Origin of the sequence: Verticiella alkaliphila (assembly GCF_018904615.1) — a bacterium.
Lineage (GTDB): Bacteria > Pseudomonadota > Gammaproteobacteria > Burkholderiales > Burkholderiaceae_B > Verticiella > Verticiella alkaliphila.
The window spans coordinates 170,192-226,699 of the sequence record NZ_JADCNH010000002.1 but is presented as its reverse complement, the minus strand read 5'-3'; the positions used below and the strand labels follow the sequence as shown (position 1 = coordinate 226,699).

Annotated in this window: 52 protein-coding genes, 2 tRNA genes and 2 pseudogenes (2 of these 56 only partly in view); 35 read left to right on the top strand and 21 right to left on the bottom strand. The window is 65.7% G+C overall.

The annotated features are described in order from the left end of the window. Window positions 1–43: the 5' end (the start) of an MBL fold metallo-hydrolase gene (locus IMZ29_RS02645; RefSeq protein WP_216180063.1), read on the bottom strand. 968 nt of this gene lie to the left of the window's left edge; only the first 43 of its 1,011 coding nucleotides appear in the window; the start codon lies at window positions 41–43; its stop codon lies off the left edge, out of view. Window positions 44–184: 141 nt separating this feature from the next. On the opposite strand from IMZ29_RS02645, the gene IMZ29_RS02640 reads away from it, so the two are divergent. From IMZ29_RS02640 to IMZ29_RS02625, 4 genes are all read left to right on the top strand, one after another. Then, window positions 185–1,090, top strand: coding sequence for a LysR family transcriptional regulator (locus tag IMZ29_RS02640; protein WP_216180060.1), 906 nt, complete (start codon window positions 185–187; stop codon window positions 1,088–1,090). 654 nt (window positions 1,091–1,744) lie between these two features. After that, window positions 1,745–1,999 carry a type II toxin-antitoxin system RelE family toxin gene (locus IMZ29_RS02635; protein ID WP_216180057.1) on the top strand — a complete coding sequence of 85 codons (255 nt, stop codon included), beginning with the start codon at window positions 1,745–1,747 and terminating at the stop codon, window positions 1,997–1,999. A gap of 12 nt (window positions 2,000–2,011) precedes the next feature. Continuing rightward, window positions 2,012–2,359 (top strand): helix-turn-helix transcriptional regulator, encoded by a 348-nt coding sequence (locus tag IMZ29_RS02630; RefSeq protein ID WP_253206677.1) that lies wholly within the window; start codon window positions 2,012–2,014, stop codon window positions 2,357–2,359. A gap of 131 nt (window positions 2,360–2,490) precedes the next feature. Next, a complete protein-coding gene (locus IMZ29_RS02625; RefSeq protein WP_216180052.1) occupies window positions 2,491–2,715 on the top strand; it encodes a hypothetical protein in 225 nt (74 codons plus the stop codon). Window positions 2,716–2,795: 80 nt separating this feature from the next. On the opposite strand, the gene IMZ29_RS02620 is transcribed toward IMZ29_RS02625, so the two are convergent. From IMZ29_RS02620 to IMZ29_RS02600, 5 genes are all read right to left on the bottom strand, one after another. Then, a tRNA-Arg gene (locus IMZ29_RS02620) sits at window positions 2,796–2,872 on the bottom strand. Window positions 2,873–3,026: 154 nt separating this feature from the next. Then, window positions 3,027–3,599, bottom strand: coding sequence for a hypothetical protein (locus tag IMZ29_RS02615; protein WP_216180049.1), 573 nt, complete (start codon window positions 3,597–3,599; stop codon window positions 3,027–3,029). A gap of 190 nt (window positions 3,600–3,789) precedes the next feature. Further along, window positions 3,790–5,928, bottom strand: a complete 2,139-nt coding sequence (locus IMZ29_RS02610) for a membrane-bound PQQ-dependent dehydrogenase, glucose/quinate/shikimate family (protein WP_443083790.1) — start codon at window positions 5,926–5,928, stop codon at window positions 3,790–3,792. A gap of 411 nt (window positions 5,929–6,339) precedes the next feature. After that, window positions 6,340–7,311, bottom strand: coding sequence for a Bug family tripartite tricarboxylate transporter substrate binding protein (locus IMZ29_RS02605; protein WP_216180044.1), 972 nt, complete (start codon window positions 7,309–7,311; stop codon window positions 6,340–6,342). Between the two features lie 41 nt (window positions 7,312–7,352). Beyond that, window positions 7,353–8,411 carry an SMP-30/gluconolactonase/LRE family protein gene (locus IMZ29_RS02600; RefSeq protein WP_216180042.1) on the bottom strand — a complete coding sequence of 353 codons (1,059 nt, stop codon included), beginning with the start codon at window positions 8,409–8,411 and terminating at the stop codon, window positions 7,353–7,355. A 297-nt stretch (window positions 8,412–8,708) separates the two neighbouring features. Here IMZ29_RS02600 and IMZ29_RS02595 point away from each other — a divergent pair, with 297 nt between their 5' ends. Next, window positions 8,709–10,001, top strand: coding sequence for a glycerate kinase type-2 family protein (locus IMZ29_RS02595; RefSeq protein ID WP_216180040.1), 1,293 nt, complete (start codon window positions 8,709–8,711; stop codon window positions 9,999–10,001). A 69-nt stretch (window positions 10,002–10,070) separates the two neighbouring features. Further along, window positions 10,071–12,878 carry a phosphoenolpyruvate carboxylase gene (gene ppc / locus IMZ29_RS02590; protein ID WP_216180038.1) on the top strand — a complete coding sequence of 936 codons (2,808 nt, stop codon included), beginning with the start codon at window positions 10,071–10,073 and terminating at the stop codon, window positions 12,876–12,878. Window positions 12,879–12,982: 104 nt separating this feature from the next. On the opposite strand, the gene IMZ29_RS02585 is transcribed toward ppc, so the two are convergent. After that, window positions 12,983–13,900 carry a LysR family transcriptional regulator gene (locus IMZ29_RS02585; protein WP_216180036.1) on the bottom strand — a complete coding sequence of 306 codons (918 nt, stop codon included), beginning with the start codon at window positions 13,898–13,900 and terminating at the stop codon, window positions 12,983–12,985. A gap of 103 nt (window positions 13,901–14,003) precedes the next feature. Between IMZ29_RS02585 and IMZ29_RS02580 the strand changes: the two are divergent. The 4 genes and pseudogenes from IMZ29_RS02580 (at window position 14,004) to IMZ29_RS02565 (ending at window position 18,851) form a co-directional block, all read left to right on the top strand. Next, window positions 14,004–15,571 (top strand): annotated as a pseudogene (locus tag IMZ29_RS02580) (AMP-binding protein). A 21-nt stretch (window positions 15,572–15,592) separates the two neighbouring features. Continuing rightward, the gene (locus IMZ29_RS02575; protein WP_371820087.1) at window positions 15,593–16,780 is read left to right on the top strand and encodes an acyl-CoA dehydrogenase family protein; all 1,188 of its coding nucleotides are present in this window, start codon (window positions 15,593–15,595) and stop codon (window positions 16,778–16,780) included. Between the two features lie 29 nt (window positions 16,781–16,809). Then, complete coding sequence (locus IMZ29_RS02570; RefSeq protein ID WP_253206675.1) at window positions 16,810–17,787, top strand: Bug family tripartite tricarboxylate transporter substrate binding protein; 978 nt, start codon at window positions 16,810–16,812, stop codon at window positions 17,785–17,787. Window positions 17,788–17,825: 38 nt separating this feature from the next. Next, window positions 17,826–18,851, top strand: coding sequence for a hypothetical protein (locus IMZ29_RS02565; RefSeq protein ID WP_216180031.1), 1,026 nt, complete (start codon window positions 17,826–17,828; stop codon window positions 18,849–18,851). An 85-nt stretch (window positions 18,852–18,936) separates the two neighbouring features. Here the strand turns inward: IMZ29_RS02565 and IMZ29_RS02560 are convergent, their stop codons facing one another. Continuing rightward, on the bottom strand, window positions 18,937–20,082 hold the full coding sequence (locus tag IMZ29_RS02560) for a GGDEF domain-containing protein (RefSeq protein ID WP_216180028.1): 1,146 nt from the start codon (window positions 20,080–20,082) through the stop codon (window positions 18,937–18,939). 127 nt (window positions 20,083–20,209) lie between these two features. Further along, window positions 20,210–20,749, bottom strand: coding sequence for a peroxiredoxin (locus IMZ29_RS02555; RefSeq protein WP_216180025.1), 540 nt, complete (start codon window positions 20,747–20,749; stop codon window positions 20,210–20,212). A gap of 245 nt (window positions 20,750–20,994) precedes the next feature. Between IMZ29_RS02555 and IMZ29_RS02550 the strand changes: the two genes are divergently transcribed. Further along, window positions 20,995–22,437 carry a phospholipase D-like domain-containing protein gene (locus tag IMZ29_RS02550; RefSeq protein ID WP_216180022.1) on the top strand — a complete coding sequence of 481 codons (1,443 nt, stop codon included), beginning with the start codon at window positions 20,995–20,997 and terminating at the stop codon, window positions 22,435–22,437. Between the two features lie 79 nt (window positions 22,438–22,516). Beyond that, entirely contained in the window at window positions 22,517–23,104 is a 588-nt protein-coding gene (locus IMZ29_RS02545; RefSeq protein WP_216180019.1) for an exopolysaccharide biosynthesis protein, read from the top strand. A gap of 24 nt (window positions 23,105–23,128) precedes the next feature. Here the strand turns inward: IMZ29_RS02545 and IMZ29_RS02540 are convergent. Further along, a pseudogene (locus tag IMZ29_RS02540) lies at window positions 23,129–23,344 on the bottom strand (phosphoenolpyruvate phosphomutase); the annotation flags it as partial. 22 nt (window positions 23,345–23,366) lie between these two features. Here IMZ29_RS02540 and IMZ29_RS02535 point away from each other — a divergent pair. Further along, entirely contained in the window at window positions 23,367–23,864 is a 498-nt protein-coding gene (locus tag IMZ29_RS02535; protein WP_371820080.1) for a LysR substrate-binding domain-containing protein, read from the top strand. Here IMZ29_RS02535 and IMZ29_RS02530 read toward each other — a convergent pair. After that, window positions 23,839–24,252, bottom strand: a complete 414-nt coding sequence (locus IMZ29_RS02530; RefSeq protein WP_253206674.1) for a hypothetical protein — start codon at window positions 24,250–24,252, stop codon at window positions 23,839–23,841. The two genes, IMZ29_RS02535 and IMZ29_RS02530, sit on opposite strands and share 26 nt — an antisense overlap. Before the next feature lie 77 nt (window positions 24,253–24,329). Between IMZ29_RS02530 and IMZ29_RS02525 the strand changes: the two genes are divergently transcribed. Beyond that, window positions 24,330–24,770, top strand: coding sequence for a hypothetical protein (locus tag IMZ29_RS02525; RefSeq protein WP_216180013.1), 441 nt, complete (start codon window positions 24,330–24,332; stop codon window positions 24,768–24,770). An 8-nt stretch (window positions 24,771–24,778) separates the two neighbouring features. Here IMZ29_RS02525 and IMZ29_RS02520 read toward each other — a convergent pair whose 3' ends face one another. The 5 genes from IMZ29_RS02520 to metC form a co-directional block, all read right to left on the bottom strand. Then, on the bottom strand, window positions 24,779–25,735 hold the full coding sequence (locus tag IMZ29_RS02520; protein ID WP_216180010.1) for an MBL fold metallo-hydrolase: 957 nt from the start codon (window positions 25,733–25,735) through the stop codon (window positions 24,779–24,781). 11 nt (window positions 25,736–25,746) lie between these two features. Next, window positions 25,747–26,745, bottom strand: a complete 999-nt coding sequence (locus tag IMZ29_RS02515; RefSeq protein ID WP_216180007.1) for a Bug family tripartite tricarboxylate transporter substrate binding protein — start codon at window positions 26,743–26,745, stop codon at window positions 25,747–25,749. A gap of 101 nt (window positions 26,746–26,846) precedes the next feature. Continuing rightward, window positions 26,847–27,626 (bottom strand): SDR family oxidoreductase, encoded by a 780-nt coding sequence (locus tag IMZ29_RS02510; protein WP_216180005.1) that lies wholly within the window; start codon window positions 27,624–27,626, stop codon window positions 26,847–26,849. A 10-nt stretch (window positions 27,627–27,636) separates the two neighbouring features. Next, window positions 27,637–28,572 (bottom strand): 4-hydroxy-tetrahydrodipicolinate synthase family protein, encoded by a 936-nt coding sequence (locus IMZ29_RS02505; RefSeq protein ID WP_216180003.1) that lies wholly within the window; start codon window positions 28,570–28,572, stop codon window positions 27,637–27,639. Window positions 28,573–28,638: 66 nt separating this feature from the next. Then, window positions 28,639–29,838 carry a cystathionine beta-lyase gene (gene metC / locus IMZ29_RS02500; RefSeq protein WP_216180001.1) on the bottom strand — a complete coding sequence of 400 codons (1,200 nt, stop codon included), beginning with the start codon at window positions 29,836–29,838 and terminating at the stop codon, window positions 28,639–28,641. 257 nt (window positions 29,839–30,095) lie between these two features. On the opposite strand from metC, the gene IMZ29_RS02495 reads away from it, so the two are divergent. Further along, window positions 30,096–32,405, top strand: coding sequence for a molybdopterin-dependent oxidoreductase (locus tag IMZ29_RS02495; protein ID WP_216179999.1), 2,310 nt, complete (start codon window positions 30,096–30,098; stop codon window positions 32,403–32,405). Window positions 32,406–32,449: 44 nt separating this feature from the next. On the opposite strand, the gene IMZ29_RS02490 is transcribed toward IMZ29_RS02495, so the two are convergent. Further along, a complete protein-coding gene (locus IMZ29_RS02490) occupies window positions 32,450–32,908 on the bottom strand; it encodes an Lrp/AsnC family transcriptional regulator (protein ID WP_216180232.1) in 459 nt (152 codons plus the stop codon). A 213-nt stretch (window positions 32,909–33,121) separates the two neighbouring features. Between IMZ29_RS02490 and IMZ29_RS02485 the strand changes: the two genes are divergently transcribed. The 8 genes from IMZ29_RS02485 (at window position 33,122) to IMZ29_RS02450 (ending at window position 42,719) form a co-directional block, all read left to right on the top strand. Further along, the gene (locus IMZ29_RS02485; RefSeq protein WP_216179997.1) at window positions 33,122–34,378 is read left to right on the top strand and encodes a D-amino acid dehydrogenase; all 1,257 of its coding nucleotides are present in this window, start codon (window positions 33,122–33,124) and stop codon (window positions 34,376–34,378) included. Between the two features lie 73 nt (window positions 34,379–34,451). Continuing rightward, entirely contained in the window at window positions 34,452–35,966 is a 1,515-nt protein-coding gene (locus IMZ29_RS02480; RefSeq protein WP_216179995.1) for an ATPase domain-containing protein, read from the top strand. After that, on the top strand, window positions 35,959–38,013 hold the full coding sequence (locus IMZ29_RS02475) for a hybrid sensor histidine kinase/response regulator (protein WP_216179992.1): 2,055 nt from the start codon (window positions 35,959–35,961) through the stop codon (window positions 38,011–38,013). Before IMZ29_RS02480 ends, IMZ29_RS02475 begins: the two co-directional genes overlap by 8 nt. A gap of 61 nt (window positions 38,014–38,074) precedes the next feature. Further along, on the top strand, window positions 38,075–38,446 hold the full coding sequence (locus tag IMZ29_RS02470) for a hypothetical protein (protein WP_216179989.1): 372 nt from the start codon (window positions 38,075–38,077) through the stop codon (window positions 38,444–38,446). Window positions 38,447–38,606: 160 nt separating this feature from the next. After that, window positions 38,607–38,957: a hypothetical protein gene (locus IMZ29_RS02465; RefSeq protein ID WP_216179986.1), complete on the top strand. Its 351-nt coding sequence runs from the start codon at window positions 38,607–38,609 to the stop codon at window positions 38,955–38,957. Window positions 38,958–39,071: 114 nt separating this feature from the next. Then, the gene (locus IMZ29_RS02460) at window positions 39,072–40,619 is read left to right on the top strand and encodes an EAL domain-containing protein (protein ID WP_216179983.1); all 1,548 of its coding nucleotides are present in this window, start codon (window positions 39,072–39,074) and stop codon (window positions 40,617–40,619) included. A gap of 170 nt (window positions 40,620–40,789) precedes the next feature. Beyond that, window positions 40,790–41,611, top strand: coding sequence for an alpha/beta fold hydrolase (locus IMZ29_RS02455; protein ID WP_216179980.1), 822 nt, complete (start codon window positions 40,790–40,792; stop codon window positions 41,609–41,611). Window positions 41,612–41,771: 160 nt separating this feature from the next. After that, window positions 41,772–42,719, top strand: a complete 948-nt coding sequence (locus IMZ29_RS02450) for a Bug family tripartite tricarboxylate transporter substrate binding protein (protein WP_216179979.1) — start codon at window positions 41,772–41,774, stop codon at window positions 42,717–42,719. A gap of 21 nt (window positions 42,720–42,740) precedes the next feature. On the opposite strand, the gene IMZ29_RS02445 is transcribed toward IMZ29_RS02450, so the two are convergent. The 3 genes from IMZ29_RS02445 to IMZ29_RS02435 all read right to left on the bottom strand — a co-directional run bounded on the left by IMZ29_RS02445 (window position 42,741) and on the right by IMZ29_RS02435 (window position 45,217). Next, complete coding sequence (locus IMZ29_RS02445) at window positions 42,741–43,277, bottom strand: DUF4303 domain-containing protein (protein ID WP_216179977.1); 537 nt, start codon at window positions 43,275–43,277, stop codon at window positions 42,741–42,743. 129 nt (window positions 43,278–43,406) lie between these two features. Further along, window positions 43,407–43,907: an aromatic-ring-hydroxylating dioxygenase subunit beta gene (locus IMZ29_RS02440; RefSeq protein WP_371820078.1), complete on the bottom strand. Its 501-nt coding sequence runs from the start codon at window positions 43,905–43,907 to the stop codon at window positions 43,407–43,409. Next, complete coding sequence (locus IMZ29_RS02435; RefSeq protein WP_216179974.1) at window positions 43,904–45,217, bottom strand: Rieske 2Fe-2S domain-containing protein; 1,314 nt, start codon at window positions 45,215–45,217, stop codon at window positions 43,904–43,906. Before IMZ29_RS02435 ends, IMZ29_RS02440 begins: the two co-directional genes overlap by 4 nt. 196 nt (window positions 45,218–45,413) lie before the next feature. Here IMZ29_RS02435 and IMZ29_RS02430 point away from each other — a divergent pair, with 196 nt between their 5' ends. The 4 genes from IMZ29_RS02430 (at window position 45,414) to IMZ29_RS02415 (ending at window position 49,451) form a co-directional block, all read left to right on the top strand. Next, on the top strand, window positions 45,414–45,911 hold the full coding sequence (locus IMZ29_RS02430; protein ID WP_216179971.1) for a V4R domain-containing protein: 498 nt from the start codon (window positions 45,414–45,416) through the stop codon (window positions 45,909–45,911). Beyond that, on the top strand, window positions 45,886–46,638 hold the full coding sequence (locus IMZ29_RS02425; RefSeq protein ID WP_216179969.1) for a GntR family transcriptional regulator: 753 nt from the start codon (window positions 45,886–45,888) through the stop codon (window positions 46,636–46,638). Before IMZ29_RS02430 ends, IMZ29_RS02425 begins: the two co-directional genes overlap by 26 nt. Window positions 46,639–46,819: 181 nt before the next feature. Next, window positions 46,820–47,989, top strand: coding sequence for a type I restriction endonuclease (locus IMZ29_RS02420; protein WP_216179966.1), 1,170 nt, complete (start codon window positions 46,820–46,822; stop codon window positions 47,987–47,989). Window positions 47,990–48,164: 175 nt separating this feature from the next. Beyond that, window positions 48,165–49,451 carry a hypothetical protein gene (locus IMZ29_RS02415; RefSeq protein WP_216179963.1) on the top strand — a complete coding sequence of 429 codons (1,287 nt, stop codon included), beginning with the start codon at window positions 48,165–48,167 and terminating at the stop codon, window positions 49,449–49,451. A 153-nt stretch (window positions 49,452–49,604) separates the two neighbouring features. Here IMZ29_RS02415 and IMZ29_RS02410 read toward each other — a convergent pair. Then, a tRNA-Pro gene (locus IMZ29_RS02410) sits at window positions 49,605–49,681 on the bottom strand. A gap of 168 nt (window positions 49,682–49,849) precedes the next feature. On the opposite strand from IMZ29_RS02410, the gene IMZ29_RS02405 reads away from it, so the two are divergent. From IMZ29_RS02405 to IMZ29_RS02370, 8 genes are all read left to right on the top strand, one after another. Continuing rightward, window positions 49,850–51,721, top strand: coding sequence for a potassium transporter Kup (locus IMZ29_RS02405; protein WP_216179960.1), 1,872 nt, complete (start codon window positions 49,850–49,852; stop codon window positions 51,719–51,721). Between the two features lie 85 nt (window positions 51,722–51,806). Beyond that, on the top strand, window positions 51,807–52,061 hold the full coding sequence (locus tag IMZ29_RS02400; RefSeq protein ID WP_216179957.1) for a ParD-like family protein: 255 nt from the start codon (window positions 51,807–51,809) through the stop codon (window positions 52,059–52,061). Between the two features lie 86 nt (window positions 52,062–52,147). Next, entirely contained in the window at window positions 52,148–53,059 is a 912-nt protein-coding gene (locus IMZ29_RS02395) for a metal ABC transporter substrate-binding protein (protein ID WP_216179954.1), read from the top strand. Beyond that, on the top strand, window positions 53,056–54,036 hold the full coding sequence (locus IMZ29_RS02390) for a manganese/iron ABC transporter ATP-binding protein (protein ID WP_371820076.1): 981 nt from the start codon (window positions 53,056–53,058) through the stop codon (window positions 54,034–54,036). The genes IMZ29_RS02395 and IMZ29_RS02390 overlap by 4 nt, the downstream gene beginning before the upstream one ends. Then, on the top strand, window positions 54,033–54,893 hold the full coding sequence (locus tag IMZ29_RS02385; RefSeq protein WP_305852501.1) for a metal ABC transporter permease: 861 nt from the start codon (window positions 54,033–54,035) through the stop codon (window positions 54,891–54,893). Before IMZ29_RS02390 ends, IMZ29_RS02385 begins: the two co-directional genes overlap by 4 nt. Beyond that, window positions 54,890–55,735: a metal ABC transporter permease gene (locus tag IMZ29_RS02380; RefSeq protein ID WP_216179951.1), complete on the top strand. Its 846-nt coding sequence runs from the start codon at window positions 54,890–54,892 to the stop codon at window positions 55,733–55,735. The genes IMZ29_RS02385 and IMZ29_RS02380 overlap by 4 nt, the downstream gene beginning before the upstream one ends. A gap of 116 nt (window positions 55,736–55,851) precedes the next feature. Next, window positions 55,852–56,232 (top strand): hypothetical protein, encoded by a 381-nt coding sequence (locus IMZ29_RS02375; protein ID WP_216179948.1) that lies wholly within the window; start codon window positions 55,852–55,854, stop codon window positions 56,230–56,232. 49 nt (window positions 56,233–56,281) lie between these two features. Further along, window positions 56,282–56,508: the 5' portion of a TfoX/Sxy family protein gene (locus tag IMZ29_RS02370; protein ID WP_216179945.1), read on the top strand. Its footprint extends 139 nt past the window's final position; 227 of the gene's 366 nt are visible here — the first part of the coding sequence; its start codon is at window positions 56,282–56,284; its stop codon lies off the right edge, out of view.

Below are 56,508 nucleotides of genomic sequence, written 5' to 3'. Positions count from 1 at the left end.
TGACGGCGCGACGGTGACGAGACAAAGGCGGATGAAACGACATGGCAGTCTCCTGAGCGAAAGCAGTTTGGAGATGACGCGCGGCTTGTGACAACCGGGCGCGTCGAAGGCCTTCACTGTGGCAGCCTCTCGTCGCGCTGATAAGATACCCAATCCTGCACGCACTGGTTAGTAAAGCTACGCAATGACGACCACCCGTCTCGACAGCCTGGCGATCTTTGCCGATATCGTGCGCTGCGGCGGTTTTCGCGCAGCGGCTGCCGAACGCCGCGTGTCGTCGTCGGCGTTGAGCCAGAGCATGAATGCGCTCGAGGCCGCCCTCGGCATCCGCCTCCTCAATCGCACCACGCGCAGCGTGGCCCCCACCGAGGCGGGCGGGCGCCTGCTGGAGCGTCTGGCGCCCGCGCTGCGAGATATCCAGCTCGCCGTGGACGAACTCGATCAATTGCGCGCGAGCCCCGCCGGCACGATCCGCATCAACGCCCCCGGCCCCGCCGTCGATCACGTGCTCTGCCCGCTGGTGTTCGACTTCATGCGCGCCTATCCCAGCGTGAAAGTCGAGATCGTGAGCGATGCGGCCATCGTGGACATCGTCGAGGAAGGCTTCGATGCGGGCGTGAGATTCGGCCAGCAGCTCGCGCGCGACATGGTCGCCGTGCCACTCGGGCCCGCGCTGCGTTATGCCATCGTGGCCGCACCGTCCTACCTGGCGGATCGAGGCCGGCCCACCACGCCGGACGAGCTCGCCGGCCATGAGGCCATCTGCCGACGGTTTCCGGGTGGCACGCGCGTGGCGTGGTCGTTCGAGAAGAACGGGCACACGGTGACCATCCTGCCGGAAGGCCGGCTCACGTTGAGCTCGGCGCATCAGGAGCTTCAGGCGGCCCTGGCCGGCCAGGGCGTGGCCCACCTCTTCGCGCCCTATGTCGACAGCGCCCTGCAGGAGGGCCGCCTCGTCGAGCTGCTGGCGGACTGGTCGGCCACCCTGCCGAGCTGGTATCTGTACTACCCGAATCGGCGTCACGCGAGCGCCGCGATGACGGCGTTCCTGGTGCATGTGCGTGGCTTCGAGTGGCCCTCTGGGGGATGACCATGCCCCACCGTCGAAAAGACTGCGCTCCTGCAGGAATACATCGGTACATTTCCCCGCATCTACGTCGCGAATCGACGCAGCTGCCCGTCGGGGACCGCGCTGTGTCGGGAGCTATCCGAACACCGGCAGCGGACCGCGCCGCCACGCGCTAGGCAGCCAGGGGCGCGTAGGCGGGATAGTCGATGTAGCCCCGCGCATCGCCGCCATAGAAGGTCGCGCGATCCGGCTGCGCGAGCGGCCAGTCGTGCTTCAGGCGGGCAACGAGATCCGGGCTGCTGATGAAGGACGCGCCGAATGCGGGCAGACAATATGAGCCGCTACCCGCTTCTTTTAAGGATCACGTGCGCCAAACGCGCACCCGCACGAGAAGGGAACGTAGCGCCTAGTCAGCATGCCTTGCGGTCTCAGATGTGGACTGGGCATTTGTTGTCAGCAAGGTATAGCCGGTCGAGGCTGAGCTCGGTAAGCCTGCTGTGGAACTCACGCGCGTCGATTAATAAATCAGCTAAGCTCTCCGGCATCTGGCCGCCTGGCGTTGGTGACGCCGCCCGCCACAGCGCATAGGTGTTGCGCGAAGCCGATGCATCGAGCCGAACCAGATTGCCGTCGCCTTATAGCTTAAACTATAATAAAACTATAAAGAGGACGACGATGTACCGCATCAACTGGTCCAGCAGGGCGAAGAAACAACTCAGGAAGGTCGACCGCCAAGCGCAAGTTTCAATCATCGACGCCGTAGGCCAACTAGTAACGTTCCCCAGCGCCAAGAACGTCATTGCCCTGACCAAGCATGAGTTCGGTTATCGCATGCGGGTCGGTAATTATCGTGTGCTGTTCGATGCAGACACCGAGGTCCGCATCATCGAAGTGCAGCAAGTCAAAAAGCGAGACGAGAACACTTATTGAAAGGAGATGCGCATGAGTGCAGCCCTGACCATTCTGGAGTCCAATGGCAAGCCGGCCTTCGTCGTATTGCCCTATGACGAGTACCTTAAACTGACGGGTGTCCCTGGTGCTACTGCGGGTCGAATTCCCGCCGATGGCTCGACCCCGCATGAGGTCATGGCCCTCCACGTAAGGAATGAGTGGAGCATGATCCGAGCTTGGCGCGAGCATCTTGGACTGACTCAGGCCGAGATGGCGCGGCGACTCGATATCCGCCAGCCCAGTTATGCAGCCATGGAGGCCGCGGACGCCAAGCCGAAGAAAGCCACGAGAGAGCGCATCGCCGCGGCAATGGGCATTACGATCGACCAGCTTTCCTAAACTCTGCGCGCGGTAATCCGTCGACATGCCTCTGCCTCGCAAAGCGAGCTTTGGCATGGCACAGGCGTGCCATGGCCTGGGCCGTCGAGATGCCCTACACTCGACCGGCCCACATTCTCCAGGAACTCACGATGACTGCGCCCAACGATACGGATCGCGACGTGTCGAGCAACGCCATCTCCGACGCAGACCTCGAGGGTGTGTCGGGCGGCACGCTCACGGCTGCTGATCAAGCCCGCCTCGATCAGCTGAACGAGCAGTTTTTCCAAACGGTCGACCAGCACGCCCAGCAGGTGCGACAGATCGGCGACAGTCTCAAGAGCGTCATCAACAAGCGGAACAACCCTTTCGGTTGAACGGCAGGGCCGCGCCGCGCTCGGTAAGGCGTGTCAACGGGGCACGCCATCACAGCAGATGATGGATCGCCGGCAATGCGTGGCCTGCCCAGAGGGAGTCGAACCCCCGACCGTCCGCTTAGAAGGCGGATGCTCTATCCAACTGAGCTATGGGCAGGCTGCCTGGCGCAGGCGCGCCAGAGGCCGGAGTTTACCACCGGGGCGCCCTTGCTCCTGCGGGGGTTTCGGGCGGCACGCATGCAAAAAGGGAACGCGCGAGGCGTTCCCTTTTTGCATCAACCAGGGCCGCGACGAAGTCGCGGCCAGCAGCATCAGCGCATGCCGGTGCCGGAACCCATGCCGGTGCCCGTGCCGTACGGCGCGGTCGTGCCTTGCGGCATCGGCTGCGGGGCCGGTGCCATGCCGGGGGCGGGCATCGGCTGGGCAGCGCCCGGTGCGGGGGCCATGCCCGGTTGGTTCATGCCAGTGCCAGCATTGGGCATCGGGCGCGGCTCACCAACTTCACGGATGGTGGTCTGGCGCAGGATGGCGCCGCCCGGAACGCTGCCCTGGACTTGCACGTTGTCGCCACGCAGGGCCATGCAGCCCTCACGACGCTCCGGGGGAAGGCGATCGCAGCGCGCGGCCGCGTTGGCACGCAGCTGGGCGTCACTTTGGACGTTGTTCAGGTTGTTGCGCTGGCGTTCCTGACGCGCTGCGCCCACTTCGCGCATGCAGGTGGCACGGTCCTGGCCGCTGCGGCCGGATTCGCACGCGGCGCGTTCGGCGGCGTAGCGGTCCTGGGCAGAGGTCGAGGGCGTGGCGGCAAAGGCAGTGCCGGCACACAGGACGGCGCCGACGGCGGTCATGGCGGCATTGCGCAGGGACAGGGCGGACAGTTTCATGGAACCTCCTTTCAGCAGTATCGGAAGAAAGGACCGCCCTGAGGCGGCCAACGATACGGAACGTAGCAAAGCGCATACCCGCTCGACCACGTGAAGCTTGGCTACGCTGTTCACCCGACCAGATGCTGCCGGCGTCTGAGTTTCGCCGCGACTACTGGGTGCGCCCACAGCGGGACGCACCCGGACTTGCTTACGGCAGCGCGTAGGCCACGACGTAATCGCCGCGATCCGGCGAGTTACGCGCGCCACCCGCCGACACGATCACGTACTGCTTGCCCGTGGCGGGCACCGTGTAGCTGATCGGCGTGCCCTGGCTGCCCACCGGCAGACGGGCCTTCCAGAGCTCTTCGCCCGTACCGCTGTGATAGGCGCGCAGGTAGTAATCCTGCGTGGCGGCGATGAACACCAGCCCGCCTTGGGTCGCCAGCGTGCCCCCGATCGTGGGCATGCCCACCGGGATCGGCAGACGCATCTTGATGCCCATGGGGCCCGTATCCTGCACCGTGCCGACCGGCACCTGCCAGGCGATCTGGCGGGTCTTCAGGTCGACGGCGGTCAGGGTGCCGAAGGGCGGGGCCTGGCACGGAATGTCGAGCGGCGAGACGAAGCGCAGCTTGGCGTTGATGGCGTAAGGCGTGCCCACCAGCGGCGTGGCGGTGGTGACGTTGGCGGCTTCGCCACCGTCGCTGCGCTTGCCGCCCGCAGGCTGGTCGATCAGCTGCACTTCCAGGCCGATGCGCATGTCGTTCACGAAGAGGTACTGCCCGTTCGGATCGAGCGACAGTCCGCCCCAGTTCATGCCACCGAGCGAGCCCGGCAGGTTCAATGAGGGATCCTTGCCAGGCGGTGTGAAGAGCCCGTCGTAGCGCATGGATTTGAACTTGATGCGGCACACGAGCTGATCGAACGGCGTGGCGCCCCACATGTCGGCCTCGGTCAGGTCGGCTGCGCCGATCGTGGGCATGCCCACCGAGAAGGGCTGCGTGGGCGAATAGACTTGGTCCGGAATCTTGCCTGCCTTGACGGGACGCTCCTCGACCTGCGTGAGCGGCTTGCCCGTCTGACGATCCAGCACGAAGATCTGGCCGCCCTTGGTCCCGAAGATCAGCGCCGGCGTCGTGGAGCCATCGGGCATCGGGAAGTCGACAAAGGTCGGCTGCATGGGGATGTCGTAATCCCACAGGTCGTTGTGCACCGTCTGGTAGACCCACTTCTCCTGGCCGGTCGTGGCGTCCACGGCGAGCATCGTCGCGCCGTACTTGCGATCCAGCGCCGTGTGCTTGACGCTAAACAGATCGATCGCCGCGCTGCCCACCGGCATGAAGACGGTGTTCGACGAAGGGTCGTAGGACATCGGCGCCCAGACATTGGGCGTCGAACGCACGTAGGTCTCGCCCGGGGCAGGCGCGCTCTTGTCGTCGGGATTGCCGGGATCGAAGGCCCAGCGCAGCTCACCCGTGATCACGTCGTAGCCGCGCACCACGCCGCCCGGCATGTCGGTGCTGACGTTGTCCGCCACCCGGCCGCCCACGACCACCGTGGTGCCCGCCAGGGTCGGGGCCGACGTGAGCGAGTATTCGCCCGCATCCGCGCCCTTGCCGATGCCCTGCTTCAGATCGACCCGGCCATTGGTGCCGAAGTCGGCGCAGAAGGCGCCGGTGTCGGCGTCGAGGGCGATCAGCTCGGCCTGGATGGAGTTCATGAGAATGCGACGTTCGCACGCCGCGCCCGCAGCCACCACGACCGGCACCACGGGGGTCGAACCCGGCACGCTCGGCGCCTCGATCGTCTGCGCCGCATCGAAGTACGCCAGACCGCGGCAGCGCATCCACTTCTTCTGCTTGGCGTTGATCTCGGTCTTCCAGAGCTCCTTGCCCGTGGCTGCTTCCAGCGCGATCACGTTGTTGTGCGGCGTGCAGACGAAGACACGATCACCCACCTGCAAAGGCGTGAGCTGGTCTTCGGCGCCGTTGCCGGTCGGGCTGTCGGCGATATCGCCCGTGCGATACGTCCAGGCCACCTGCAGATCACGGACGGTATCGCGATTGATCTGGTCCAGCGCCACGAAGCGCGAGGCACCCGGCGTGTTGCCGTAGTGCGCCCAGTTTGATGCGGCATCCTTGGGCGCCGGCGTGAGCGCCGGGCCGTGATCCTGCGCGGCCACGATGGGATGCGGCTGGAACATGCCCCACACGGTATCGCCCGTGCCGACCGCCAGAATGGCTGCCACGGCCAGCGCGGGGCCGCGTGCAGGAGACAGGCCTCGCGCGCGGCGCAGCAGCGGGTACGACAGCGCCACCAGCAGCGCGATGCCAGCGAGCGTCAGCACCCGAGAGACGAGCGGCCAGAATGCCCAGCCCGAGCAGGGCCAGCCACGTCCGGCCGAGCCTGGAGACGGGCTTGTGAGGAGATTGCATGTTGGTTTCCTTGAAGCGCCAATGGGCGAGTGCCATGCGCGACAAGGAGCAGACGCGACGCCGAGGCGGCAACGGGGCCGCGGCAGAGTCGTCGGGTGCGCCATGCTGCCTGTGGGACTCCCCGCAGACAGCCGGCAAAGGGGCACTTGTCCATTGACTAGCGCCAAGATTTTAGCGGAACCGGCGATTCGACCCTAGGGATTACCCTGAAGTCGACGCGGAATAAGCAGGGAAATGATGTCACGGCGCGATAACGCGCCGTGGGCCCCCGATGGCCGTATGGGCGCCGGCAAGCCGGTCGAATCGCCCCTGCCTGCGCCCGATCAGTCCAGCGTGATGTTCGCGCTCTTGACCACTTCGGCCCAGCGCGCGCGTTCCGTCTCGAAGAACCGGGTGGTCTCGTTCGGGGTCTGGATCGCGATTTCCGCACCCTGCTCGCTCAGTTGCTTCGTCACGGTCGGATCGCGCACGATGTCGGCCAGTGCAGCCGCCAGCCGCTGCACGGCGGCATCGTCAAAGCCTGCCGGCGCCATCACGCCCTGCCACGTGCCGGACTCGAACCCCGGCACGCCCTGCTCGGCGATCGTCGGGATGTCCTGGATCTGCTGCATGCGATCCCGCTTGGAGATCGCGATGGCCTTGAGCGCACCACTGCGGATGTGCGGCAGCGTGGCGAGCAGGCCGTTCATGATGGCCTGCGTCTGGCCGCCCACGGCATCCGTGATGGCCTGCGCACCGCCCTTGTAGGGCACGTACTCCCACTTCGCGCCGGTGGCCTGCTGTACGGCCACCGCAGCCAGATGCGGCGCGCTTCCCACGGCAGGCACGGCAAAGTTCACGCTCTGCTTCTTCGAGAGCTCCACCAGCTCGGCAAGCGTATTGGCCGGCACGCTCGGATGCACCGCCAGTACGTGCGGGGAGTAAGCCAGCATGCTCACGGCGCGCAGATCCTTGGACGGGTCGAACGTGAGCTGCTTGTACACGGACGGGCTGATCGCGAGCGCGCCGACGTCGCACAGCAACACGGTATGGCCGTCGCCCCCCGACTGCACGACGAAGCCCGCGCCGAGGTTGCCGTTGGCGCCCGGCTTGTTCTCGATCACCACCGTCTGCTTGAGCGCCTCGCCCAGCCGCGGCGCGAGGATGCGGCCGATGATGTCCGAGGAGCCGCCCGGCGGGTACGGCACGACGATGCGCACCGTGCGCGCAGGCCACGCGCTTTGCGCCCACGCGGGCAGGTGGGCGGCGGCACCCAGGGCAGCGGCCCCGCCCAGGAAATGTCTACGGGAAGTCATGAAGATAGCTCCAGGTTGAGGGCGACGCTGGCCGTTGCCTGCTACACCGCGCCTCGAGTTTCGACGTAAAGGGCGTACAGCGAATGACTGCTGGCCATGAAGAGACGATTGCGCTTTTCACCGCCGAAGCACAGATTGGCGCAGCGCTCGGGCAGGCGGATGTGGCCGATGGCCTTGCCCTCCCGGTTGAAGACCATCACGCCATCGAACTCGGCCGGATCGACGCCGGGCGCACCGCTGCTGCCCCAGCCGCACCAGAGGTTGCCGTCTTCGTCGCAGGCGATGCCGTCGAGCGCACCCGGGCCGTTGGCATCGATGTGCATCCGCTTGTTGCTGAGCGAGCCGTCGTCCGCCACGTCGTAGGCCCACACGCGGCGATACGGCTGATGTCTGCCCTCGACGATATAGAGCGTCTTCTCGTCCGGCGAGAACGCGAGGCCGTTGGGGCCGGCCAGATCGTCCAGCACGCGCTCGACCGCGCCGCCTTCAGGCGCAATGCGATACACCCCATGGGGCTGTTCCGCCTTGGCCTTCTCGCCTTCCCAGTGGCCACCGATGCCAAAGGGCGGATCCGTGAACCAGATCGTGCCGTTGCTGTGGCAGATGATGTCGTTGGGCGAATTGAGCGGCTTGCCCTCGAAGCTGTCGGCCAGCACGGTGATGCTGCCGTCGTACTCCGTGCGCGTGACGCGCCGCGTCAGGTGCTCGCAGGTCAGCAGCCGGCCCTGGCGATCGCGCCCCAGGCCGTTGCTGTAGTTCGAGGGCGAACGGAACACACTCGTCTGCCCGCTGGTCTCGTCCCACCGCAGGATGCGGTTGCCCGGGATGTCCGAGAAGAGCAGATAGCGCCCATCGGCGATCCACACCGGCCCTTCCACCCACCGAAAGCCCGAGGCGAGTTGCTCCACCGAGCTGCTATAGATGCGGTAGCGGGCAAATGACGGATCCAGGATCTGCACCGAGGGATCAGGGTAGCGCTGCTGCGGGCTGAAGGGGAACGAGGGCGCGCCGGATGCGTGCGCCAGGCCCGCAGCACCGAGCATTGCAGTGGCACTGAGGAACCGACGCCGGCTGTGGCCGGGCGCGTGATCAGATGGCATGAATCTCTCCGGGAAAGGCGATGCCGACAGCTGCCGCAATCTTGTACGTCATCGTATATCTTGTGCGCTAGATTAGGGGGTTCTCCATCACATCGACATTAGGGGAAACGTGCATGTTCTGCGCAAGCTAATGCTTTAGGGCTCTACGGTCTGGCCATCTAGTTATACGACAACCTGACGCAACGTGGCAGATCGTCCGCCTGGGGAACGGCGCATCCTGGGCCCACTGCGTCCCGCGATACCATGCACCACACGACCTGTCCCGCCGCCCTCACCCCATTGCCGATCCTGCCACCCATGTCCCAGACACCCACTGCCGCTCCGTTCGACGCGTCCAACGCCTCCGCGCTGCTGCGCACCCTCTTCGATACCGCCATTGCAGCGGCGCAGCCGGATGTCCGGCTGGCTGAGCACATGCCCCATCGGCCTCGCGGACGCACTATCGTGGTCGGCGCGGGGAAGGCGTCGGCGGCGATGGCGCACGCACTCGAGACTTCGTGGGACGGCCCCCTGGAGGGATTGGTGATCGTGCCCTATGGTCACGACGTCGACTGCGCGCGCATCGAGGTCGTCCAGGCGGCGCACCCGGTGCCGGACGAGAACGGCGTACAGGCCACGCGCCGCCTGCGCGAGCGCGTCCAGGGACTGACCGAGGACGATCTCGTCATCGCCCTGATCTCCGGGGGCGGCTCCGCGCTGCTCGTGGAGCCTGCGGCCTCGCTGACGCTGGCCGACAAGCAGGCGGTCAACCAGGCGCTGCTCGCCAGCGGCGCGAGCATTACCGACATGAACTGCGTGCGGCGGCACCTCTCGGGCATCAAGGGCGGCCGCCTGGCGATCGCCTGCCACCCGGCCCGCGTCCACACGCTGCTGGTCTCGGACGTACCTGGCGACATTGCATGGGACATCGCCTCTGGTCCTACGCTCGCCGATCCGACGACGCGTGCGGACGCCCTTGCCATCTGCACGCGCTATGGCCTTACCCTGCCCGACGCGGTCCGGGCGTGGCTCGCCGGCGATGCCTGCGAATCCGTCAAACCCGACGACCCGCGGCTCGCGGGCCATACCAGCCACATCATCGTCTCGCCCCAGCGCTCGCTCGACAGCGCCGCGGCGCTCGCCCGCGCATCCGGCGTCGAGGCGCACATCCTGGGCGACGGGATCGAAGGCGAGGCGCGCGACGTGGCGAGCGTGATGGCAGGCATCACCCGGCAGGTGGCGCTCCAAGGCCAGCCCTTTGCCCGGCCCTGCGTGCTGATCTCGGGCGGTGAGACCACGGTCACCGTCAAGGGTCGCGGACGTGGCGGGCGCAACGTGGAGTTCCTCCTGGCGCTGGCGATCGCGCTGGACGGCCTGCCCGGGGTCCACGCCCTGGCCGGCGATACGGACGGCATCGATGGCATCGACGTCTACGCTGGCGCCCGCATCGACCCCACGACGCTCTCGCGGGCGGCCGCGATGGGTCTGAACCCGCGGGAGGCACTGAACGACAACGATGCCCACGGCTTCTTCGAGCGCCTGGGCGACAGCATCCGCACCGGCCCGACACGGACGAACGTGAACGACTTCCGCGCTATTCTCATTGGTTGAGCATGTCGCCCTGTCGAGCGGGGCATGCGCCATCCTGTCGCATCCAACCGGAGCCCCACGGCTCGCATCATGACCAAGAAGACATACACCCCGGCTGACAAAGACGAACCGCTGATCGAGGACATCCGTTTCCTGGGCCGGCTACTGGGCGACGTGATCCGCGAACAGGAAGGCGCAGCCGCCTTCGACCTCATCGAGCGCATCCGGCAACTGTCGGTGGCCTATCGCCGCCATGACGATCGCAAGGCCGAACGCAAGCTCGAGTCCGTGCTGACCGGGCTCACGCACGATCAGACGACGAGCGTGATCCGGGCCTTCACGTACTTCAGTCACCTCGCCAACCTTGCCGAGGATCGCCACCACATCCGCCGCCGCACATTCCATGAGCGCGCCGGCAACGTGCAGGCAGGCAGCCTGAAGGGCGCATTGAAGCGCCTGAGCGAAGCGGGCATCGACCGTGACGCCATCGTCCAGACGCTCGCGCACAGCTATATCGCCCCGGTGCTCACGGCGCACCCGACCGAGGTGCAACGCAAGAGTCTGCTGGACGCCGAACGCGGCATCGCCCAGCTACTGCTGCAGCGCGAATCCCTGCCGCCCGGCGACCTGCCCGCCAACGAGGAACAGGTGCGCGCCTGCGTGACGCAGCTCTGGCAGACGCGACTCCTGCGCACCAGCAAGCTCAGCGTGGCCGACGAGATCGACAACGCCTTGAGCTACTACGAGGCCACCTTCCTGCGCCAGATCCCGCGTCTGTACCGCGATCTGGAGCAACAGCTGGGTGACAGCGAGCTGCCGAGCTTCTTTCACATGGGGCAGTGGATCGGGGGCGATCGCGATGGCAACCCCTTCGTGACCGCCGATACCCTGGACTACGCCCTGCGCCACCAGGCCGAAGTGGCGTTGCGCTTCTACCTGACCGAAGTGCATGCGCTGGGCCGGGATCTGTCGATGTCCGCCACGCTGGTGAAGGTGACGCCCGAGATGCAGGCGCTGGCCGATGCCTCGCCCGATAAGGACGAACACCGCCAGGACGAGCCGTATCGCCGCGCGCTGACGGGGGTGTACGCGCGCCTGGCCGCCACGCTGTTCGCGCTTACCGGCGGACAGGCGGCACGCCACGCTGTGGCCCCGCAGAACCCTTACCTCACCGCCGAGGAGTTCCTCGCCGATCTGCGGGTCATCCGCGCCTCGCTGCAGGCCAATCACTCTGGCGCACTCGTGCCGCAGCGCCTGGGCCCGCTCGTGCGCGCCGTGGACGTCTTCGGCTTTCATCTGGCCACGGTGGATCTGCGCCAGAGCTCGGACAAGCACGAAGAGGTCGTGGCCGAGCTGCTCGCACACGCACGTCAGGAGGCCGATTACTCCGCGCTCGATGAAGCGGCCAAGCGCGAGCTCCTTCTGCGTCTCATCAACGATGCGCGGCCCCTGCGCGTGGCCGGCGCGGTGTACTCGGAGCACACTGAAAGCGAACTCGCGATCTTCGCCGCCGCACGCCACATGCGTGAGCGCTTCGGCGCACGCGCGATTCGCCACTACATCATCAGCCACACGGAAAGTGTGAGCGACCTGCTCGAAGTGCTGCTGCTGCAAAAGGAAGCCGGGCTCATGACCGGCCCGCTGTCTCCCGAGCTTGCCGAGCAGGCCGTCGAAGGCCCGGCGCACGCGCAGCTCATCGTCGTGCCGCTCTTCGAGACCATCGAGGACTTGCGCCAGGCCGCGCCCATCATGCGCGAGTTCTACGCGCTGCCCGGCATCGCCGACATGCTGCGCCGCTCCGGTGGCGAGCAGGACATCATGCTCGGCTACAGCGACAGCAACAAGGATGGCGGCATCTTCACGAGCAACTGGGAGCTCTATCGCGCCGAGCGCGCGCTGGCCGCGCTCTTTGCCGAGGGCGAGCCGGGCGAAGGCATCACGATGCGGCTCTTCCATGGCCGCGGCGGCACGGTGGGCCGGGGCGGCGGCCCAAGCTACGACGCCATCCTCGCCCAGCCTCCGGGCACGGTGCGCGGCCAGATCCGCCTGACCGAGCAAGGCGAAGTCATCGCCTCCAAGTACGCCAATCCCGAGATCGGGCGACGCAACCTGGAGACGCTCGTGGCCGCCACGCTCGAGGCCACGCTGCTGCCCGAAGCCAAGCCGGTACCCGAGGCCTTCCTCGACACGGCTGCCCTGCTGTCGCAGGCGAGCATGGACGCCTACCGCAAGCTCGTCTACGAGACCCCGGGCTTCACCGACTACTTCTTCGCCGCCACGCCGATCCGCGAGATCGCCGGCCTGAACATCGGCTCGCGCCCGGCCTCGCGCAAGCCCAGCCAGAAGATCGAGGATCTGCGCGCCATCCCCTGGGGCTTCAGCTGGGGCCAATGCCGCCTCACGCTGCCCGGCTGGTTCGGCTTTGGCTCCGCAGTCGAAGCCTATCTGGCGGGCGGCACCGGCAAGGCAGGCAAGAAGGATTCGCGCGAATCCCGCGAACGCTGCCTGAAGCAGATGTACCGGGAATGGTCATTCCTGCGCACCCTGCTCTCCAACATGGACATGGTCATGGCCAAGAGCGATCTCGCGCTCGCGCACCGCTATGCGGGGCTCGTGCCGGATGCGAAGCTGCGCAAGAAGATCTTCTCGGCGATCGAAGCCGAATGGCAGCGCACGCAGGATGCACTCACCCTGATCACCGGCGAATCGGATCGCCTCGCCGGCAACCCGGCGCTCGCCCGCTCGATCAAGCATCGGTTCCCGTACATCGATCCGCTGCACCACCTGCAGGTCGAGCTGCTGCGCCGGCATCGCGCGGGCGAGGACAGCCTGAGGCTGCAGCGCGGCATCCACATCTCGATCAACGGGATCGCCGCGGGCGTGCGCAACACGGGGTGATCGCGCGTTGAGCAAGCCGCACGGCGCTGCGCCTCGTGCGGCTTGTGTACGGTGCAGGCGTGCATCGCCCGTGGCCGCGCTGACGTCTGGCCGTGAGGCGTCAGCTACACCGCCGGGGCATCACCCGCCTTTTGCGCCTTCAACAACTCCACGAACCGCTGGGTCAACGGCGGGATCACGCCATCCCGGCGCACGAGAATCCCGACCGGACGCGGAAAGCGCGCGGCGTTGAGCGGCAGCGGCACCAGCCCCTCGCCATTCGGACCATCGAGCATGGACTCGCTGATGATCGAGATCAGATCGCTGTTGACGACCAGCGCGTTGAGCTGCCCCCACGCCGTGTTGCTCAATTCCACGGTGACGTGCGGTGGCGGCAATCCCGCTTCCGCAAACCGTCCCTCCACGCTTCGACGCACGGCGACGGCGGGTCCCGGCAGCAGCCATTGCGCCGTGGTGAGGTCGCGCAGGCGAAGGTGGCGCCGCGACAGCAGCGGATGCCCCTGTCGCACTACCAGGCACAGGGTGTCCTCGATCAATGGCGTTGCCTGAAGCCCGTGGGGGACGACCGTGGGTAACGCGCTCAGCGAAACATCGATCTCGCCCGCTTCGAGCGCCGTGATGAGCGCATCGTTCAGGTTGATCATCACGCGCAGCCGCGCAGCGGGGCACTGCCGGCAGAAGACGATGGCAGCTGGCGAGAAGAGCCGCTTCACGTAGAGCGGCGAGACGCCCACCTGCAGGATGCCCTGCTCGCCCAGATGCAAGTCCGCCGCCTCGCGAATCGCACTCTTCAGATTGGAGCGCAGCAACTGCGTCCGGGCCCGGAACTGGGTGGCCGGGTCGGTGAGCTGCATGCCCTTGGCGCTGCGCACGAACAACGGAAAGCCAAGCTCTGCCTCCAGACGGTGCAAGCCTTGCGTGACGGCGGGCTGCGAGACGCCCAGATCCAGCGCGGCAGCGCGCACCGTCCCGCGCTCGGCCACGGCCAGGAAATAGTCGAGGTCATCGAGGCGCAAGGTCATGATCGGCATCGCTGGGTGATTGGCGTTGCTTATCAGGATAGCCGGTTTGTTTATCCCTCGCCTTGTGTGGCTCCCGTAGACTGCGCCGCATCGGGAGACACACATGAACATCGGCAAATACATCACGCGCAGTGCGCGCTTCTGGGCAGACCGCCGGCCGTCCTTTTCGAGGATCAGGTGCTCACCTACGCTGAGCTCGAGCGCCGCTCCAACCGCCTCGTTCACGGCCTGCTGGCGCTGGGCCTGCAGCGCGGTGACCGGGTTGCGGTCGTGTCGGCCAACCGGCCGGCCCTGATCGAGATCGAATGCGCGCTCTACAAGGCAGGCCTCGTCAAGGTGGCCCTGAACGCGCGCCTGGCCCCCGCAGAGCTGGCCGATGGCCTGGCAAACGCCGAGCCAGTGGTGTGCTTCGCCGATGCCGCCCATCAGGACGACGTGGCACGCGCGGCCGAGGCACTGCCCAGCTTGCGCGTGTGCGTGCAGTTCGACGCCGATGCCCCCGCCAAGGGCTGGCTGGCTTACGAAACGATGCTCGCCGAGGCACCCAGTGAAGCGCCCCTGCACGTGGAGATGGCGCCGGACGAGCTGGCGGTGCTGCACTACACCTCCGGCTCCACCGGCAAGCTCAAGGCCGCGCAGCAGACGGTGGGCAACCGCATGGCCTCGCTGCGCAAGAACGTGATGGGCCGCATGCACGTGCAGGGCCGCGACGTGATGATGCTGAGCGGGCCTATCACGCACGCGAGCGGCATGTTCATCCAGGCGCTGCTGTACCAAGGCGCCACCATCCTGCTGCTGGATCGTTTCAAGCCCGTCGACGTGCTTGCCAGCATCGAGCGGCATCGCGTCACCATGGCCTTCATGGTGCCCACCATGATCAACGCGCTGCTTGCCGAGCCGAGCGTGCGCGAGTACGACCTGAGCAGCCTGCGGCTGCTCTCCTACGGCGCTGCGCCCATGTCGGACGCGCGCATCCGCGAGGCGTGGACGGTATTCGGCCCCGTGCTCGCGCAAGGCTACGGCGCGGCCGAGACCACGGGTGGCGTGATCGCGCTGCAATCAGAGGATCACCGGCGCGCCATCGAGGATGGTCGCCCGGAGCTCCTCGCCTCGTGCGGCCGCCCTTCCTGCGAATCCGACGTGCAGGTGCTCAACGACGCGGGCCAGCCGGTCGAAGGCGACGAGATCGGCGAGATCTGCGTGCGGGGGCCGGATGTCTTCGCGGGTTACTGGCGCGCGCCGGAATCCACGCGCGACGTGCTCGACGAGGCTGGCTGGCTGCGCACGGGCGATCTGGCGCGCGTGGACAGCGAAGGCTACATCTACATCGTCGATCGCAAGAAGGAGATGCTCGTCTCGGGCGGCTTCAACGTCTACCCGATGGAAGTCGAATCGGTGCTTGCGCGCCATCCGGCGGTCTACGAGGTCTGCGTGATCGGCGTGCCGGACGCCCATTGGGGCGAGGCGGTCAAGGCGGTCGTGGTGCTGCGTGAGGGTGCCGCGGCCACGGCCGACGAACTCATGCAGTGCGCTCGTGAGCAACTGGCCGGTTTCAAGGTGCCGCGCTCCGTGGATTTCGTGGATCAATTGCCCAAGAACGCCAACGGCAAACTCTCGCGCAAGGACGTGCGCGAACCGTACTGGCAGGGCCACACCCGCCGCGTGAACTGACCGGAGACGCCCATGACTTCCATGCTCGATCGCATCCCCGGCGCCGAACCCTTTCCCGGCTCCGCGGCCGCGCGCACCTTCATCACCGAGGTCGAAGCGTTCATCGCAGGCGACCTGGCTGCCCTGGTGTCCCGCCATGGCATCACGCACGAGTCTGGTGCCCCACGCGCCGTGCTCGACGAGATCTGGCAGTTGTCCCGTGCCAGGGGCTTCTACGGCGTGACCCTGCCCAAGTCCCTGGGCGGTGCAGGCTTCAGCGTGCTGGATCACGTCCTCATCAAGGAAGCCATCTACGCCACGGGATCGCCAGTCGCGCCGCATGTGCTCGGCGAGCTCTCCGGCCCGCCGCGCGTGGGCGCACTCGCCAAGGTGGTGAGCGCGAACCAGCTCGAACGCTTCGTGGTGCCCGTGGCCGAGGCACGCCAGGCCATCTGCTTTGCCATCACGGAAGCCGAGGCAGGATCGGACGCCGGTGCCGTGCAAACGCGCGCCGTGCGCGATGGCGATCATTACGTGCTCAACGGCGCCAAGCGCTTCATCTCGGGTGCGCCCTTCTGCGATCTGGCGCTCATCATCGCGTCCACGAGCGACGATCCGGCCCGCCGCGAAGTCAGCGCCTTCTTCGTCGAGCGCAGCACGGCGGGCTTCGCGGTCGAAGCCGGCTACAAGACCATGGCAGGTCAGGCTGGCACGGGCAACATCGTGCTCACCGACTGCCGCGTGCCGGTTGCCAACCGCCTCGGCGGCGAAGGCGACGGACTGCGCATGGCGCTGGGCCGCATCACGGTGAACCGGCTGTTGCATTGTCCTGCCATGCTGGGCCACGCGCGGGTCGCCTTTCGCGACGCGCTGGCGCATGCGAACCGGCGTCAGCAATTCGGTCGTCCGATTGCGCAATTCCAGGCGGTGCAGCACATGCTGGCCGACATGGCAACGGAACTCGCGGCGTCACGCGCCCTGATGCTGAGCGTGGCGCGCGGGCTCGACGCCGGTGACGACGCCACCGACGGCGCGTCCATGGCCAAGCTCTTCTGCTCGGAGACCGCATTTCGCGTGGCCGACAAGGCGGTGCAGGTGCTGGGCGGCGAAGGCATCGTCCAGGGCAGCCGCGTCGAGTTCCTGTTCCGCATGCTGCGCATGTACCGCGTGCTCACCGGCACGAGCGAGATCCAACGCAACACCATCGCGCGCACGCTCATCACTGCGTGACGTCGACGACAACAATGAGGAGACAAATGATGACCTTACTGACCCGCGCCGTTGGCGCCTGCGCCCTTCTGTCCCTGCCGCTCGCCCCCGTCCTGGCGGCCGATGCCGACCCCTATCCGACACGCGCGATCAAATGGATCGTGCCGTATCTGGCCGGTACGGGTCCTGACCTCACCGCACGCGTGCTGAGCGACGCCATGTCCAACGAGCTCGGCCAGCCGATCGTGGTCGAGAACCGCGGTGGCGTGGGGGGCAACCTGGGCGCACAGCTGGCCGCCCGCGCCGCGCCCGATGGCTACACCTGGCTGTACTCCGGCTCGCCCATGGCCGCGAGCATGCGGCTCTACGCGCAGCCAGGCTTCGACGTTATGAAGGATTTCGTCCATGTCGGCGGCATCTCGCGCTCCGATTCCGTCGTGCTCGTCAACAGAGCATCGCCCTACCAGACGCTGAGCGATCTGGTTGCCGGCCTGAGCGCCAAGCCGGGCGAACTCTTCTACGCGTCGGGTGGCGTGGGCACGCCTTCGCACCTGGGTGCGGAATCCCTGCTGGCCGTGACGCAGACAACGTCGTCCCACGTGCCCTACAAGGGCGCCTCGGAATCGACCAATGCCGTAGCCAGTGACCAGGTGAGCTTCGCGCTGTCGCTCATCGGACCGGCATTGCCGCACATACAGGGTGGACGGCTCAAGCCGCTTGCCGTGCTGTCGCCCGAGCGCAACCGCATGCTTCCCGAGGTGCCGACCACGGCCGAGGCCGGCGTGGCCGATGCCGTCGTGATGGCATATGGTGGCCTGTCGGTGCCCGCGGGCACACCGCCGGCTGTGGTGAGCCGCATTGCCGCCGCGCTCGACGCCGCGCTGCAGCGCGACGACGTGCGCGGCAAGTTGGAGAACTCGGGCTTGACGGTAACGCCCGCGTCGAGCGAAGCCTACACGCAGCTACTGCGTGACGAGATGCTCGCCACGCAGCAGCTCGCCGACAAGGTGAACCTGCCGCGTCAGTGATGTCGCCGGTCGCGTGAGGCGTCGGCTATGCTTTCGGCATGGCTTTCTCCGCACGGCGCTGGCTGCGCATCCTGCTGATCGTGGTGCTGCTCGGTGTTGCGAGCTGGGCGGCGTTCTGGTTCGTCGTGGGCTCGATGTTCGAGCGGGCCGTCACTGCCATCACGGGCGGTGACGACACCGTCCTCTCAGCACTCGATCCGGCCCAAGGGCCGTATCGCCTCGTCGTTCGCACCCAGCCGGCCAGCGGCGGGGATGCCCGCATCTGGCTCATCGACGATCAGGCGGCCCTCCAGCAGTATCGCGATGCGGTGGACGTCACCTTCCACCTCACGGAGTGGCTGCCCGGAGAAGGCCGGGGCGATTACTACCTCTATGTGTATCGCGGCCCGGAGCGCGTGGCGGGGCGCGGTGCCCCCAATGCGCATCAGATCAAGGTCCCGCCGGCGCTGCTCGACACGGGACGCCCGCTGCGCCTGGAGGAGCGTTTGCTCCCCCGCGAGCCCTTCCTGCGGACGCTGGCAGCCGTGCGCGCCCAGCCCGACACGCTGATCCGCGAGCTCGACACGCCGGACGCAGACCCCGCCTACGAGCACGACTTCCAGGTGACGTTTCCCACGATTGCCGTGGCCTCGGACAGCGGGTTCGATGTCGATGCCTATGGCGAGCAACTGGCGCAGCGCGTGCAGCAGGCGCTGCCTGGCGTTCCCTTGCGTCTGGCCCATCACTACGCCGAGCCGCATTCGCTGCAGATCCTGGACGACGCGGGCGACTATCAACGTGACGCCAACGGCGAGCCCATCGAGCTTGCCGGCATCGCGCTCTATACCGTGCATCTGCAATGGCAGGGCACCCCGGCCGCGCAGCGCGCACTCCACCGGCTGGACTTGACGGGTTACGTCGCCGAACACGTGAACATGCAGAGCATCGGCACGGCCTGGATGGCCGCGACCCAGGACGCCCAACCGCCTCGCTCGATGACGCTGCCGAACTACACCCATCGCGCCCGTGTCGGCCCCGCCTACGAGCGCGAGTATCGACTGCGGTACTGGGAACCGATCCGCTGATCGCAGGCGACGCGCAAGCCTCTCATGGCCCCTGCGCGGTTCCCTTCGCCGGGCACCGAGCCAGAAGGCCGCTGCGCCTGCGAGGCTAGGCCAGCTCCAGCCGGTTGCCGCCCAGGGACTTGGCCCGGTAGAGCGCCCGGTCCGCTGCGGCCAGGGCCCCGGCGAGCGTGGGCGCGTTGGGCTCGCATTGCGCGACACCGATGCTTACCGTGGCCGGCATGCGCAGGTGGTCCGTGCGGCTGGCCATCGTCTGCGTAAAACGCCCGCCGACTTCCTCGGCCAGCGTCTGCGCCTGCCAGGCGTCGTCGCCCACCAGCACTGCGGCGAACTCCTCGCCGCCGATGCGGGCCACCACGGTTCCCGGCCCGACCACCTCGCGCAACACCTGCGCGAAGGATTTCAGGACTTCGTCGCCACCATGGTGACCATAGCGATCGTTGATCGACTTGAACTGATCCAGATCGAACGCCAGCACCGAGACCGGGCCGACGCTCATGGCGCGCGTGCCCTGCTCGAAGAACCATTTGCGATTGCCCAGCCGTGTCAGGTAATCGGTCTGGACTTCATGCAGCAGCTTGCCGTGCGCCTCGTCGCGGATCATCCGCAGCAGCGTCATCGGCAGCAGGATCGAATAGAGCACGCCGAGGTAGATCGTGATGCTGCTGGCGATCCCGAGCAGGCCGGAACCGTACACCACCGTCAGCCACGGCAGCACATAGGCGCGCGTGGCGTACACCAGCGTGTGGGCGACCGACAGCGCAATCACGATGTAGCGCGTGCGCGAGGCGCGCATGGCGTCGCTGCGCCACATCTCCCAAGCCGTCAGCCCGTTCACGAAGGCGATCGGGACGGAACTCCAGTACGTCCACATCAGCTCGCGCATGGATTCGCCGACCCAGACCCAGGCTGCAGCGGTGCCCAACAGCACGACAGCAGAGGCGACGAGATAGCGCCGCTGACTCAACGCCGCGATCCCGTGGAGCACGAGCAGGTATCCGCTCAGGACGAAAAGATTTGCCACGGCAGAGCCGACCACGCCCGGCACCCCGGGCAGGCGCAGGCGCACGAGCGCCAGGCCGCAGCCCAACGCCAGCGTCGCGAACCCCGCCGCGAGCAGACGCAGCACGCGGGCCCTCCCCGGATTGGCGCGACTCTCCCACCACGTCATGCCGGCGCTGGCGAGAAGCGTTCCTACGATGAGCTTGTAGAGGGTGAGGAGATCAACAGACATGCCGGGAAAGGGAGGCGCGGGGCTGCCCTCGCGGCAGCGGCGCGCCATTTTACGGGCGATCGCGTGGCAAAAAGGTAACGATGACGGCCAGTGTGACGCCTCGACAACGGCCGCAGCCCGCCCTCGCCTAGCGCTTGGCCCAGTCCCGCACGGCCTGCATCGTGTTGTCCACGTGCTGGTGAGGATTACCGCTGGTGTACTCGTAGAGCACCCGCCCCTCGGGCGAGATCACGTAGGAGATGCGGTTGGCGTGATTGCGCTGCGTGCCGGCGCTGGCATCGTAGGCGCGGATGATCTCGCCACGCGGGTCCGAGCCGACAGCGAACTTGCCGCCACAGGCGCTGACGGAGAAGGATTTCAGGGTGTCGATCGTGTCGTTGGACATGCCGATGACGGTAGCGCCCAGCGCACGGAAATCGTCGGCGGCCTCGGCAAAGCTGTGGGCTTCGATCGTGCAACCCGCCGTGAAGGCGGCTGGATAGAAATACAGCACGACCGGCCCCTGGGCCAGCGCCTTCGCCAGGGAGAACTCGAACACATCGCCTGCCAGCGCCGCCTGGGTGCTGAAGTCCGGCGCGGGCGCACCCACGGGCAGCGCCGCATGGGCAGGCGTCACGACGGCGGCCACGGCGATGACGACAGCAGAAGCAGGGTGCCACGGTGTCATGCGGAGTCCTCCGGAGCGGGATGTCGGCGAAAGGTCCACTGTACTGCCACGCAGCCCCCCGTTGAAGCGCTTTTCGGTGGATGGCAGTGCCCGACGGCGGCAAATCGCCACCAGGCCCCGGCCCAGCGCAGTGCGCTGGTGCTGGCGCTGTCGGTGGGGCACCCGGTGGGAGACCTGGGCACACGGCTTGCCTTCGTCCCGATTCCGGGCCGCTTCGCCGCCCACCGCCCTGGCTCCGCCTCCGCATGGATTCGCTCACCGCTTCGCCCGCTGTTGCCTCGGCCCGCGCCGACCGGCTCTCCATCGTCGTCGACGCTGCGCCCTACTATCGGGCCGTCAAGGAAGCCCTTCTGCAGGCCCGCCACAGCGTCTTTCTGATCGGCTGGGATTTCGACGCCCGCATGAAACTCCAGCCCGAGGGCGCCACCCTGCCCGGCCCAAACCGCATCGGCCCCTTCCTCTCCTGGCTGGCGCGGCGCAATCCGGCCCTGCGCATTCGGATCCTCAAGTGGGACATGGGGCTTTTCGCCTCGATGGCTCGCGGCGAGACCCCGGTGTTCATCGTGCGCTGGCTCTTCGGCAAGCGGGTGGCCATGAAACTCGATCACGCCCACCCGCCCCTGTCGGCACATCACTCCAAGATCCTCGTCATCGACGACGCCCTGGCCTTCTGCGGCGGCATCGACATCACCATGGGCCGCTGGGACACGAGCGAGCACCGCGAAGAGCAGCCGTCGCGCACCACCCCGCGCGGCAAGCCGCTGCCCCCCTGGCACGACGCGACCACCTGCGCCAGCGGCCCCGTGGCCCGCGTGCTGGGCAATCTCGCGCGCCAGCGCTGGTACAACGCCACCGGGGAAGTCCCTGATGCGCCCCCACCCACGCCGTCCCCCTGGCCCGACAGCCTCACGCCGGATTTCACCGACGTCGCCGTGCGCGTGGCGCGCACCCAGCCCCTGTACGGCGACAACCCCGAGATCCGCGAGATCGAACGCGAGACACTGAAAATCATCGCCGGCGCCCGGCGCACGCTGTACATCGAAAACCAGTACCTGACCTCGGTCATGGCGGTCGATGCGCTGTGCGCGCGCCTGCGCGAGGACGACGGCCCCGAGATCGTCGTCATCTGCCCGCGCAATGCCGATGGCTGGCTGGAGATGAAGACGATGGACTCGGCGCGCACCATCATGCTGCACCGCCTGCGCGAGGCCGACCGCCATGGGCGCTTTCGCATCTGGCACCCGCACAACGAGGCCGGTACGCCCATCTACGTCCACGCCAAGATCCTGATCGCCGACGACGAGGTGATCAAGATCGGCTCCGCGAACCTGAACAACCGCTCCATGGGCTTCGACACCGAGTGCGACGTGATCGTCCAGGCCTGCAACGACGCGGAGCGCGCGCAGATCGGCCGCATCCGGGGCCGCCTGGTGGCCGAGCACCTGGCCATCAAAGAGGGGGTACTGCACGAGACCCTTGCGCAACAGAGCTCGCTCATCGCCGCGATCGAGCACCTCAATGGCCGGCAACCGAAAGGCCTGACACGGATCGAGCCGCGAGCGCTCGATGCCGTGGACGAGGCGCTCGCGCAATCGCCCATGGCCGATCCGGAAGGCCGGGCCGGCGTGTGGCGCGGCCTGAGTCGCACCCGCAGGCGGCGCGCGCTTCTCAAAGGGCAGACGACGTGAGTCCCCGATGCTGCCCCCCCTTCAACGCGCGTGACCGCGAGCGCACGCAGTCTCTCACTGGTCACCGGAAACCGAACGCATGAATGCTGCAGCCAGCGGCCTCCAGAGCCTGGGCGATATCGTCCAGCAATTGCGCGAGGTGGGCGAAGATCAGGATCAGGTAAGCGTGGCCGACATCCGCGAGGCTTTCGGCGAGCGCAGCGCCGGCCCCTTTCTCGTCATTCCAGCCGTGTTCGAGATCAGCCCCATCGGCGCGATTCCCGGCCTGCCCACCGTCCTTGCCCTCATCATCATCGTCTTCGCCGCGCAGATCGTCCTGGGTCGCAAGCACCTGTGGATGCCCGGGTGGCTGGAGCGGCGTAGCCTCAAAGGCAGCAGCCTGAAGAAGGCGGCCGACGCCATGCAGAAGCCCACCCGCTGGGTGGACCGCATCATCCGACCGCGCCTGGATTGGCTCGTCTCCCGCCGCGTGCTGGCGGCCGTGTGCATCCTGCTGTGCCTGACCGTGCCGGCGCTGGAGCTCGTGCCCTTCGCGAGCACGGCGCCGATGGGCGCGATCATCCTGCTCGGCCTGGCGATGACGGCGCGCGATGGCCTGGTCGCGGCACTCGGCCTGGTCCTGGCTGTGGGTGCCGCGGTGCTGGTGGGGCAATCGCTGCTGGGGTGAGCACGCTACCCACCCCGGCGCACCTCACCGCAGGAAGCTCGCCTCGATGGCGCGCATGGCCTTGTCGCCCTGAAGCTCGATGATCTCCTTCACGCTGGGCAGCGTGCCATCGACTTCGCGGATCCCGCCCGTGCGACGGATCTCGGCAAACACGTGCCGCATGGCGCCCACGGCCGCACGAATCGCGTGATTGCCGTAGATGACGACGCCGACCTTGCGCAGCGCGGCGATGTCCGCTTCCCAGCCCTCGGACGACTTCGACGTGCTGATCACGCGCGACCTGAGCCTGTCGGGTACGGAAAGCTGGGAATTGGTGCGGGAGGAACTCGTGTGCGTGGGCGCGCCCGCGCTGGTGGCGAACCATCACGCGCGGTCACGGCGGCACTGGCCGATGGTGGCTGCGCGCTCACGCCCGGACCTGGTGGCGCGATGGGCCGTGGCCACAGAGACGGCGCCAGACGAACTCCGGGTGATCGCCACCTACGACCACCTGTTTCTGGCCGTCACGGCGGCGATTGCAGGTACCGGCTTTCTGGTGGCGCCGCGCCTGCTCGTGCACAGCGCGATCGCCACGGGCGCCCTGGTGCTGGCCGATGAGCACACGATCGGCTCAGGTGCGACCTACGTGGCCTATGTGAACCCGCACAGCGCCCACACACAGAGCGCAGTGGCGTTCTGTCGATGGCTGAAAGGCATGCTGCGGGATTACTCGCGCTCTGTCACAACCGACGTTCTCACTTCGGGCGGAACGTCAACGTGACGGGCTTGCCCGCCTGGTAGGTCGCGCGCGAGGGACCGTAAGCGGGATCGAAGCCGGGCTGCCATGCCCGCAGCTCGGTGTCCGACAGCCATTCGAGCTGGAGCGCATCAACGTCGGCGAATCCATCGAACTGCGCGAGCGCGTGGACGGCCGACTGACACGGCTCCGAGACGCCCTGGGGCAACACCGAGACCTGTAGCTTCTGCGTGCCGAACCAGGCGCCGTTCTGCTGGCAGCGGCGAACTTCGACGTGATATTGGCTGCTGGGCGAGGCCAGGCTGGACACGATCTCGTTGGAACCGCACGCAACGAGGACAGGCAGCAACGGCAGGGACAGCGCAAGACGTCTCATCGAAGGCGTGACCGCCGGGCGGCCGATGGTGAACAATGCCGGTACGATACTATGCAGCGCACGCGGTGCACACGCGCCTGCCCGCCCCCCAACTTCCGGATGACAGGTGGTACATGCTTCGACGCTTTCTGGTGGGCACGACGATGGCCCTGGTAGCCGCGACCGCAGGCGCAGCCGAGCCGGTCTCCTATGCGGGCTTCTACACGAACAACAGGGTCTATGAGATCACGGCCGATCTCACGTTGAAGTCAGGCAATACCTACGATGTGGCCCTGTCCACCACCCTGCCCATGGAGGGCGAGCGCCCGGGCTGCGGCGGCAGCATCGAGGGAGAGATCACGGTCACGGGCGACAGCACCACGATGAAGGTGGCCAACGAGGGTTTCTTCGCCAACGAGCCCGAGTCGCTCGTGAACGCGCGCTTCTGCGAGATCAGGATGACTTTCCTGGATGCCTGGACGATCAAGATCGAGGAAGTGGCCGGGTGCGGCTACTACCACGGGGCCGCGTGCAGCTTCGATGCCGTCGTCGAGAGCGACGCCAAGGGGATCTGAGCCGCGGCTCAGTCCGACACGGCCAGCAGATCGCCCGCGATGAGCGGCAGCTTGAGGTAGCTCACGCCGTTGCTTTCGGCGGGCGGCAAGTGCCCTGCCCGCATGTTCACCTGCACCGAGGGCAGCATCAGCCGAGGCACGGCCAGCGTGGCGTCGCGCGTGGTGCGCATGGTGGTGAAGGTAGCCTCGTCGATACCGTCGTGCACGTGCACGTTGTCCTGCCGCTGCGCGCCGATGGTAGTTTCCCACGCATACACATCGCGCCCGGGCGCCTTGTAGTCGTGGCACACGAAGACCCGTGCGGCTTCGGGCAACGACAGCAGCCGCCGGATGGAGCGATAGAGCTGCCCCGCATCCCCACCGGGGAAATCGCAGCGCGCCGTGCCGTAATCCGGCATGAAGAGCGTGTCGCCGGCAAACACCGCATCGCCGATCACGTACGCCAGACACGCCGGGGTATGCCCGGGCACGTGCAGGGCCACGGCTTCCAGACCGCCGATCCGGAAGCGGTCGCCATCCCCGAACAGGTGGTCGAACTGGCTGCCGTCACGCGCGAAGGCCCGGTCTTCGTTGAAGAGCGTGCCGAACGTGCGCTGGATCGCCCGGATGCCCTGGCCGATCGCGAGCTCGCCGCCCAGCTGCTTCTGCAGGTAAGGGCCGGCGGACAGGTGATCCGCGTGGGCGTGGGTCTCCAGGAGCCAACGCACGCCGAGCCCCTCGGCCCGGACGTGATCGATCACAGGCCGCGCGGGCCCGGCTGAGACCTTGCCCGATGCCTGATCGAAACCCAGCACGCTGTCGAGCACGGCACACGCATCCGAATCGGGATCCCGCACCACGTAGCTGACGGTGCAGGAATCCTCATCGAAAAAGCCCTGCACCACCGGCCGGGGCGCATGCCCCTGCCGGGCGCGCTCGATGAGGGTGCACGCGGTTTCGCGGGCGGTGTCGAATGCGTAGGCCATGGCTTGCGTCATCACTGAACCGTGATGTTGGCGTCCTGGATGATCTTGCCGTAGCGGGTCATCTCTTCCGTGATGTACTGCGAGAACGCGGCGGAATCCTTGTAGGCGGCTTCGAAGCCCAGCGAAGCCAGACGCTCCTTCATGGCCGGCTCGTTCATGATCTTGGCCGACGCTGCCTCGAGCTGCGCCACGATCGGAGCAGGCGTCTTGGCGGGCGCCCAGAGGCCATACCAGGAATAGAGATTGAAGTCAGGAAAGCCCGCTTCGGCCATGGTGGGCACGTCCGGCAACAAGGGGCTGCGCTCGTTGGCGGTGATGGCCAGCGGGCGCAGGTTGCCGGAACGCACCTGCGGCAGCGAGGAGAGCATCGGGTCCATCATGCCCGAGACCTGCCCGCCCACCACGTCCTGCAGGGCGGGCGCGGCGCCCTTGTAGAGCACGATGGGGATGCGATCCGTCAGCGCGTTGTCGTTCAGGAACTTGGCGGCACCCAGGTGACCGGCCGAGCCGAAGCCGCTGGTGGCGAGCGAGTACTTGCCCGGGTTGGTCTTGAGTTCCTTCACGAACTCCGGCACCGTCTTGGCGGGCACGTTGGGATTGACGCTGAAGATCAGCGCGCCGCGCGAGAGCAGGCTCACGGGCGTGAAATCCTTCACCGCATCGAACGTGACCTTTTCCTTGTACAGCAGCGGATTGATGGAGTGGATCGAGGCGTTGAAGTACAAGGTGTAGCCATCGGGCTGGGCCCGGGCGGCATAGGCAGCCCCGATCATGCCCGAGGCACCCGCCTTGTTCTCGACGACGACCGACTGCTTGAGCTCGGCGCTCAGGCGCTCGGCGTAGATCCGCGCCATGTTGTCGACCGCGCCGCCCGGTGCGTGAGGCACCAGCAGCGTGACGGGACGGGTGGGGTAATTCTCCTGGGCGGCGGCAGCGGACGCGGCCGCGACGCTGAACAGACCTGCTGCAAACGTGGCGCTCACGGCGACACGACGAGTCACGCTTTTCATGGACTTTCCTGGACATGCAAAGTTGGCAAAACCCCGCACGTGACGCACCTGCAGCAGGCAACGCCCCGGCACCTAGCTCCTCGCCTCCCCTCCTGGAGGACTCAAAACGTACCGGGATAGCCTCCGCCATCGATCAGTATGCTTTGCCCTGTCATATACCCGGTGTGCGCCGAGCACATGTACGCGCACAACGCCCCGAGTTCCTCCGGCTGGCCATAGCGGCCGGCCGGGGTGTTGCTGCCCCGCTCTTCCCACAGCTGCTCGAAGGATTTGCCGGTGGACTCCAGCATGCCGCGGATGTGGCGGCGCTGGGCGTCCGTGGCGAAGACCCCGGGCAGCAGGTTGTTGATCGTGACGTTATGACGCACCGTCTGGCGGGCGAGACCGGCGACAAAACCGACCAGCCCCGAACGCGCGCCATTGGAGAGGCCGAGTTCGAGCTGAGGGGTCTTGACGCTGCGGGACACGATATTAACGATCCGGCCGAATTTGCGCTCGATCATTCCATCGACCGTGCGGCGGATCATCTCGATCGGACCCAGCATCATGGCGTCGATGGCCGCGTGCCAGTCCGCCACACGCCACTCGCGGAAATCCCCAGGCTCGGGGCCATCGGCGTTGTTGATCAGGATGTCCGGTGCCGGACACGCCTGCAACGCCGCGTCACGCCCGGCTTCGGTGGCGATGTCGGCCACCACCACCTGCACCGGGTTGCCCGTCACCGCCGAGATCTCGGCGGCCGCCTGTTCGAGTGTGGCCAGGGTGCGCGCGGCGATCGTCACCTGCACGCCTTCCTGCGAGAGCTGCTGCGCGCAGGCGCGGCCCATGCCGCGGCTGCCACCGAACACGAGTGCCCGCTTGCCGTGAATGCCCAGATCCATGCCGGCGCGCTCAGAGCGACTTCAGTTCGGCGGAGGACCAGCCGTACTTCTTGTCGAGTTCCAGATCGCGCACCACGCGCAGGCCCTGCTTGAGCGCCTCGGGGGCCATGCCCTTCAGCGGCTTGCGCAGCTCGCCCGCGGGCAAGCCCACCGCCTTCATGAGCGACTTGATGGCCACCGGGTTGATGGCGGCGTACGAGAAGTGCAGCATCGGCAGCAGGTGCAGGTACATGTCGCGGAAGCTTTCCGACACGTCCGTCGTGGCCCACGGCTTGGAGATCACGGCCATTTCGGCCGGTGCGATGTTGCCAGTCATGTTGGCGGTGCCGTGGCCGCCCAGGCTCATGGTCGGCACGACCAGACCCAGGTTGGGCGAGTCGCAGCACATGATGGCCACATCCGTGCGGGCCCGCAGCATCTGGGCGACCTGGCCCACGCGCGTGGTCGATTCCTTGTGCACGACGTAGTTCGGGTGCTTGAAGATGCGGATCAGGCTGTCCCAGTGCAGGTCGGTCTTCACGCGCGGCGGGTTGTTGTACAGGCCCAGCGGCAGGTCCGTGGCATCGGCCACTTCCAGGAAGTAGTCCTCGATGTCGGCTTCGGGGCCGCAGATGTACGAGGGGGCGGCCAGGATCGCGCCATCCGCACCGTTGTCCTTCGCAAAGCGCAGGTAGTCGATGGTGGTGGCGGTGTTGTTGCCCGTGCAGCCGTAGAAGAACTTCATCTTGCCAGTCTTCATCTTCGCCGTCTCGGCGATGATCTGCTGGCGCTCCTGCTGCGAGAGCATGGAGACTTCGCCCGTGGAGCCCATGATCAGCACGGCGCTCGAGCCGTTGTCTTCATGGAACTTCAGCAGCGTGCGAAAACCTTCGAAGTCGACACTGCCGTCGGCGTTGAACGGGGTGATCAAGGCAACGAACGAACCTTCGATCTTCATCTTGGCCATAACAAAATCTCCGAAATTCAGGGGTAACGATGAGCCGGCGCGGCGCCGGCCCGGCAACGTCTGGGGTCAGGCGGCGAGCGCCTGCGATTCGGCAACCTGGCGCATCGCCGCGAAGCCGCGCGAGAGATCCGCGATCAGGTCGCAGGTATCTTCCAGGCCGATGTGCAGGCGCAGCGCCTGGCCGTCGAACGGCCAGCGCGCGGTGACGCGATCACCAGACGGGTCGAACGGAATGATAAGGCTCTCGAAGCCACCCCAGGATACGCCAAGGCCAAAATATTGCAGCGCATCGATGAAGGCGGTGACGGCGGCCTTGGGCTGAGGCTTCAGAACGACGGCGAACAGGCCGCACGAGCCGAGGAAGTCGCGCTTCCAGAGTTCGTGGCCCGGATGGCTCGGCAGCGCCGGGTGCAGCACGCGCTCGACGTCGGCGTGGGCCTCGAGCCAGGTGGCGACTTCGATTGCCGCCTTCTCGTGCTGGCGCAGGCGCACGCTCATGGTGCGCAGGCCGCGCAGGGCGAGGTAGATGTCGTCCGGGCCGGCCGTCTGGCCCAGATCCTGGGCGGCCTGACGGATCAGCGGCCAGGCTTCCTGGTTGCAGGTGACGATGCCAAGCATCGCGTCCGAGTGGCCGACGATGTACTTGGTGGCAGCCTGGATCGACACGTCCACGCCATGCTCGAACGGCTTGAAGAAGAGCGGCGTGCCCCAGGTATTGTCCATCACGACGCGCGCACCATGGCGGTGCGCCACGGTGGCGATGGCCGGGATGTCCTGGATCTCGAAGGTCTCGGAGCCGGGCGACTCAACGTAGATCACCTTCGTGTTGGGACGGATGAAGGCTTCGATGCCTTCGCCCGCGAGCGGATCGTAGATGGTGGTCTCGACGCCGAAGCGGCCCATCACGCGGGTCAGGAAGCCTCGGGTGGGCGAATAGGCGCTGTCCGTGAGGAGCACGTGATCGCCTGCCGAGAGCAGCCCCGTCAGCGCTGCCGCGCAGGCAGCCAGGCCTGAGGGGAAGACCTGCGAGCGATAGCCGCCCTCGAGCTCGGCCACGGCTTCCTCGAGCGCGTGGTGCGTGGCGTTGCCAAAGCGGCCGTACGTGCTGGCACCGGCTTCGTCGGCCGCGCGGCGACGCTTCTTGTCTTCCCATTCGGCCATGGAGCCGTGCAGGACGGTGGAGCCACGCACGACAGGGGTGTTCACCACACCGCCGAAGCGTTCCGGGTGGCGACCCGCGGTCACCAATTGAGTATTCTCTTTCATTGCGTCTGACTGCCTATTGGAGAGTTCGCCGACGCTGGCCGCTCATGCAGGGGCGATTGCCCGCGGCGTGCCGGGTACGGAACACGGCTTCAGTATAGGAATGACACAGGGTAAAAATTTTTCGTTTTTGTTCTCGAAATCGAAGGAATTCGAAAAATTCTTTCCTGTCGCCTCCTTACAATGCAATAAACACCTCGTCAGCACGCGGCTTCGCTTCATTTCGCCGCTGCTGACCCAGCTCCTTCTTCGATATTGTCATGCCGGTTGCCCCCCAGCGTTACCCCTCGCTCTCTCATTGGGGCGCCTTCACCGCCGTGGTGGCCGATGGCCAGCTCCAGCACTGTGAGCCCTTCCATCGTGACCCCGCGCCCTCGCGCATCCTGGAATCCATGCCCGGCATGGTGCACTCGCCGTTGCGCATCACCCGGCCGGCCGTGCGTGCAGGCTGGCTGATCGACCGCGAAGCATCGGATCGCAGCGCGCGCGGCAGCGACACCTTCGTCGAAGTCGATTGGGACGTGGCGCTCGCCCTGGTGAGCGACGAGCTCACGCGGGTACGCACCGAGTTCGGCGCAGAAGCGCTCTTCGGTGGCTCGTACGGCTGGTCCTCCGCCGGGCGGCTGCACCATGCGCGCACCCTCACCCACCGCTTTCTGAATGCCGGCGGCGGCTGCGTCAACCAGGCGGGCAACTACAGCTGGGGCGCCGCGCAATTCCTGCTGCCCCACGTCATCGGCGACTACGCTGCCGTCACCGGCCGCGTCACGGATTGGAAGAACGTCGCGGCCAATACGCGGCTCATGGTCGCCTTCGGCGGTATCGCGGTGCGCAATGGCCAGATCACCTCGGGCGGCGCGGGCGAACACGTGCTGCCCCGCTGGCTGGCGCTCGCCGCCGAGTCCGGGGTCGAGTTCGTCGTCGTGAGCCCCTCGCGGGGCGACGTGCCGGCGGGCGTGTCTGCCCGCTGGATCCCCATCCGCCCGAACACCGACACCGCGATGATGCTGGGCATGGTGCACACGCTGCTCACCGAGCAGCGGCACGATGCGGCCTTCGTGCAGCAATACTGCGTGGGCTTCGATCGCTTTGCGGACTACGTGCTCGGCAAGACGGACGGCCAGCCCAAGAGTGCCGACTGGGCCGCGCAGGTGTGCGGCGTGCCCGCCGCCGAGATCCAGGCGCTCGCCCGCCAGGCGGCAGGCACCCGCACGATGCTCACCTGCGCCTGGTCGCTGCAGCGCGCCCACCATGGCGAGCAGCCCTACTGGACGGTGATCGCGCTGGCATCGGCGCTGGGGCAGATCGGCCTGCCGGGCGGCGGCTTCGCCTTCGGGCATGGCTCCATCAATGGCGTGGGCAATCCGCGGCCGGCAGCACCCGCACCGGAAATGAGCGCCGGACAGAATCCCGCCAAGCGGGCCATTCCGGTGGCGCGCATCGCCGATATGCTGCTGCACCCCGGCGAGACCTACGCCTTCAACGGCCGCGAAGACGTCTATCCCGACATCCAGATGGTGTACTGGGCGGGTGGCAACCCGTTCCACCACCATCAGGATCTGAACCGGCTCGTGCAGGCGTGGCAAAAGCCCCAGACCGTCGTGGTGCACGAGAGCTGGTGGACGCCCACTGCCCGGCGCGCGGACATCGTGCTGCCGGCCACCACCACGCTCGAACGCAACGACATCGGCGGCTCCTCGCGCGATCGCTTCCTCTTGGCCATGCACCAGGCGCTGCCGCCGCAGGGCCAGAGCCGCAACGACTTCGACATCTACCGCGAACTCGCCGCGCGCGGCGGCTTCGAGGAAGCCTTCACCGGCGGGCGCGACGAGATGCAGTGGCTGCGCCACATCTATGCCGGCATGGAGACGGCCTGGCGGACGGCGGGTGCAGACGTGCCGGATTTCGACGCGTTCTGGGCGACGGGCTTTCTGGAGCTGCCCGAGCCGCCGAAAGACTTCATCATGATGGAAGCCTTCCGGCAGGACCCGGCGGCGAACCCGCTCAAGACGCCGTCCGGACGCATCGAGATCTATTCGGAACGCATCGCGGGCTTCGATTACGCAGACTGCCCGCCCCACCCGGCCTGGGTGCCACCCGCAGAATGGCTGGGCGCGGATCGCGCCGGGCGCTTTCCGCTGCACCTCGTCACCTGCCAGCCGGCGGACAAGCTGCATTCACAAATGGATGCCGGCACGCTCTCGCGCGCGGCCAAGGTGCATGGCCGCGAGCGCGTGCGGCTCTCGCGCGTCGAGGCCGAGCGCCGCGGCCTGGCAGCCGAGGACCTGGTCAAGGTGTTCAACGATCGGGGCGCCTGCATCGCGGCAGTGGTGATCGACGAGGACGTCATGCCCGGCGTGGCTGTCATGGCCACCGGCGCCTGGTTCGACCCGGCCAACGCCAGCCTCGAGCGGCACGGCAATCCCAACGTACTCACCCTGGATACCGGCACCTCCCAGCTCACGCAGGCGCCGAGCGCGCTGTCGGCGCTGGTGGAGATCGCGGCGTGGGAAGGGCCGGTGCCGGCGGTCAAGGCATTCGAGAAGCCTGCCCTCGTCGCCGCGGGATGACGGGCCGCGTCAGGCGCGAAGGCCGGGGCAGGCGCCCCGGCGCATCACAGATGCTCCAGCGGCAGCGCGGTCGTGTACTTGATCTCTTCCATCGCAAAGCTCGAGCTCACGTCAAAGAGCTCGGCCACCTTGATGAGCTTCTTGTAGACGCGGTCAAAGCCTTCGATGTCCGGCACGACCACCTTGAGCAGGTAATCGGTGTCGCCGCTCATGCGGTAGAACTCCATGACTTCGGGCATGTCCTTCACGCCGCTTGCGAAGGTGTTGAACCACTGCAGATCGTGGTGATTGGTCTTGATCGACACGAAGACCGTGACGCCCACGCCCACCTGCCGGCTATCGAGCAGACAGACCTGCTTGCGGATCAAGCCGAGCTCATGGAGACGCTGGATCCGCTTCCAGCAGGCCGTGGGCGAGAGGCTCACCTGCTCGGCAATGTCGGCCACGGGCTGGCTGGCGTCCGTTTGCAGGAGCGCGAGGATGCCATGATCCTTCTTGTCCAGGGCCTGCGCCCCGGTGACCGAGGCCTTCTTGCTTTTTGACGGTTCTGACACGAGCATCCGGGCGAGTCGATTTCTTGGCGAAGCGCCCGCCACCGTCGCCCTGCACGGGCGCGACAGCGAGCAGTCCCGGCAAGTATACGCGTGCCCGGTGGTCGCGAGACCGATCCCGGCCACACGTCATTTGATCCAACAAATTCCTCACGCATTGCACTCATGAAAACTCTCGTTCTTGGCGCCGGCGTGGTCGGCACGACGACCGCCTACTACCTGCACCGCCTGGGCCATGAGGTTGAGGTGATCGAACGCCGCGATGGCGCGGGCCTGGAGACGAGCTTCGGCAACGCAGGCGGGCTGTGCCCGAGCTTTGCCGGCCCCTGGGCCGCGCCCGGCATGCCGCTCAAGGTGCTGAAGATGATGCTGCAGAAGAACGCCCCGGTGCGCTTTTCGCTGCGTCCGGACGCCGAGCGGCTGCGCTGGGCGCGCCAGTGGCTGCGTGAATGCAATGCGCCGCGCTTTCGCGTGAACAAGGCCCGCATGCAGCGCGTGGCCCACTACAGCCTCGCGTGCCTGCGCGAGCTGATGGCAGACACGCCCCTGCGCTTCGATTACCACGCGAGCGGCGTGCTGCAACTCTTTCAGACCGAAGCCGAATGCCAGCTGGGCGACATGTCGGCCAACACCCTGGCAAGCCTGGACATCCCGCATACGGTGCTCGATGCCGAAGGGGCGCGGGCCATCGAGCCCACCCTGCAACGCGCCACGATCAACATTGCCGGCGCCCTGCACCTACCGTCCGATGCGTCCGGCGACAGCCATGCCTTCAGCCAGGCCCTGGCTGCCTGGCTGCAGCAGCAAGGCGTGCGGTTCCGTTACGGCACGGACATCCAGCACCTGATCCGCGAGCAGGGCCGCGTCACTGGCGCGCAGACCGCCGCCGGCCCCATCCACGCCGATGCCACCGTGGTGGCCCTGGGCAACCAGGCGCCACGGCTCGTCGCGCCGCTGGGCATCGCCCTGCCCGTCTATCCGCTCAAGGGCTATTCCATCACCGCCCCCGTCACGGATCCCGATGCGGCGCCCACCGTATCCGTGATGGACGAGCACAACAAAATCATGATCTCGCGTCTGGGCAACCGCATCCGGGCCGCGGGCATGGCCGAGCTCGTCGGGCATGATGTGTCCCTGAGCGCGGCCGGCAAGGCCACGCTGATCCGCGCCGTACGCAGCCTGTTCCCCCACGGCATCGACTACGAGAACGCGAGTTTCTGGGCAGGCCTGCGTCCCATGACGCCCGACGGCCCGTCGATTCTCGGCGAATCGGGCGTGCCTGGCCTCTATCTGAACGCGGGCCACGGCTCCAATGGCTGGACCCAGGCCTGCGGCACCTCGCGCATCGTGGCCGACATCGTGAGCGGACGCACCCCAGAGATCGACATGGAAGGCCTGACGATCGCGCGCTACCGCCGCTGAGCGGGGTTCTACGAGAGGGCGCGTGTTACCCTGACTCCCCGCTTCCCCCCCCACGAACCGCCTGGAGTCTCCGATGGCCGCCATTCCCGACTTGCTGCCTGTCGCGCGCACGGGCGTGCCTGGGCTGGACGACATCCTGTCTGGCGGATTGACCCAGGGCAATCTCTTCTTGCTGGAAGGCAACCCCGGCACCGGCAAGACGACGATTGCCATCAGCTTTCTGTGCGCGGGCGTGGAAGCGGGCGAAACCGGCCTGTACGTGACGTTGTCCGAGACCGAGCGTGAGCTGCGCGCGGGCGCGGCCTCCCACGGCTGGGAGATTCCGGCAGGCGTGACCATTTTCGAGGTGGTGCCGCCCGAAAGCCTGATCGATGCGGATCAGCAGCAGAGCCTGCTCTACTCGTCGGATCTCGAACTCGGCGAAACCACCCAGCTGATCCTGAAGGAGTTCGAACGGGTCAAGCCACAGCGCGTGGTACTCGACAGCTTGTCGGAGATCCGGCTGCTCGCGCAGAGTTCGCTGCGCTATCGGCGGCAGATTCTCGCGTTGAAGCACTACTTCTCCCGACACGGCGCCACCGTCCTGCTGCTGGACGATCTGACCACGGATGCGTCCGAGAAGACCGTGCACAGCATCGCGCATGGCGTCGTCAAGCTCGAGGAGCTGTCGCCGGACTACGGCGCGGAGCGGCGCCGACTGAAGGTGTCCAAGTATCGGGGGCGCTCTTACCGGGGCGGCTATCACGATTTCACCATCCGCCAAAGCGGTGTCTGGGTGTTCCCTCGTCTGGTGTCCAGTGAGCACCACACCCGATTCGGGCGAGAACAGGTCACGAGCGATCTCCCGGCCCTGGACGCCCTGCTGGGCGGCGGCATCCATCAGGGCTCGAGCACCCTGGTGCTGGGGCCTGCCGGCACCGGCAAGAGCCTCTTCGCGATCCACTTCATCGTCGCGGCGATCCGCCGTGGCGAGAAAGCCGCGCTCTTCGTGTTCGACGAGGAACTCGGTCTGCTCTTCGATCGCTGCCTGGCCCTGGGCATCGACCTGGAGCGCCTGCGCGACGAGGGCAGCCTGCACGTCGAGCAAGTCGACGCGGCGGAGCTCTCGCCCGGGGAGTTCGCCCATCGCGTGCGGGCGCGGGTGGACGAGGCCCAGGCCAAGACCATCGTGATCGACAGTCTCAATGGTTATCAGGCGGCGATGCCCGAAGAGAACGCCCTCGTCCTGCACGTGCACGAGTTGCTGCAGTACCTGAATCGCCAGGGCGCCAATACCTTCCTGACAGTGGCGCAGCATGGCTTGGTCGGAGATATGACGGCACCGGTGGATGTGACCTATCTGGCCGATACCCTGATTCTGCTGCGGTACTTCGAAGCCCTCGGACGCGTGCGCCGTGCGGTGTCGGTGATCAAGAAGCGGACGGGCAGCCATGAGGGATCGATCCGGGAATACCGGATCTCCGGGCAGGGATTGATGCTGGGCGGGCCCTTGACCGAGTTCCAGGGCGTGCTGCGCGGGGTGCCCACGTTCGTTGGCGATGCGGCCCCCTTGCTGGCCGCGGATAGCAATGGCGGGAGCCATGTCTGACACCCAGCCGGGGCTGACGACGCTGGTCCTCGCGCCGGCAGGCCGTGACGCGGCCGTGGCCGTCTCGCTGCTTGCCGAAGTCGGCACGACGGCACAAATCTGTCGCGACGTGGACGAGCTGGCACGGCGGCTGAACCACGATGTCCTGTGCGTGGTCGTGACCGAGGAAGCGCTCGCTCGCGCCGATCTGCGCGCCATCGCGGCCTGGGTGGCGGCAGAACCCGCCTGGTCCGACCTGCCCTTCGTGGTGCTGCGCCAGCGCACCGGATTGCCGGATCGTGCCAGCTTGATGCCCATGCTGACCGAAGCGCTGGGCCACGTCGCCCTCATCGAGCGCCCCTTTCATCCGAGCACCTTCGTCAGTGTCGTCGGCACCGCCATTCGCGCGCGTCTGCGTCAGTTCGATGCGCGTGCGCGCATCGACGAACTGCACGAAAGCGAAGCCCGTCTGCGCACCGCGCTGAGGGCAGGTCAGCTGGGTTCGTGGGAGCTCGACCTGTCCACCCGCGTCCTGACGGTGTCGAGCACCTGCAAGGCGAACTTCGGCTATGCCGAAGACCAAGACTTCACCTACGAGACGCTGCTGGCGGGCGTGCATCCCGACGATCGCGAGCGCATGCAGGCCGCGGTGGCACGCACGATCGAGACCGGCTGCGAGTATGCGATCGAGTATCGCAATATCTGGCCGGATGGCTCCGAGCACTGGGTCGACATCCGCGCCCGCCTCGTTCCCGGCGACGGCGTGAAGCCGCCTCGCATGGTGGGCGTGTCCTCGGACATCACCGCACGGCGCACGTCGGAAGACGCCCTGCGGCGTGTGAATGAATCGCTCGAAGCCAGCGTCGCGGCGCGCACGGCCGAACTCGAACGGGCGCACGCCAACGTGCTCGCCGAGATCCGCCAGCGCGAGCAGACCGAAGAGCTCCTGCGGCAGATTCAGAAGCTGGAGATGATCGGCCAGCTGTCCGGCGGCATCGCGCACGACTTCAACAACCTGCTGATGGCGATCATCGCGAACCTGGAGCTCGCCCGCAAGGAAGTGAAGGCAGACTCCCGGACCCTGCAGCTCATCGATGGCGCGTTCCGCGGTGCTCAGCGCGGGGCAGCATTGACGCAGCGTCTGCTGGCCTTCGCCCGCCAGCAGGATCTGAAAGTCGAACCCGTGCGCATGGCCTCGCTCATCGAGGGGATGGCCGACCTGCTCGAGCGCTCGATCGGCTCGGCCATCGAGCTGCGGATCGAGACGAACGACGTGCCGGCCACCACGATGCTCGATGCCAACCAGGTGGAACTGGCCGTCCTCAACCTCGTCGTCAACGCGCGGGATGCCATGCCCGACGGCGGCGTGCTCACCATCCGGGTGGATACCGCCACCTCGTCTGGCACCAAGGAGCTGACCGCGGGAGACTACGTGCGCGTGACCGTAAGCGATACCGGCACCGGCATGGACGCCATCACGTTGGCGCGCGCGACCGAGCCCTTCTTCACCACCAAGGAGCTCGGCAAAGGCACGGGGCTGGGCTTGTCGATGATCCATGGCCTTGCCCAGCAATTGCACGGCGCGCTGCGCCTGCAGAGCCAGCCTGGCCAAGGGACGGAAGCATCGCTGTGGCTACCCGTCAGCACGCACGACGTGAGTCCCGTGGAACCCGTGGCCGGCGCGGTGGCCCCGGAGGCCGACCCGAATGTTCCCATGGTCATCCTGCTGGTCGATGACGATCCCCTCATCTGCACCAGCACCATGTACCTGCTGGAAGACCTGGGCCACACCGTCCTCACCGCAGGCTCGGGCGAAGCCGCGCTGCGCCTGTTCGGCAAGGGCGAGCACGTGGACGTGCTGATCACCGATTACTCCATGCGGCGGATGACCGGTCTCGAACTGGTTGCCGTGGCTCGCACGCTGCGCCCCGGCCTGCCGGCCATTCTGGCCACGGGGTACGCAGAACTGCCCGATGGGGCCGTCACCACCGTGCCGCAATTGCGCAAGCCCTACCAGCAGCACCAGTTGGTGACTGAAATCAGAAAGGCAGTGGGCGGCGCCAGGTAGCCGAACTGCGGCATGGCTCGTTCGTCCGATGTCAGCCTTGTGAAATTCCGATACATTTCGCATGACGACTCACCAGGACGACACCGCCATGGCCCTCTCTCCCGATATCCTGCAGCAATTGCAACAACACGTCGCCAGCGACCAGGCACTCGCCGCGAACCTGCGCACGGTCAACTCTCCGCACGCCGCCGCCCGGATGCTGGCCGAGACCGCAGCACGCCACGGTATCGCGGCGTCTGGCGAGGACATCCTCGCGTACTTCGAGTCGCAGCTCGCCGCCCACCGGGCAGAGCTCTCGGACGCGCAACTGGATGCCGTGGCGGGCGGCTTTTCCACGGCGGACTGGATCCTCTACAGCGTTTGCGGGTTCGGCATCGGCTGCGTCTACCTGAGTGTCGGTGCCGCCATTGTCGAGGCGGGCAGCTGCAAGTAGCGATCTCGCGCTGACCGAGCCCGTCGCGAGCGTGTGCCGGTCGATGACGATCCCTTATCTGCACCAGCACCATCGACTTGCTGCCATAGCTCGAGCGAGCGATGGCAGCCTCATGAAATCCCCATACATTTCACATGCCTCCATCTGACGCGACGCCACCATGGCCCTCTCCTCTGAAAGCCTCCAGCAACTTCGACAGTACATCGCCAGCGACAAGGCGCTGACAGCAGAGATTCTGGAGGCCAAGACCCCAGAAGCCGCCGCGCAGGTGCTAACGGCCACTGCAGCGCAGCACGGCATCGGGGCGTCCGGCGAAGACATCCTGGCCGATGTGCAGGAACACGTTGCCGCACACACCACCGATCTGACGGACGCGCAGCTGGACGCCGTGGCGGGCGGCACGATCCCCCAAGAGCAGTGGTACATCTTGAGCTATGGCGGCCTGGGCATCGGCTGCGCCATCCTCAGCATCATCTATGCGGCAGATCCCCAGCTGGGCGGCTGCAAGTAGCATCCGGCGGCACCAGCGTCGCCCGGCCTGCGCGGCCGTGGTAAAAACTTGTATCCGAGCCACCGTCGAGCACTCCAGCCTCGACGTGTCTGGGTGCCAGCCGCTGGAGCCTCGATGGATCGCCGCAGCGTTCTCAACCTCGCCACCATCGCCGCCGTCCTGGCGGCCGTCCTGCCGCTCGCGGCGATCGCGTTCTACGCCCACCATCGTGCCGTTGCCCTCGAACGCGCGCACCTGATCGAATACGGTGGCTGGACGCTGCAGCGCGCCGAGCGCAATCTCGATCTCGCCAAGCAGGTGCTGCAGGATCTGGAAGAGGAAGACTGGCCCGCGTGCACGCCCGCGCACGTCGCGCGCATGCGGCAACTCACCCTGGACACGCGCTCGGTGGACCAGATCGGCTTTGCCGAGGCGGGACGCATTCTGTGCACCAGCTGGGGCATGCTGGCCGAGCCCGTGGCGATCAGCCAGCCGGACACGCTGCTGATCGACGGTCATACCCTGCACTTGCACAGCCAGCCAGCCGGCACCACGGCCGCGCCGCAGCTCGGTCTGGCGCGCGGCGCCTACGTGACCTGGATGCGACCGGAGCGCCTGGTGGACGTGCTCACCGACACGCAGATGACGCTTGGCATCGCCACGCGCAACGGCCATCTGATCTCGGCGAGTGGTCCGGTCGAGCCTGCCCTGCTGGATACCCTGCTGCACGACGGCGGCTTCGGCGAGACCAACGACGCGCTGTACGCCGCCACCGAGGATGCGGACTTTCGCGCGTTTGCCATCGCGAGCAATACCGCCGTGCGCGATCGCCTGGATGACGACCTTCTCCTGCTCATCCCGCTCGCCCTGGGCATGTCCGGCATCCTGGTCGGCGTCGTCGTCTGGCTCTCCCGGCTGCGCCTGTCCACCCGCAAGGAGATCGAGATCGCCATCCGGCGCCGGGAATTCACGGCGCTCTATCAGCCCATCATCGACCTGCGCACCGGCCGGTATAAGGGGGCCGAAGCCCTGCTGCGCTGGCGCCGCCCCAGCGGCGAGTGGATCTCGCCCAACGTGTTCATCCCGATGGCCGAGCAGACGGGACTCATCGAACCGCTGACCGACCTGATGATGCAGCGCGTGGCCACCGACATGGCGCCATTGCTCAGCGCCGATCGCAGCCTGCATGTAGCCATCAACCTGTGCCCCGCCGACATCCAGAGCGGCCGCTTCCTGCCGGTGCTGGAAGCGGCCCGTGCGCCCACCGGCATCGAAGCTCACCAGAGCTGGCTGGAGGCCACGGAACGTGGCTTCATGGACGCGGACGCGGCGCGCAGCACCCTGGAGAAGGCTCGCGCCATCGGCTATCGCATCGCTATCGACGATTTCGGCACCGGCTACTCCAGCCTGGCCATGCTCGAATCCCTGCCCCTGGACGTGCTCAAGATCGACAAAGCGTTCGTGGACGCCATCGGCACCCAGGCGGCCACCCGCGTCGTCGTGCCGCACGTCATCGAGATGGCCCACGGCCTGAAGCTGCAGATCGTGGCCGAAGGCGTGGAGACCGAGGCACAGGCTGCGTACCTGCGGACAGCGGGCGTAGATCTCGCGCAGGGGTGGTTGTATGCCAGGGCCATGACGGCTGCCGAGCTGGAGATCTTCTGCGAAAGCCAGCGGGAATGAGCGCATGAATGGGACCACTTGCTGCTATTTGTCCCATTGACATGACAGCAGGTCATTTCCTAGAGTGATCCGCAGGGGGAGACCCACAGCGTCTTCTCGCCCGTCGTCGTGGCTGACGACATCACACGCCTGGCTCTCGCGCAGGTCCGGGCACTCCTGGAGGGATCGCAATGAAGATCGACGTCGGACAGACGGAGCAGGTGACGCTGAACTACGACGTGCAAGGCGAAGGACCTGACGTCGTCATGGTGCATGGCCTGGGCCTGAGCTCCATGAAGACCTGGCGCTTCCAGGTGCCAGAACTGGCCAAGAAGTACCGCGTGCACACCTACGACGTGCGCGGCTTCGGTCAGTCGAGCAACCCTTCAGGGCGCTTCTCCGTATCGCAGCACGCCTACGATCTACACGGTCTTCTGCAAACGCTGGGCTTGAAGCAGGTGATCCTGATTGGTTTTTCGATGGGCGGCTGGATCTCGCAGCAGTTCGTGCTGCGCCACCCCGAGATGGTCAAAGGCCTGGTGCTTGCCTGTACCACCAGTGGCCTGCGCCCAGAAGGCGCAGCGCGCTTCATCGCCCGGGCCGAGCGCATGGAGCGCGAAGGCACGGCCGCCACCGTGGACGAGCAGATCCGCAACACCTTCACCGCCGACACACTCGCCAACGATCCGGAACTGATCGCCTTCTATCGCCGCGAATTCCTCGACGAGAAGGAGAACAACAGCCGTCACTACGCGGCGATGTTCCGCGCGCTGACCGAGACCAACTTCACCCCCCAGCTCGGCCGCATCACCTGCCCCACCCTCATCACGTGTGGCGATCAGGACAATGGCATCACGCGCGGCAATACGCCCACCGACGCTGCCGAGATCCTGCACCAGGGCATCCAGGGATCCGAATTCCAGCCCATTCGCGGTGGCGGTCACTATCCCCATCTCGAACAACCCGAGCAGTGGAACGCCCTCGTCGGCGGCTTCCTAGGCCGCATCGCCTGATCGCTTCTGCGTCTTGAAGGTTCGTCCCATGCGCATCTCAAGCGCTGGGAGGCTCCGTCGTTCGCGTTGTCTGATCACGCTTGGGCACGGCACATCCCGTGCCGGTTGCAGCGTTTGACGACATCGCGCTGTTCATGCTCGTCCCCTGGAGGCACGTTCCATGTCCATCACCAAGCGCCTGACCGCACTCGCCCTCTCCGCTGTCATCATCGCCCCCGCCGTACAGGCCGCCGACTTCCCCACCAAGCCCATCACGATCATCGTGCCCTACTCCGCCGGCGGCGCCACCGACGCCGCCTTTCGCCAGCTGGCCATGGCCGCCGAGCCGCACTTCGGCCGCCAGGTGATCGTGGAGAACCGCCCTGGCGGCAGCGGCGCCGTGGCCATCGCCGCGATGCTGCAGCAGACCGACGGGCACACGGTAAGCGTCATCGTGCCCGTCGTGCAGCGTGCGTCCTACATCAACCAGTTCGGCTTTGACGTGGTCAAGGACGTGACGCCCATCATCCAGGCCATCGGCCTGCAGTACGGCATCGTCGTGCGAGCCGATTCTCCGTTCAAGACGGTGAAAGACATGGTGGACTACGCCAAGGCCAACCCCCGCAAGCTTAACTTCGTGTCGGCCGGCATCGGCTCCGGCGGCCATGTGTACATGGAAGAGCTGGCGGCGGCCTCCGGGGCAAGCTTCGAGCACATCCCCACCAAGGGCGACGCCGATGCCGCCGCCGCGCTGATGGGCAACCAGGTGGACGTGCTCGCCGCCACGCCCGGGGGCTGGTCCAGCCTCGTCCAATCCGGCCGCCTGCGCCTGCTCGCCACGCTGGGCAAGGAGCGCTCCAAGCAGTATCCCGACGTGCCCACGCTCATCGAGCAAGGCTACGACGTGTTCCATCTCACGCCGCTCGGCCTGGGCGGCCCGACGAACCTCGACCCGGAAAAGGTCAAGGTGCTGCACGAGGGCTTTCGCAAGGCCCTGGCAGAGCCGGCCTTCGTGAAGGCCATGGAGGATCGGGAGAACGCGATCCTGTATCTGGGCACGGCGGATTACACGAAGGCCTGGGCCGAGTCGTATGTGACGGAGGGCGAGCGGGTGAAATACATGAAGTGAGGAGGGATCGCGGCGGGGAGATCAGCCCTCCCCGTTTGTGATCCATTGCCTGAATTCCTCGGCCTTCGCTGGGCTGTTCAGTCGGGCAGCCCAGGCGATCTCTTTGTTGGCATCTTCCCAATCCGAGACCGAGAACACGACAAGGTGATCATCGAAAAACCCCTCGGCTCGAAGCTGCGCTAGCGCAGCCACGCAGGCCTCGAAGAGTTGCGCCTGAAACCGCGCGAACTCGTCGTCCGAATGCGGCGCGTCGTGGAATGCATCGATCTCGGCCTGCACCCCGTCAAAGTGCTCGTGACCCCAGAACTCGTACTGCCATTCGGCTGGGCTCCAGGTGTAGTAGAGCGAATCGTCCGGGTCTTCCTCGTGCCTCTGCTGCAAGTGGCTGACGGTGTTGGCCGATGGGCACACCGTCATCGCGCTCTCGTCGGAGTACAACGCGAAGGCGCAGAAGGTGTCTTCGGGATGGGCGGTGCGAAGTGCGGAGAAGCAGGCTCGGGTGGCCTGCTTGATCTGATCCACGAGCTTGCCATGCCGTGCCATTTTCATCTCACTCATGTTGGAGCGAGCAAGTGTAGCGACGCACCTCGCGGTGGGCGTCATTACTGCCCTTGATGATAAAGCCGTCGCAGATACTCTCGACGTTGACACGGCCACGGACTAGCACCTCGTTGCGCGGTGGGCGCCTTACGGTAGCAACTGGATGGCCGGCAGGCTGGCATCGGCGTTCAGCAGCAGCACCTTCTTCATGCGCAGCCGCCAGGCGCCCGGGGGCCCTTCAATCGTGTGATGCGCCGTGGCAGCCAGCATCTTCTGCGTGTCACCCTGGGTCTCCACGTAAAGGAACGGTGTGCGCGTCTCATACACACCCTCCGCGACGTCGCTTGCTACGACTTGAGGCGTCTGCAAGATACGCAGACTACGCACCGCCGGGTGCAGGGAATGCGCCCGGGGATTGGCGTAACGCTGGATCCGAAGCCGCAGCAGAATGAGATCTTCGTAGAGCAACGACGGCGCCTCGTCGCCCGGTGGCTGATCCGCCGACAACGGCATCCAGTACAAACCCGACTCGGCGAAGAGCGCGAGCCACTCCTCATAGCGCCCAGTGTCCAACAGCATGGCCTCGTGATACACGAAGGCCACGAGCTCCGTCTGCAACGCCCCGTTCTGCATCGGTTCCGCGTTCACGCGCTCTCTCCCATCAGAGCCAGCCAGCCGCGATGCTGATTGCGTATGACCCACTCGTTATTGCCACTGTCGATGGAGGCAGGCGTCTGATCGATTTCGCCCTCCTGGTATCCCCGATGCAGGCTGAGCCATTCATTGCCCGAACACAGCAGCGCCCGCTGCTGGCTTTCGAAGAGATGCACGTCATCGTGAGCAACGACTGACATAGGCGAGAACACCAACCGCGCATAGGATGCCGCCCGCTGTCGAAGGCGCGCCGGGCCGTTCTTGGGTGCAAATGCCCACACCTCGACCAGCGTGCGATCCAACGCCAGCGGACGAACCACCCGCAGAATCATGGGCGACGCCTTGGCCGCCAGACTGGGGTAGAGCACCGTGTTCTGCGGAGAGAACTGCAGAATCTCCTTAGCCGCCGCCTCGCCATGACGCGCCTCCAGATCCCTCTGGTAATCCGGCAGCGCTGCATACCCCGTATGGATGCTGAACTTGGTACCCAGCACGCTATGCCCATAGGGCAACACCCGCGCGCCCATCTCCGAGTAGAAGGTGTAGCCGGCGCCAAACGGCAGCAGCTGCTCCATGGCCAGGACGGTGTCGCTGGTCTCGGGTAAAGACTCCGCAACGTCCTTCGCTGCCGCAGCGGCCGATTCGTGCGTGGAGATCGGATGCACCGTGTCGTTGACGTTCTCCAGGTACAGCTTCCAATTGCACTGGATCACATTGCGCAGCGGCTGACCCAACACAGACAGCTCGCCATCCGGCGCCCTCGCCACCATGTTGTCCAGCGTCGCCAGGGCTTCGCCAAAGTAACTAGCGAAATCCGGCCCCTCCTCGCTCAGCCGCACGAAAACAAAGCCCTTGTAGTTCATGACAGCACCCGGCGCGGATAAGCCCTTCCCCGACGGACAGGAGGACAGGTTCGTGCCCTCATAGTCCTTCTTCAGCGGAATGGCGAGCAGCGAGCCATCCAGCCGATACGTCCAGGCGTGATACGGACAACGCAGCACCTTGCCGCAGTTCCCATGGGTGTCGTGCACCAGCAGACTGCCCTTATGAGCGCAACGGTTCATCACCACCGTGACCTCGTCCGCGCTCTTGCGCAGCATCAGCAGAGACTGCCCGGCAATCTCGGTGGTGTAGTAATCGCCGACAGCGGGCGTCTGGCTATCGTGGCCGATGTACACCCAGGCGCGCGCCCAGAGCCGGGTCTGTTCGCGGGCGTAGATGCCTGGGTCGGTATAGAGATCCCGATGCACGCGATCCGGGTCGACAAGGTGCCGGACGTCTTCGAGGGAGGCAGAGCCAGTCATGGGATCTCCAGGGCGGATCATCGGACGACGGTTTCAAACAATATACTGTTCCTAATCTGAGGATCGATCAAGCGTGGAGTGGCTAGATATTTGCCCTAGGATCAGTGCCTTAGACGCACGAGAACGGTATATTGTTATAACGCGAAGATCACTGCGTGCTTGGAATTCGCCATCTCGCCACCACAGGACACACCACATGGCACAGCTACAACAACGCCTAAGGTGGGACGAACCGGCCGGTGCCATCCTGGACGCCGACCGCCGCTACGTCATGCTGCGCGCCGACGTGCTGATGGGCTTGTTCGCCGGCCTGCCACCCGAGCAACGCACCCAGGCGCTGGAAAGCCTCCAGGCGTCAGTGCGCACCCACGGCGGAGCATCGGCCCGCGCCTACCAAGCCAGCGGCGCAGGCGACGCTGCCAGCTTCCTGCAAGTGATGGCCGATTCGGCAGCCGACCTAGGCTGGGGCGCCTGGCGCTTTGAACCAAACGACACAGCGACGCCAACCCTCGCAGTGCAAAACAGCCCCTTCGCCATGGCGTCTGTAGGCAGCGACCGCCCGGTATGCCATGCCATCACCGGCATGCTCGAAGCCGTCAGCGCACTGGTGACGGGAAAGCCAAAGTCATTCCGAGAAACCCGTTGCGCCAGCATGGGCGCACCGTGCTGTGAATTCCAAGCGCAAAGCACGTGAGGCAAAGCCGGTGGACAAGAGGGTAGACAAGAAGAAAGCCGCCGCCGCGCCGCGCAAACCCAATCTGCGCGAACGCGTGTACTGCATCATCCGCGAGCGCATCCAGGCCGGCGTGATCCGCCTGGAAGATCGCCTCGTCGACCACGACATTGCGAAGGAACTTCACGTCTCCCGCATGCCCGTGCGTGAAGCATTGATGCAGCTGAAGCACGACGGCCTTCTCGAAGGCACCGCGCGCGGCTTCGTGCTGCGAAGGTTCACGTTGGCGCAGATAAATGAAATCTTCGAGATCCGTACGCTGCTGGAGCCTCAAGCAGCTGCCTTGGCATCCTTGCACGCAGATCCCAGAGGCTTGGCGGAAATGAGGGCCGCCCTGGAGCAGGCCGAAGCCGCGCACCAACACAGCGACCTTGACGCCTTCATGCGCAGCAACGCCCGCTTCCGACTGAGCTGGCTCGCCATGGTGCCCAACCGCGAATTGGCCAGCGCGATCTCGCGCTATATCGATCACGTGCAAGTGGTGCGACTGGTGACGATGGACGACCCCCAGGTGCGGGGCACTGTCTTGAACGGCATGCAGGGCTTGTATGAAGCTTTCCTGGCTGGCGAAACGGACCTTGTCCGTGGCCGCATGCTTGGGCATTCGCGAGCCGCGGCGGCTTGTTACTACGACGCTTACCAAAAAGTCTTGGATCCGCGGGGTCGGCATCAGAAGCCAGCCGCATGACACCGAGGTGGTTGTCGAGCCACATCGCAGAACGATGGACTGCAACCTGTTCAGACGCACCTATGTTTGCGAGCATTTGCGCGTAGGGCAAGACTCAAACTGCGAGCTAGCCAGACAGCAACCTCGGTAACCAAACTTATCCGCTATCGTTGGATGCCAATTGATGTCGGGAGGCGTCAGCGTGGAAGAGTTCAAACAGCGGATCGCGCAACACGTCGAGCATGTCAAGAACGTTGGCATGCATTGCTCCACCGAGGAGACGACTAAGCAGGCATTGATTCTGCCTCTGCTAGGCATCCTGGGGTTCAACCCATACGACCCCACCCGGGTGCGGGCCGAGTACGGCGCCGACTTTCCTGGCGTGAAAGTGACCGAGCGAGTTGACTATGCACTCTTCACGGGCGGGTTACCCGTGATGTTCATTGAGGCCAAGAGCTACTCACAAGACCTGACCAATCACTGCCCGCAGCTATCCCGCTACTACAACGCAACCCCCGAGGTCACTGTCGCAGCGATCACGAATGGAAGGGAATGGCGCTTCTTCACTGACCTCGTCAACCGAAACATCATGGACCGAGAGCCGTTCATGACGATTCACTTCGATGCGCCACGCGAAGATGCCGCCGAGCAGCTCCATCGGTTCCATCACGATCAATTCCAGCCCGACACTCTGAGAGCACTGGCCGAAGAAAGCATCTACCTTTCTGCTTTTCGATCCACGATTACGTCAATGCTGCGTGAATGTGACCTTGAATTTGTCAAATACGTCGCGAGCCGCGCAAGCATCCAACGCACATTCACGAGCAAGTTCCTGGAGAGCGTTCAGCCTCTAGTCAAGCATGCGATGGCACAGTCCATTAGTGCGATGGTAGCAACCAGCCTTTCAGAGCCGGAGCGTCGGCCGGACGCCCCAGAGCCAGCTGAACCCGACGGCAACGCACCGATAGTTGATCCAGACAACGACAAGATCGTTACCACTGGCGATGAACGCAGACTCTACGACATTTGCTGCGACATCCTGCCTGGCGAAGAACTCCAATGGCGCGACACCGAGACATACTTCACGGTGACGCACGGCGGTCGCTCGAATCGCTGGTTGTTCAGATTCTGGGGTGACCGTCGCAGGCCGACGATCCAATTCATCGAGCCGATCACCGATGCGCATAGGGCTGAGGCGGCTCGAGCAGGTCTGGACATCGGCTCGGGAGGTCAAATTATTCTCGACAAGCCTGAGAACCTATATCGGCTCGCAGGAATGGTGCGAGACGCGTTAGGCTATTGCAAGAACGATGAGAATTTCAGAAGGAGTCGCGGCGCGCGTGACTTGACCGAAAGCGCTGACGACAACTAACTACGACCGCAAGCGCTGGAGCGAATATCTACTGACTCTAAATAACGAGACTAGCCGAAACTTGGGTCGCTTTCCACAGCATTGGGATTGGCAGTGTCAAAAACAGGAGGGAAGTCGGTCACCACAGGATCAGCATGTGCCCTCAAATCATTCACATTTTAACTGAGGCACACTCGTGACCTTTGATTGGGCAGACTACAACAACGTTCCTCCTGCCATTCCGCTTCTTCTTAGTGAAGTAGTAGACAAAGCGGACGACCCAAGCGAAGCCTTAAGGATTCTCCGGCTTGTTTACAAGGAAATAGCTGAACAGAGCCGCTCCTTTCTTTCCCAAAACAACGAGATCGAACAAGCAGCACCGCAGAAGCTCGCGGTGTATGCGGATGGTGCACTCAATTTACTAGACGGTACAGTGGGCTGCTTCGATCTTGCATGCCGTTTGAAAGCTGCCAAAAACTTCGGCCGTAGCTTTGGTCTAGTAGCTGACGAAGTCTGGGTCACGGATTACGTAACCGAAAAGTTCCTGATTGATGGACCACCATCAGAAGCTACACTTCTACGAATAGTTAGTGACGCCCTCATTCTCAAGGAACTCGCTCCTCTCATCAGTCATGGCATTATTAGATTCAGGTCCCCCTGGCGATCGGTTTGCAGCTCTTGTCAGGAGGAGTTCGTGGCAACTATCGACGAAATGACGGCCCATGCTGAACGCGTCTTCGCCAGCAACTTTTCGCTTGAGAATCTCAAGGGGGGAGAATACGCACTGCACACTGGAAACTCATATTATCCCCCAATGGTTTTACGCGTTTTGCCTTCACGCTGGCTAGGAGCGGCTCGCATAGAAACCCCTGAAGAGACGCGTAGGAGAACAATCCAGAAGGCGATTCGCTCCGCCTTGTGGTCCATCGACGAAGCTAATAGAGGAGCGGGAATAGTTTTCTCAAACTCCAGCATTGCGATGGCGTCACTCGCTATGCAAGAGAATCAATTAACTAACCGCGAGGATGTGAAGCTATTTGATGCCAACAGGGCTATGGAAATCCCTTGGGTCAGCGATCTCTCGATTTCGCAGCTCGTTGAGTTGAGAGCAGAGGTTCAGAGCGCACTCCCTGCATTTCGCCAAGCGTTTAGTAGTCACTACTCATCTGACCGCAAAGACCAAAGCGAAAAATCGCAGTTCATGGAGGAGATGAAATCACAAGCGATCGAAGTACGTAACGAGCTGGAGAACGTTCGCAAGTTTTCCTCACGATATTGGCGTTCATCTTACTCGATACTCGGACTGGGCATTTCGGCGTATGGCCTCGGCTCTGGAAACAACGAACTTGCAATGACCGGTCTTTTGCCAATTCTTCAGCTTATTAGCGACCACAAGCACCATGCGAATCAAGACATAGATAAGCTTAAGCGACGCCCTGGGTATGTCTTAGTGAAGGCACAAGATATCTTGCTACACGCCTAAATCTTTGCCGAGTTATCGCGCACCAGGTTCTCTAAAAAAGTCGGCTTAGGCGTACCGACTTCCGAAGACCCAGGTGCTGCGCAGGGGGCGGCAACCTCAAGAATGCCAACAAAAAGGCCAGCCGCAAAACGGCTGGCCTTTCTCATATATCCCTGGTCGGGGCGGTGGGATTCGAACTCACGACCCTCTGCTCCCAAAGCAGATGCGCTACCAGGCTGCGCTACGCCCCGATTTCCCTGGCTGCTGGCATTGCACCGGCATCAGGAAGACGGCGATTGTAGCGCATTCGCCGCTGGCGCTGTACCACCGGCGCCACACACCCTCCCCGGCGGGCTCGGCGGTTCCTATAATCGATGCTCCGTCGCGCCGCGGGCTGGCGCACACCCAAGGAACATCTCGTGTCCTCCCCCAAGCGCGCCCTGTATGCACTGGTCGTGGGCGCCATCGGTATCGTGTATGGCGACATCGGCACCAGCGTGCTGTATGCCTTCAAGGAAATCTTTGCCATCGGGCATGTGGCGGTCACGCCAGACAATGTCTTCGGGCTGCTCTCTCTTCTCTTCTGGACGCTCACCATCATCGTCTCTGTGAAGTACGTGGTGCTGATCCTGCGCGCGGACAACCGCGGCGAGGGCGGCATGGTGGCGATGCTGGCGCTGGCCTCGCGGGCGGTGCAGGACAAGCCGCGATTGCGGCAGGGCCTGCTGGCCATCGGGATCTTTGGCACGGCGCTCTTCTATGGCGACGGGGTGATCACCCCCGCCATCTCGGTGCTCTCGGCGGTGGAAGGGCTGGAGCTCATCACGCCGCACTCGCGGCACTGGGTGTTGCCGATCACGGTGGTGGTGATCACGGCGCTCTTTGCGATCCAGAAGCATGGCACGGCGGGCATCGGCAAGTTCTTCGGGCCGATCATGGTGCTGTGGTTCGCCACGATTGGCGCGTTGGGACTGGTGGAGATCCTGCACTCGCCGCAGATCCTGCATTCGCTGGATCCGCGCTATGCGCTCAATTTCGTCCTCGCGCGCCCCCTGCTTTCCTTCATCGTGCTGAGCGCGCTGATCCTGTGCGTGACGGGCGCGGAAGCGCTCTATGCGGACATGGGGCACTTCGGGCGCCGGCCGATCCGGGTGGCGTGGTTCTCGCTGGTGATGCCGGCGTTGACGCTCAACTACTTCGGCCAGGGCGCGCTGTTGTTGCGTAACCCGCAAGCGGCGGAGAACCCGTTCTACTTGCTGGCCCCTTCCTGGCTGCTGGCCCCCATGGTGATCCTGGCCACGCTCGCCACGATCATCGCCTCGCAGGCCTTGATCTCGGGCGCCTTCAGCATCACCAAGCAGGTGATCCAGCTGGGCTATCTGCCGCGTCTGCGGGTGGTGCATACCAGTGCGGATCAGGTTGGGCAGGTGTACATGCCGGCGGTGAATTGGTCGCTCTACGTGGCGATCCTGCTGGCGGTGGGCACGTTCAAAACGTCGGGGGCACTGGCGGCGGCGTACGGTATTGCCGTCTGCGGGCTGATGTTCATCACCACGGTGCTCACCTACTTCGTGGTGCGCTACCACTGGAAGCTGCCCTTCGTGCTGTGCGTGGCGGTGACGGGGGTGTTCCTGCTGGTGGACCTGGCGTTTCTCTCGTCGGCCACGTTGAAGATCATCCATGGGGGCTGGTTCCCGATCCTCATCGCCCTGCTGCTCTTCATGGCGATGCAAACCTGGCGGCGCGGGCAGGAAGTGCTGCGGCACACGCAGGCCGGGTTGGCGGTGGACTTGGAGCCGCTGATCGCGAGCATCTTCGTGCATCCGCCTGCGCGGGTGCCGGGCACGGCGGTGTTCTTAGCGTCCAATCCGGCCAAGGCACCGGCGGCGTTCCTGCACAACCTCAAGCACAACAAGGTGCTGCACGAGCAGAATGTGTTCGTGACGGTGCACTATCACGAGGTGCCCTGGGTGCCGGAGGAAAAGCGCGCCCACATGCGATCGTTGGGCAACGATTGCTGGCAGATCTCGCTGCACTACGGCTTCAAGGATGATCCGGACGTGCCGCGCGACTTGGCGGCGATCGAGACGCGGGATTTCGGTCTGGATCCGATGGAGACGAGTTACTTCCTGGGGCGTGACCAGATCGTGGCCACGCGCACGCCGGGCGGCATGGCGCCTTGGCGACGGCAGCTCTTCGCGCAGATGCATCGCAATGCCAGCGCGATGTCGGATTTCCTGAAGCTGCCGGGCAATGCGGTGGTGGAGCTGGGCGCGAAGATCGACGTCTAGCGCGCGCCACCCATCGGGCTTGTCCGCCCCCTGCGCGTTGGTCATAATAAACACCCTGTTTATAGACCATATACCGGAGCGCACCATGGGCCTGGTCAAGATTTCGGAATCCATGCATGCCGACCTGCGCCTTGCGGGTCAGGCCTTCAGCCGTTCGATCAACGCGCAAGCCGAGCACTGGCTGCGCGTGGGCATGCTGGCCGAGTTGCATCCCCACCTGGGCTACCCGGCGCTCTGCCGGCTGATGCTGCAGGCCGAGGCCAGTGGCAGATCGCTGCTGGCGGACGGCACGCTCGCCACACCTGCCGACGCGCTGGGCCCGCAAGAGGCTGCGGCGTGACCTCCCTGTCCTGTCGTACCGCGCGTCTGGGCTGAACGCTGCCGGGCGCGCGGCCCCTGTCACTGTCGCATCGCACAGGAGATTCCGTGTTCCCGTTCCGTTCCCCCCGCCGGCGGCAGTTGCTCGTCCAGGCGTTGGCCGCCCTGACGCTGGTCGTCGGCACCCCTGCCCTCGCCGCTGAGAAGCTCAAAGTCATCACCACCTTCACCGTCATCGCCGACATGGCGCGCAATGTCGCGGGCGATGCCGCGGTGGTTGAATCCATTACCCGCCCGGGCGCCGAGATCCACGAATACCAGCCCACGCCTCGCGACCTGGTGCGCGCGCAGGATGCGCAGTTGGTGCTGTGGAACGGGCTGAATCTGGAGCGGTGGTTCGAGCGCTTCTTCCAGCGCTTGAAGGATGTGCCGGCAGCCGTGGTATCCGCGGGCGTGGAGCCCATGGGTATCGGCACGGGCCCTTACGCTGGCAAGCCGAATCCGCATGCCTGGATGTCGCCGCAGGCGGCGCTCATCTACGTGGACAACATCCGCGACGCGATGGCCAAGCAGGATCCGGCCAACGCGGATACCTACAAGGCCAATGCCGAGGCCTACAAGCAGCAGATCACGGCCACGCTCGAGCCGCTGCGCGCACAGCTGCAGGCCGTGCCGGAAGCGCGTCGCTGGCTGGTGACGAGCGAAGGCGCCTTCAGCTACCTGGCGCGCGATCTCGGCCTGCAGGAAGCCTATCTCTGGCCCATCAATGCCGATCAACAAGGCACACCGCAACAGGTGCGGCGCGTGATCGACCTGATCCGTGAGCATCAGATTCCGGCCGTGTTCAGCGAGAGCACCGTGTCGGCCAGCCCGGCGCAGCAAGTGGCGCGGGAATCCGGCGCGCGTTATGGCGGCGTGCTCTACGTGGATTCGTTGAGCGAGCCGGGCGGGCCGGTGCCCACCTACCTGGATCTGCTGCGCGTCACGGTGGACACCATTGCCAAAGGACTGGCACCGTGAGCACGCCTGCGACGCCCGCTGCGCCGAAACCCACCGCGCCTGCGACTGCGCGTGAGACGACAGGTGCGGCAACGCCAATAGCGACGCCGTTGCCCGGCTCAGCGTCTCAAGGCGCAGCACCAGAAGGCCTCTACGTCGAAGCCGTCACTGTCGTCTATCGCAACGGCCACACGGCCCTGCGCGACGCGAGTTTTGCCGTGCCCCAAGGCAGCATCGCTGCCCTGGTGGGCATCAATGGTAGCGGCAAGTCCACGCTCTTCAAGGCCATCATGGGCTTCGTGAAGCTCGCCGAGGGGCGCATCCGCATCCTGGGCCAGCCCGTGCAGCATGCCTTGCGCGACAACCTCGTGGCCTATGTGCCGCAAAGCGAGGAGGTGGACTGGAACTTCCCGGTGCTGGTGGAAGACGTGGTCATGATGGGCCGCTACGGCCGCATGGGCATGCTGCGCATCGCGCGCGCGGCGGACCGCGAGGCCGTGAGCGCGGCGCTGGAGCGCGTGGGCATGCAGGATTTGCGCAAGCGTCAGATCGGCGAGCTCTCCGGCGGGCAGAAGAAGCGCGTTTTCCTGGCGCGCGCGCTGGCGCAGGAAAGCCGCGTGATCCTGCTGGACGAGCCTTTCACCGGTGTGGACGTCAAGACCGAGGACGCGATCATTGGGTTGCTCAACACGATGCGCGACGAGGGTCGGCTGATGCTGGTGGCCACGCACAATCTGGGCAGCGTGCCGGAATTCTGCGATCACGCCGTGCTGCTCAACCGGACCGTGCTGGCGAGCGGCGAGACCACGACGGTGTTCACGCGGGCCAATCTCGAAGCGGCCTTTGGTGGCGTGCTGCGGCACTTCCACGTAGAGGGCGACGACCATCGGCGCGGCCAGGGCGTGGGCATCTTCAGCGATGACGAGCGCCCGCTGGTGTTCTTTGGAGACACGGCCACGCCCCGCGGGCCGGCGAGCGAGCAGGAGCCCCCGCGATGATGGCGCTGCTTGCCGAGCCGCTCGGCTACGACTACATGCGCAACGCCATCTGGGTCTCGGGCCTGGTGGGCGGGGTGTGTGCGTTTCTCTCGGCCTACCTGATGTTGAAGGGCTGGTCGCTGATCGGCGATGCGCTCTCGCACGCCATCGTGCCGGGCGTCGCGGGCGCCTACATGCTGGGGCTGTCGTTCTCGGCCGGGGCCTTTCTGGCGGGCGGCCTGGCCGCAGGGTCCATGCTGTTCCTGAATCACCGCACCAAGCTCAAGGAAGACGTCATCATCGGCATGGTGTTCTCGGCCTTCTTCGGGCTGGGGCTCTTCATGGTGTCGCTCTCGCCCACCTCGGTGAACATCAACACCATCGTGCTGGGCAACATCCTCGCCATCACGCCGGCCGACACACTGCAACTCGTCATCATCGCGGGTGTGTCGCTGCTGGTGCTGCTCGTGAAGTGGAAGGACTTGATGGTCGCCTTCTTCGACGAGAACCACGCGCGATCGGTGGGCATCAATCCGGTGTGGATGCGCGGGCTCTTCTTCGTGCTGCTGTCGGCCTGCACCGTGGCCGCCATGCAGACGGTGGGGGCGTTCCTGGTGATTGCCATGGTGGTGACGCCCGGCGCCACGGCCTATCTGCTGACGGACCGCTTCGGGCGCCTGCTGATCCTGAGCGTGGCAATCGGCACGGGCACGAGTCTGGTCGGCGCCTACGCGAGCTACTTCCTGGATGGCGCCACGGGCGGCGTGATCGTGCTCCTGCAAACGATCTGCTTTCTGGTGGCCTTCATCTTTGCGCCGCGCCATGGCCTGCTGGCCGCGCGCCGGCGCACGCGCGCGGCGCGGAGGGCCGAATCATGAGCCTGGACCTGCTGTTGCAGCCGCTGGCCTTCGACTTCATGCAGCAGGCCTTGCTGATCAGCGTGCTGGTGGCGGTGCCCACTGCCCTGCTCTCCTGCTTCCTGGTGCTGCGCGGCTGGGCCTTGATGGGCGACGCCATCTCGCATGCCGTGCTGCCCGGCATCGTGCTGGCCTACCTGGCGGGCATTCCGCTGGCCGTGGGGGCCTTTGCCGCCGGGATGACGTGCGCCATTGGCACGGGCTATCTCCAGGCGAACAGCCGGCTCAAGCAGGATACGGTGATGGGCGCGGTGTTCTCCGGCATGTTTGCACTGGGGCTCGTGATGTACACGCGCATCCAGAGCGACGTGCACCTGAACCACATTCTCTTTGGCGACATGCTGGGGGTGTCGGCCAGCGACATTCTCGAGACGGGCATCATCGCTGTCGTGGTGACCGCGCTGGTGGTAGCCAAAAGGCGCGATCTGATGCTGCACACCTTCGATCCCGTGCACGCGCGCACGGTGGGCCTGCGCACGGGGTGGCTGCATTACGGCCTGCTCGCCCTGCTCTCGCTCACCATCGTGGGTGCGTTGAAGGCGGTGGGATTAGTCCTTGCCATCGCCATGCTGATCGCGCCCGGCGCAATCGCCTTTCTCGTCACCCGCACGTTCGGGGCGATGCTGGCGGTGGCGGTGGTGGTGGCAGTGCTCGGGTCGCTGGTGAGTGTGTATGCGAGCTTCTTCCTCGACAGTGCGCCTGCGCCGACGATCGTGGTGCTGCTGTCGGGCGTGTTCGCCCTGGCGTTGCTGGCCAATCGGCGGCGCCAGGGTCGGCGGGAGCGTGTACTGACCAGCCAGTAGGCCGACGCACTCGATTACGCAGAGCAACATACGGCGACACCCTCGTTGTATCTCGTCATCCGTTGCCATAGATCGCAGTGCTAGGATCGGCGCACTTTCCCTAACCAAGGACATTCATGCCGACATTCGCCTCCTCGTCGCTGCGCAAGTTTGCTGGCGTCGCCTGCCTCGCCCTCGGTACCTTTGCCGCTTCGGTCAGCGCTCAGGTGCCTGCCCAGCCGGGTCAACCGGGCCAGCCGGATCCCGCCATGCTGGCGCAGATGGGTGGCATGGGCCACGCCGTCGCCAAGGTGTGCGGTGGCTACACCGAGCAGCAGCTGGACGAGATGAAGACCCAGCAGCGCACCGCCTCCGGTCAGATGGGCCTGAGCGAAGCGGACTTCGACAAGCAGTTCGACGCGGGCTACGAGAAGGCGTCGGCGGACATCAAGGCTGCCGGCAAGGCCAAGCAGGATGAGATGTGCGCGCAAATGAAGGCGATGAGCGGCGTTCGCTGATCGACCTTTGGCGGCGGCACCCCGCCGCCATTCGCGGTATTGTCACCGCATGCCCGCCGAACACGACCCCGCCCTGCTCGATGCCATCCGCCATGCGCTGGAGGATGCCGGCGAGCTCGATGAAAAGGTCATGTTCGGCTGTCACGTCTTCATGCTGGACGGCAAGCTGTGCGCGGGCGTGAGGGGCGACGAGCTCCTGGTGCGCCTGCCCCCTGACCTGCACGATGACGTGGCCGAGCGCCCCGGCGTGCGCCCCCTCGCCGCGCAAGGTGGCAT

Coding starts and splice junctions, on each gene's coding strand:
- IMZ29_RS02625 (WP_216180052.1), top strand. CDS start 2,491: ATGACTGCGCCCAACGATACGGATCGCGACGTGTCGAGCAACGCCATC.
- IMZ29_RS02615 (WP_216180049.1), bottom strand. CDS start 3,599: ATGAAACTGTCCGCCCTGTCCCTGCGCAATGCCGCCATGACCGCCGTC.
- ppc (WP_216180038.1), top strand. CDS start 10,071: ATGACCAAGAAGACATACACCCCGGCTGACAAAGACGAACCGCTGATC.
- IMZ29_RS02445 (WP_216179977.1), bottom strand. CDS start 43,277: ATGAGTGAGATGAAAATGGCACGGCATGGCAAGCTCGTGGATCAGATC.
- IMZ29_RS02515 (WP_216180007.1), bottom strand. CDS start 26,745: ATGAAAAGCGTGACTCGTCGTGTCGCCGTGAGCGCCACGTTTGCAGCA.
- IMZ29_RS02510 (WP_216180005.1), bottom strand. CDS start 27,626: ATGGATCTGGGCATTCACGGCAAGCGGGCACTCGTGTTCGGTGGCAGC.
- IMZ29_RS02550 (WP_216180022.1), top strand. CDS start 20,995: ATGGATTCGCTCACCGCTTCGCCCGCTGTTGCCTCGGCCCGCGCCGAC.
- IMZ29_RS02565 (WP_216180031.1), top strand. CDS start 17,826: ATGGCTTTCTCCGCACGGCGCTGGCTGCGCATCCTGCTGATCGTGGTG.
- IMZ29_RS02505 (WP_216180003.1), bottom strand. CDS start 28,572: ATGGCCAAGATGAAGATCGAAGGTTCGTTCGTTGCCTTGATCACCCCG.
- IMZ29_RS02575 (WP_371820087.1), top strand. CDS start 15,593: ATGCTCGATCGCATCCCCGGCGCCGAACCCTTTCCCGGCTCCGCGGCC.
- IMZ29_RS02630 (WP_253206677.1), top strand. CDS start 2,012: ATGAGTGCAGCCCTGACCATTCTGGAGTCCAATGGCAAGCCGGCCTTC.
- IMZ29_RS02495 (WP_216179999.1), top strand. CDS start 30,096: ATGCCGGTTGCCCCCCAGCGTTACCCCTCGCTCTCTCATTGGGGCGCC.
- IMZ29_RS02465 (WP_216179986.1), top strand. CDS start 38,607: ATGGCCCTCTCCTCTGAAAGCCTCCAGCAACTTCGACAGTACATCGCC.
- IMZ29_RS02600 (WP_216180042.1), bottom strand. CDS start 8,411: ATGCCATCTGATCACGCGCCCGGCCACAGCCGGCGTCGGTTCCTCAGT.
- IMZ29_RS02605 (WP_216180044.1), bottom strand. CDS start 7,311: ATGACTTCCCGTAGACATTTCCTGGGCGGGGCCGCTGCCCTGGGTGCC.
- IMZ29_RS02430 (WP_216179971.1), top strand. CDS start 45,414: ATGGCACAGCTACAACAACGCCTAAGGTGGGACGAACCGGCCGGTGCC.
- IMZ29_RS02455 (WP_216179980.1), top strand. CDS start 40,790: ATGAAGATCGACGTCGGACAGACGGAGCAGGTGACGCTGAACTACGAC.
- IMZ29_RS02475 (WP_216179992.1), top strand. CDS start 35,959: ATGTCTGACACCCAGCCGGGGCTGACGACGCTGGTCCTCGCGCCGGCA.
- IMZ29_RS02460 (WP_216179983.1), top strand. CDS start 39,072: ATGGATCGCCGCAGCGTTCTCAACCTCGCCACCATCGCCGCCGTCCTG.
- IMZ29_RS02470 (WP_216179989.1), top strand. CDS start 38,075: ATGACGACTCACCAGGACGACACCGCCATGGCCCTCTCTCCCGATATC.
- IMZ29_RS02635 (WP_216180057.1), top strand. CDS start 1,745: ATGTACCGCATCAACTGGTCCAGCAGGGCGAAGAAACAACTCAGGAAG.
- IMZ29_RS02435 (WP_216179974.1), bottom strand. CDS start 45,217: ATGACTGGCTCTGCCTCCCTCGAAGACGTCCGGCACCTTGTCGACCCG.
- IMZ29_RS02385 (WP_305852501.1), top strand. CDS start 54,033: ATGATGGCGCTGCTTGCCGAGCCGCTCGGCTACGACTACATGCGCAAC.
- IMZ29_RS02485 (WP_216179997.1), top strand. CDS start 33,122: ATGAAAACTCTCGTTCTTGGCGCCGGCGTGGTCGGCACGACGACCGCC.
- IMZ29_RS02400 (WP_216179957.1), top strand. CDS start 51,807: ATGGGCCTGGTCAAGATTTCGGAATCCATGCATGCCGACCTGCGCCTT.
- IMZ29_RS02480 (WP_216179995.1), top strand. CDS start 34,452: ATGGCCGCCATTCCCGACTTGCTGCCTGTCGCGCGCACGGGCGTGCCT.
- metC (WP_216180001.1), bottom strand. CDS start 29,838: ATGAAAGAGAATACTCAATTGGTGACCGCGGGTCGCCACCCGGAACGC.
- IMZ29_RS02570 (WP_253206675.1), top strand. CDS start 16,810: ATGACCTTACTGACCCGCGCCGTTGGCGCCTGCGCCCTTCTGTCCCTG.
- IMZ29_RS02375 (WP_216179948.1), top strand. CDS start 55,852: ATGCCGACATTCGCCTCCTCGTCGCTGCGCAAGTTTGCTGGCGTCGCC.
- IMZ29_RS02450 (WP_216179979.1), top strand. CDS start 41,772: ATGTCCATCACCAAGCGCCTGACCGCACTCGCCCTCTCCGCTGTCATC.
- IMZ29_RS02555 (WP_216180025.1), bottom strand. CDS start 20,749: ATGACACCGTGGCACCCTGCTTCTGCTGTCGTCATCGCCGTGGCCGCC.
- IMZ29_RS02640 (WP_216180060.1), top strand. CDS start 185: ATGACGACCACCCGTCTCGACAGCCTGGCGATCTTTGCCGATATCGTG.
- IMZ29_RS02585 (WP_216180036.1), bottom strand. CDS start 13,900: ATGACCTTGCGCCTCGATGACCTCGACTATTTCCTGGCCGTGGCCGAG.
- IMZ29_RS02380 (WP_216179951.1), top strand. CDS start 54,890: ATGAGCCTGGACCTGCTGTTGCAGCCGCTGGCCTTCGACTTCATGCAG.
- IMZ29_RS02525 (WP_216180013.1), top strand. CDS start 24,330: ATGCTTCGACGCTTTCTGGTGGGCACGACGATGGCCCTGGTAGCCGCG.
- IMZ29_RS02520 (WP_216180010.1), bottom strand. CDS start 25,735: ATGGCCTACGCATTCGACACCGCCCGCGAAACCGCGTGCACCCTCATC.
- IMZ29_RS02595 (WP_216180040.1), top strand. CDS start 8,709: ATGTCCCAGACACCCACTGCCGCTCCGTTCGACGCGTCCAACGCCTCC.
- IMZ29_RS02545 (WP_216180019.1), top strand. CDS start 22,517: ATGAATGCTGCAGCCAGCGGCCTCCAGAGCCTGGGCGATATCGTCCAG.
- IMZ29_RS02560 (WP_216180028.1), bottom strand. CDS start 20,082: ATGTCTGTTGATCTCCTCACCCTCTACAAGCTCATCGTAGGAACGCTT.